Consider the following 57,671-nt stretch of genomic DNA (forward strand, 5'->3'; position numbering starts at 1 on the left):
GTAGAAAAAGGTGCCATCCATGGGCTAGTGGATAGGAATGGTGCCGGTAAGACTACGTTGATGAAGTGCCGATTTAATCTGATTTGACCCACATCCGGTACCATTAATGTATTCGGCCAGCCTGCCGGGCAGATTGCCCACAATGTGGGTGGGTTGATTGAAATGCCCGCCTTCTATAATCACCTTAATGGAAGGCAAAATCTGGCCCTCTTTGCCGGATATTTCGGTGTGGGCGGTGCTGAATGGGGGCGCACCCTCGAACTTGTTTGATTGGCCAATCGAGCTGGAGATAAGGCCTCGCGATACTCTCTCGGCATGAAGCAGTGGCTCGGAATGGCAATTGCTCTCCTGGGCAAGCCCGAGTTGCTGATTCTTGATGAGCCGGTCAATGGTCTGGACCCGCAGGCGATTGCGGAAACCAGAGGTTTGATGAGGACCCTTCGGGAGTCTGGATCCACAATCTTGCTTTCCAGCCATCTGCTAGGCGAGATTGAGCAAGTTTGCGACTCCGTCACCGTCCTGGAGACTGGCAAAGGGTCTGCCGCACGTTGAGGTGACAATTCCATGCAGCCTGGAAGGCTGCATTTACTGTTGATCGTTTCACACTCGATCGGTGTGACCCGGTCAAGGCGTTTTTGTCGGACACACCGGTGGTAGCGGTGTTCGATCCAGGCCATGACCGCAACGGTCAGCTCTTCGTGGCTGGCCCATATCTTGAGGCTCAAGACACTTGCGTTGCAGCAACGAGAAAAACAACTCCATCACTGCGTTATCACCCGCAGACGCGACTCCACCCATTGAACCCTTCAGACCGCGACGACCAAACATCTAACGGTATCTACAAGACCTCAACTGCGACCCACCATCAAAAAAGGAACAACCCAACCGGTGACGCTTCGCCTGTTGATCTCACGGCGAACAACCACTGTATTGAAAGCGATGACAACCAGTCCAGAACTCATATGAGGTGCAGCCGAGTAGCCGACGACCCTGTACGAAAACCTGTCCTTGACCCCACAACAATACAGTTTCCCTTCCCCGGTGAGGTGTTCGGTGATATCAGTGACCCACACCAGGTTCACCCCACAAGCAGCACCGATGAAATCGGTGGCAAGTCCTGCCGTGATCGTCACTATGAGCAAGGAGATCACCATCGACCGCCAGGCCGGGACGCTTCGCGTTGTTTCCCCCGCTTCTTGCCACAGGAAGACCACAGCTGATGAGCCGAACATCACCGCCAGGGCAGTGCGCCCACACATCACTACCCCAGCTGCTTCAACCTCATCACGCAGATACCGGTAGCCGGCCTGCGGGTCGTTTGCGTGAGCTGCACGCACAGCTGCCACACGGCCCTGCACGCGCCCCTGTCAGATGCGGTGACCGGCTGAGCCAACCACCGGTAATACTCGGCCCGGCACAGCTTCAACACAGCTTCAACGCCCGACACGTCAACACCACAGGAATCCCTTCTAACGCCAGCTGTTTCACGAGCGGGAAGTACCTTTTCCCGGTAGATTTACCTGCGACAAATACGCTGTCGCCGCCGCAACACCTCGTTTTCTTGCTCCAGCGGCCGGTTCCGACGCAGCAAATCACGTAATTCCTGTGACTCTGAGCGGCACACACCTTCTTGTTCCCCGGCCCCTTGGCGTTCTTGATGCAGCCACGTATCCAAGATGCCTACATGAATCCCGAAATTCGTGGCCACCTGAACCAACGTCACCCCCGGATCACGCGCCACAGCAACACGCACCACGTCATCGCGGAACTCTTTCGGATATCGCTTAGGCCCAACAACTCCCTTCCAGCTAGCACCAAGACCAGCCAAACTAGTTGGCACCTATTCGCGCAGCAGACCTCTGCGTACCAGGGCAACTAATTGCTGTTTCCACGTTGTTGCAGCGGATGACTGCATTGCGATCTGCAATCGTGCGGCTTCTAAAGAAAGTTCGAGGTACATGGGATTTTCACGGAAATAGTAGTAGTAGGTCTTTGATAGCCTGCTAAGAGCAAGATGGCGAGAGAAGAATGCATCCGCACCTTGCGATGGGGCTAAGCTGTCCTTAACCTCTCATGTCCTCTCTGCTATACGCCAAATGAGAGCAGCTTTTCGGGGTTTATTGGGTTTAAACCAGTTAGCAAGGACCACGAGCCACGACGTGGTCGTCTGGGACGATGAGAAATTATAGCCACTGTTCAACGAGTCGTGATTCTCGGGCATTCCCATAGACTGATAGCGCGCACGAATCAGCTGACGATCAGCCTCCGAGAGCTCATCGAACCACCGCTTCTCCAGAGCAAAATGGCCGATTTCCCCGCCGACTTGTTTCGGTGAATCTGTCTGCACTGGCGTGTTCGTAGGCACATTTCCCTGCTCACTAGCACCAAGTGTCATACTAAGACGAGAAAAGGAACCCATTGTATCCCTTCGGATACTTCAAGGTGAACCAGCGACACCAGTGTAGATTAGTTTAACAACACACTCTCCGCAATTCAGATGAAGCATAAGCAAAGATTAATGCCAAAAGGTCACAGTCTAGAAGTAAGCTCTCGAATAGGGTTCGGTTATGGGTATTAAACCGGACGGTGAAATTCAAATTTCAATCCAAATGAAAAATAGTATGTCATTCCGATTGAGGCAGCGGTCGCTTCAACCCAATATTCTGAAGTCAAGTATTTAGAGGTAGGCGATTATGGCTCTCGATCGAGCAATCCGAAAGGGATAAGAAACTGCTAGCGGTAGCTTCTATGACGAACGGGGATTGTTGGGATTTTGAAACCGGCAATTATTCGACGTATACCTGCGGAGATACTCATTTGTCCTGTTTGCAGTTATTTGGATCCGAGATTCGGTGCGCACCTCGGTGGTCTGCAAGCCATCGTTGTTCTTGGATGTCTGTGAAACAAAAGTAGAAATTTTCGTTCAAAAAGTCTCGAATAGGTTCTTTAGTAAATAGGTTTTGGTCGTAAGTTCTCACGTATTCGATTTCTTCTCCTGGCGGGAGGGTTGGAAATGGAATTTTTAGACTACCGTCCTCGCCAATGGAAAATTCGTGATATTGACTAGCACTTATGACGATTCCCTCTAAAGGATGTGGAGCTGAAAGAACCACATTAAACACAGGATTCGACGAGTTGTTGTGGAATGAGGATTTGATTTCTCTTCCAATTTCGCCGGTGTCTGTTACCTTGAAATCGTTGCTGATGGTGTTGAGTACAAAAGCTTGATTGGCATTTTTGAACTGTTCGACTTCGATTGCGTGTTTCTGATTGTAGTCGCTGTTTCCTAAAGCTACGACGGCGACAGCAACAGACAATAACGATATCGCCGGGTTGACTGGGAGCTTTTCCCACCAAGGTTTTGCTGTCCTTTCGTTATTCTTCGGGATTTTATCTGTATTCTTTGAACGATTCTTTTTCACTTCAAGCATCGTTTCTTTTTACCTCTCTGGTGCTAATGGTCGAAGATTTTATTTGAGAGAGATTATGAAAATGGCATTGCTCGATTAGTCACGAAGTGGCTCAACTAAAAAAAGTTGAAGATCACGGTGATATTTCAAAATACAGATTTTTCGGAGTTGCAAGTCTCGAGCATCCGGTTGTGGAATGGTCAGCGATGCAGATGAATGTCGTCTATGCGTGCGTGCTTATACCTGCCGAAGTAGATGCCGGTCTATCGTTACATGTCTATCGGCGTAAAGGCGGAAGGTGCTGGTGCTTGCTCTAGCCGAGTGGTGCGGAACGCTGATCGTCGCAAGTCGCGATCGTTGGCTAATCGAACATAGGTGTGGGATGTGGCTTCGTCTCACCCCCAAATAGATGGCTATGAGACAACGATCAGCAGATCGAAATTTCAACTAGAAATATCTTTCGAGAGGCGGGATATATGAACCAGTCCAGTTACATACTTTAAGCGACGCTTCTCAGCAGTTTTTTCATGGTTGGGTGAGCTGGTTTCTGTGAACATTATGCATGAGCATTGTAGTTAAAGAAATCGTACTAGTCAATAGTTTTCTGACAGTAGCAAAGCTAAGCAATGCTATAGAAGTCAAAATATGACTCATATTACCAATGTAAGAACAAGTAACAAATGATCCCCGCAAGCATGGAGTTCGACACGTACCCCCTGAACTCCACCACAAGAGAAACCGCCGGCACCCAGTTCCCCGGGTGTCGGCGGCCTCTTTTTCTGTCTCCGAGAGGTCACCGCTCCGGGCGTTCGCACGACGACCCGCACCGTGTGATCCCGGTGCGTGGGCGCGCTGCGGCACCCGGTTTTCCCGCGTGGTGCAGATTCAGTGTTGTTCGGACCGTTTCTCCGGTCCTTCGTTCTCCGTACCCGGGCTCTCCGTGAGTTGGACGACCAACGGCGGTGTCCCGATGGTGATTCCGTTCTCGGCGAAGGAGCCCAGGACATGCTCGATCACCGCGTCTTGGGCTTCTTTGGTGTCGAGTTGTCGGGCGCTGGTCCAGAATCTCAGGTCCAGTTGTATTGTTCCGGTGCTGTCTACCTGTGAGAACAGTGCCTGGGCCGGTGGATCTGAGAGCACGCTGGGCAGTTCGCGGATGGCATTCAGCGCGACCTCTCGGGCTGCGGTGAGATCGGTGCCGAGGGTGAGATTGAAGGCGACGGTGGAGCGGACGTACTCGAAGCCCGTCTGCACGGTGACGATCTCGGAGTGCAGTGCGGAGTTTGGGATGAGGACCAATCGGCCGTCGAAGGTGCGGATCGCGGTGTGGGACAACTGCATCTCCACTACTGTTCCCGCGTGATCCTTCAGCGATATCTGGTCGCCGACGCGGAATCGGTCACGGGCGAGGATGACCATTCCGGCGAACATGTTGCCCAGCACCGTCTGGAAGGCGATACCGATCGCCAGGGAGAAGAGTCCGATTCCGCCGAGGATGTCGACGGGTTTGACGCTGGGGAAGACGATGGTCAGGGCCGCGCCGAGGGAGATGACGATCACTGCTGCCTGGACCAGGCCTGCGAACACCCGGCGGGAGGAGTCGCTGCGGCCCCGCCAGTGCAGGAATCGGGAGGTCGCCCAGTTCATGACTCGGGAGAGGACATAGCCGCACACGGCCACGGTGAGTCCGAGCAGCACCGCTTGCCAGGTGATCGGCGGTAGTTCGAGCATCTGTCGGCGGTTCCTTCGCGTCGTCGGACGGGCCGGGGCAGGGATGGTCCCGATGATGCCAGGGTAACGGGGCGCGCCGCGCCTCCGCCAGGCAACGGAAAGGGGCTCCGCGCGGGGCGTGACGACGGTGGGAGGACCGCGGGGTCCGCCGGACCGGGCGGCCGGTGGTGACCGCAATCCGTGACGGGAGCCCGGGTGGAGGTGGCGGTCCGGGGGAGGGGATGATGCCCCGGCCAGCACGGGGTGCGGCGGAGACGCTGCTGCACACGAGCTGAATCACGCGGATGTCCGTGAATCCTCCTGTTTCCCGGCGGTGTCCCGCCTGAATGAGGTTGGGCAGTGATAGGTTCGGTGGAAACGAGACCGTTCCGTTACCCGTCGACAGAGGGCGGCGGCGATCACTCCGGTCCCGCGACAGACGAACCCAGGCAAGGAACCCACATGGACATTCTCATCACCGGCGGTGCAGGCTTCATCGGATCGACGGTCGGCTCCGCGTTGATGGAGCTCGGCCACAACGTCATCGTGCTGGACAACTTCTCCACCGGTCGGCGGGAGTTCGTCACGGATCGCACCGTGTACGAGGGGGATATCGCGGATCGGTCCGTGGTGGACCGGATCTTCACCGAACATCCGGATATCGCGGTAACGATCCACTGTGCGGCGTCGATCGTCGTTCCCGAGTCCGTTGCGGAGCCGATCAGGTACTACCGCAACAACGTCGAGGGCACACTCGAACTCGTTGATGCGTTGCTCGCCAATGGCTGCCAGCGGATCATCTTCTCGTCGTCGGCGTCGATCTACGCGGTTCGGGAGGACTTCGCGGTGGACGAGGATTGCGACATCGCACCGACGAGCCCCTACGCACGCACGAAGGCCCACGTCGAGGGCATGTTGCAGGACATCGCCCACGGCACCGACCTGAAGGTTCTGTCCCTGCGTTACTTCAACCCGATCGGCGCCGACCCGAAGATGCGCACCGGGCTCCAGTTGGAGTTCCCCTCGCACGCCATGGGCAAGATGATCGAGGCGAAGAACGCGGGAAAGCCGTTCACCGTGACCGGTGTCGAGTGGCCGACCCGGGACGGGTCCGGAATCCGCGACTACATCCACGTCTGGGACCTCGCCCAGGCGCACTGCCGGGCCGTGGAGCGCTTCGACGACGTGGTCCCAGGTACCGATACCGAGAGCTCCTACCGGGTGATCAATCTCGGTACCGGTGACGGAACCACCGTGTTCGAGCTGGCTGACGCCTTCTCCCGGGTCTCCGGTGAGAAGCTCGAGGTGGTCACCGGTCCACCGCGCCCGGGCGATGTCGCGGGTGCGTTCACCCGGTCCAGCCGGGCGAAGGACGAACTGGGCTGGGTCGCGGAGCACTCCATCGACGAGGGGATCGCCGACACCCTGAAGTGGTTCGAGGTCCGCGGGAGTGTCCTCAAAGAGTTCTAAGGATCGCCGGACCGTTGGGTCCGTGCGGGTTGGTGCCACCGGGTAGTCTGTCGATATGGATAAACCGGTTGTCAGGGACGGCATGCTGCTGGTGTTTCGCGCCATCCTCGGGCTGGTGTTCGTGGCCCACGGATGGGACAAGCTCTTCTTCACCGGCATCACCGAGACCACGGGACAGTTCAGTGCGGCTGGGGTGCCGCAGCCGAAGCTGTCGGCGTGGATCGCCGCGCTCGCGGAGCTCGTCGGTGGGGGGATGCTCGTCGTCGGCCTGCTTGCGACGTTCGCCGCTGCCGGGCTCGCACTGCTGATGGCCTGCGCATTCTATTTCGTCCACCTCGGGTCGACGGTGTTCGTCGCGGACGGGGGTTTCGAGTACGTCGTCGTGCTCATCGCCGCTCTGCTGGTGGTCGTGGTGTTCGGGCCGGGGCGCGCGAGCGTCGACGGGGTCCTGAGCAGATGATCGACTGCGCCGGGATCCAGCGGGCGTTGTCCGCCCGACTGGACGGTGAGCCCACGGGTATCGCCGATGACGTCGTTGATGCCCATGTCGCAGTATGCGTGGAGTGTCGGGCGTTCCTCGACTCCGCGGCCGCACTAAACCGGCAGTTGAAGCTGTCCGCTGCCTCTGGTTCGGTGTCGATGGTTGCCCCGGACCTGTCGGAGACGATTCTGGCGGGTATTGAGCCTGAGGCCCGGCGCCGGGCCGCGACCCGGGCGTTCGGGCTGGCTCTGTCCCGGGTGGTTCTCGTCGGGCTCGGGATCGCCTATGTCATCTGGGCGATCGTGCTCCTCGGGGACTCGGCGGCTGTGTCGGCGCCACCGGTTGATCCCCTCGTCGACACCTCTGTCACCGCCGGGCTGTTCGTCGACGCAGCGGCGGTGCGGCTCGCGCTCGCTTTCGGTCTGTTCTTCGCGGCGTGGCGTCCGCGGAATGTCGGGGGAATGGTGCCGGTCTACGGGGCGCTGTGGGCGTTCAGCTTCGGGTTCGCGACCAGGGACGTGGTGCTGGGGTACGCGAGCGGCTCCGATGTCTTCGGACTGGTTTTGCTGTTCCTCTCGGCCGTGGTTCTGCTGTGGACGTGGTTGTCTGATTTCGGCCTGGTGGCCATGGGTCGGGCGTGGCGCGCGGCGACCGCGAGACCCGATTAGTCGCCTCCTGCGGAGCTGTGAGCATAGGGGGCCGTCGTGGCAGACTGGGGCCAGGTCCGATCGACGTTTTCGGATCCCGTTTACCTGAACTCGATTCCCCAGGAGCTGAGCACATCATGAGTTTCGTCGATCACGCCATCATCTGGCACGTCTATCCCATGGGGTTCACCGCGGCTCCGGTGCGACCGTGCGGCCCTGAGGAACGCGAACTCACCCACCGGTTGCCCGCCCTGATTGACTGGCTCGACTACGCGGTGGGACTCGGATTCAACGCCATCCAGTTGGGGCCGGTATTCGAGTCGACGTCCCACGGCTACGACACCCTGGATTTCCACCGTATCGACCCGCGGCTGGGGGATGACGGTGATTTCGACGACCTGATCGTTGCAGCCGCGGATCGCGGGGTGGGGATCCTTCTCGACGGGGTGTTCAATCACGTCAGTAGCGAGCATCCGCTGGTTCAGCGGGCGCTCGCGGAGGGCCCGGAGGGCGAGTTCGCCGGCATGTTCCGGATTTCTTTCGATGGAGAAACCGCGTCCGCCGAGACGTTTGAGGGGCACGACGGGCTCGTCGAGTTCAACCACGGTGATCCCCGGGTCGCGGATCTGGTTACTGAGGTGATGCTCCACTGGCTGCGTCGCGGGATCGCTGGATGGCGGCTGGACGCGGTCTACGCGGTTCCCGCAGAGTTTTGGCGGTCCGTCCTGCCGCGCGTGCGGGAAGAATTCCCGGAAGCGTTCATCTACGGGGAGATGATCCACGGAGATTACGCCGCCTATGTGCAGCAATCCGGCGTCGATTCGATCACGGCCTATGAACTGTGGAAGGCGACGTGGAGTTCACTCAATGACGCGAACTTCTTCGAGCTCGAGTGGAGCCTGCGGCGGCATAACGACATGCTGGAGACCTTCCCGCCCTACACGTTCATCGGGAACCATGACGTGACCCGGATCGCCACGAAGGTCGGCCCGGAGAAGGCGGCTGTTGCAGCTGCCGTTCTGTTCACCGTTGGCGGCGTCCCGGCGGTCTACTACGGTGACGAGTTCGGGATGGAGGGGGAGAAGTACGAGCGGATCGGCGGCGACGACGAGGTCCGCCCGGCATTCCCGGCATCACCGGCTGACCTAGGGGAGTCTGGTGACTGGTTGCGCCGGTTGTACCACGATCTGATCAGTGTCCGCCGTAACCACTCCTGGCTCGTTCGTGCCCGGGTGGAAACGGTTGAGTTGTCGAACACTGCGTACACCTACGACTGCGTCGGTGAGGGCGGCGAACGGCTCCGGGTCTCCCTCACCCTGGAACCGTCGCCGTCGGTGCGGATCACTCGCGATGGGGAAGAGATCTACCACTTCGGCCGGTGACGGACGGTCCCGCCCACATCCGGGTGGGCGGTGATGAGTGTCACTTCCAGCTGCGGAGCCACATCAATGACTCGAAATGTGCCTCGGTGATGCGGAATCCATAGAGAATCGGCAGGAAGTAGAAGAACAGGGTGACCGTGAGCGCCAGATAGCAGATCACACCCAGACCACCCGTGGTGAGGTCCCGGGGGACGGGAAGTTCGGGGAATCGTGCCCTAACTGGTGTCCCGGCGTTAGCTATCTGGGCGAGAGTGATCCCGAGGAGGATGACCGTGAAGGGCACCATGGCAGTGGCGTAGAAGAAGTACATCTGCCGGTCGTAGGCGGCGAGCCACGGGAGCCATCCCGCCGCGAAACCGGTGATCGGGATCGCGAACCGGAGGTCACGTCGGATGATCAGGCACCAGACACCCCACAGGACAACGGGGACCGTTAGCCACCAGACGGCTGGGTTGCCGAAGAGAATGACCATCCGCCGGCACGTATTGTCGCCGCAGCTGAGACCTGTCTGTGAGTAGTAGAGGATCGGTCGGGTGGCGGCCAGCCAGGACCAGGGCTTCGAGTCCCAGGGGTGACTGTGGCCGCTGGAGGTGGTCAACGAGGCGTGGAAATCGAGGACCCGGTGATGGTAATAGAGCCATCCGGCGAGTGCGTCGGGGAGTTTGGCCAGCGGGGAGTCCGCTGAGATGTCGCCGTTGACGGCCGAGTGCCGGTACACCCCTGTCTCTGAGGCGAACCATGCGCGCCAGCTCCAGGCGTAGACGAGGACCGGGACGACGACGATTGAGGCGAACGCCGGGATGGCGTCGCGGACGAGCATTCCCGAGAATGGGCGGGCGATGCGGTAGTGGTGGCGGAGCCAGATGTCCAGGCACACCGTCAGAACACCGAAGAAGGCCATGTAGTACAGTCCGGACCACTTGATGGAGAGCGTCAATCCGAGCAGGACGCCGCACCCGAAACGCCACCATCTGAACCCGACACGGGGGCCGAACGCGGAGGATATCGACTGGAGCGTTCCGTTCGTCCACTCCCGGTGGTAGCTGTCCCAGACCTGGGCGAAGTCCCTGGCGAGACAGTACGCCGCGGCGACGACGAAGAAGGCCTGGAAGATATCCAGCATCCCGAACCGGGAAGACACCAACAGTACCCCCTCGACGACGGCGAGGAGCCCGGCTGCGGCCGTTGCGACGGGAGAACCGGTGAGCCGTCGGGTCAGCGCCATCACGAGGACGACCGTCGCGACACCGAACACCGCTGTGCTCAATCGCCACCCCATGGGGGTGTACCCGAAAAGCATCTCGCCGTAGGCGATGAGCTGTTTCGCCAACGGAGGGTGGACGACGAGCCCGTATCCGGGATTGGCTTCGATGCCGCCGGTGACCGGATTACCGGCCGAGCGGACCATGTCCCATGCCTGGGGAACGTAGTGCTTCTCATCGAAGACCGGGGTGCCGTCGCCGGTAGCTGAGGTGAGTTTGAAAAAGCGGGTGATCAGCGCCAGCAGGCCGATGACCAGGAAGGTGTAGGTATCGGTACGGGTCCATGGGTGGGCCATCGGCCCCGTGGGTGGGGGGAGCTGAAAGCGGTGCTTGGCCCTTGGGATCGAAGGCGTCACGGTCCGTGGTCCGGCGGAAGAAGGTGGGGTGGGTGCATCGGTCACCCGACTGAGTCTATTGGTTGTGCTGCGGGTGCGACAGTACAGGTGGTCTCTTCCGGTGTGGTGGATGCACGGGGCGGGGGATGTGGGACACTTGGCTCATGCAGTCCGAACCCCGCCAACTACCCACCGGCGTGATCGTTGCCGCCACCCCGCTGGGGAATATTGCGGACGCGTCCCCGCGTCTGGCCGCGGCCCTCGAATACGCCGATGCCATCGCCGCGGAGGACACTCGGAGGACCTCCACGCTCGCCTCGGCTCTCGGCGTCCGCCCACGGGGCCGGATCGTTTCGAATTTCGATCACAACGAGGTTGGGCGAGTGCAGCAGCTTCTCGAGGTGGCCAGGACAGGTACGGTCGTCATCGTCAGTGACGCCGGAATGCCGGGTGTTTCGGATCCCGGGTTTCCGCTTATTGAGGCGGCACATGACGCCGGTATTCCCGTGACCTGTTTCCCCGGCCCGTCAGCTGTGCCGACGGCCCTGGCGCTGTCGGGTCTGCCCGTGGGTCGGTTCTGTTTCGATGGTTTCGCACCCCGCAAGCACGGGGCGCGGGTGTCCTGGTTGGAGGGGCTGGCGACCGAACGCCGTGCGGTCTGTTTTTTCGAGTCTCCGCACCGTCTGGCGCAGACACTCGCCGACGCTGCTGCGGTGCTCGGCGGGGAGCGCCGTGCGGCAGTCTGCAGGGAACTCACCAAGACCTATGAAGAAGTGAAGAGGGGTACCCTAGGTGAGCTCGCCCACTGGGCGGATGGAGGTGTTCGGGGTGAGATCTCGGTGGTCATTGAGGGTGCGCAACCTGTCACCAAGGATGTCTCCGATCTCATCACGGAAGCGGCGGCCAGGGCAGCCGCGGGGGAGCGTCTGAAGACCGTCTGCGCGGAACTCGCCGCAGCGCACGGGGTATCCAAGAAACAGATTTACGACGGCGTTGTTACATTTCGTGACTGAACTGTTGTTGATCTGTTATGTAAATGGTCCGACATCCACTCTGGTCAGGGGATATGACGGAGACGCACAGCTGCGATTCAACCCGCATTTTCCTTAAGTAGGGGATAAAAAATGCTGGTCATTTGATTAATCATGCTTTTGGCACCATGTTGGAAACATGACCAACTCTGACCCGAATGAACAAGACGCGCACCACACACATCAGCGCGGACCGAAGGACGGTCTGACTGAACCCAGGCCCCGGTCAGCGACGCAGACACTGGCGTCAATGCTGGAGTCGCCGGATAATCTCCACCACGCTGATGATACCGACGACATCGTCTCGGAGGCCGACGCCGAGTTCCATCGGCTCTGTTGGCCCGTGATCCTACCGGCCATGGCGATCGTCATCGCTGTGGTTGTCTGGGGGTTGGCCAGTCCGCTGACTTTCTCCGACTTCGCCTCGGACACCCTGGCGGTCGTCGTGAACAACTTCGGCTGGGCCTTCGCCCTGTTCGGAACAGTGTTCGTCGCGTTCATCGTGGTCCTCGCGGCCACGAAGTTTGGCCACATCAAGCTGGGCCGGGACAACGAGGCCCCCGAGTTCTCCACGGTGAGCTGGGTCGCGATGATGTTCGCGGCAGGCATGGGAATCGGTCTGATGTTCTACGGAACCTCCGAGCCGCTCGGCCACTACCGCGCCGGAGTTCCCGGTCATGAGGAGCAGGAGGTCGGCACCGCATTCGCCACTACCCTCTTCCACTGGACCCTCCACCCGTGGTCCGTCTACGCCATCGTCGGTCTCGGTATCGCCTACTCCACGTTCCGTGTCGGTCGTAAGCAGCTGCTCAGTTCCGCCTTCACCCCGCTGATCGGGGTCAAGGGCGCGGAGGGCGTACTCGGCAAGATCATCGACATTCTCGCCATCATCGCCACGGTGTTCGGTACCGCTGCTTCCTTGGGAATCGGAGCAGTCCAGATCTCCGCCGGTCTGGACAAGACCGGTCTGGTACCGGACGCCTCCGACAACACGATTCTCATGATCGTGCTCGTTCTGACGCTCGCCTTCGTCATCTCCGCGATGTCCGGTGTCGGCAAGGGAATTCAGTATATCTCCAACGTGAACATGATCCTGGCCGGTCTCCTCGCCGTCTTCGTGTTCATCCTCGGCCCGACGGTCCACATCCTCAACATGATCCCGACCGCCGCCGGCAATTATCTCCTCGAGTTCTTCGAGATGGCAGCCCGGACCGCGGATTCCGCCAACGGTACCGCCGGCGGCTGGCTCGCGGGCTGGACCATCTTCTATTGGGCATGGTGGATCTCCTGGAGCCCCTTCGTCGGCATGTTCCTGGCGCGAATCTCCCGGGGCCGTACGATCCGTGAGTTCGTCATCGGCGTTATCGCCGTGCCGACTGCTGTCTCCGTCGTTTGGTTCTGTATCTTCGGCGGTACCGCCATCCATCTCGAGCAGATTGAGCAGTCCATCTACGGTGACGGTGACGCCAAGCGTCAGCTGTTCGATCTCCTTTACACACTGCCCGGTGGATCCATCGCCGCATTCCTCGCGATGCTGTTGCTGGCCACATTCTTCATCACCTCCGCGGATTCCGCGTCCACGGTGATGGGCTCAATGAGCCAGAACGGTCGTCTGGAAGCCAACCGCTTCGTCACAGCAGGCTGGGGAGTCGGTACCGCAGCCATCGGGCTGACTCTCCTGATGACTGGTGGCGAGGATGTCTTGAGCAATCTGCAGAACGTGACCATCATTGTCGCCAGCCCCTTCCTTCTCGTGATCTTCCTGCTGATGTTCGCGATCGTGAAGGACCTGCGCAACGATCAGCTCTACCTGGACCACAAGGCACAGCGGGAGTTCGCCATGAATCTCGCCCGTGAGGCCCGTATCCATGCGGAGCACCAGAAGCGCGAGGCGAAGAAGGCTGCCAAGGCGGCGAAGGCACCCAAATCCAGGGTCGTCTCCAAATCCGTGAAGAAGGTAACCGGTAAGTAACGGTTCCAGATTCGACTACGTCACCCCGCCCACGGTTCGCCCGAAGGTGGGGTTTCGTTCTGCTCCGGGCCCCGGGGCGGCACCCGATGAGCCGATAAATTAGGCTGGTCCACATGACGAAGTCTGTGCTCACTGCTGTTGCCTGGCCTTACGCCAACGGTCCCCGCCACATCGGACACGTGGCGGGGTTCGGTGTCCCCTCCGATGTGTTCGCCCGTTTCCAGCGAATGTCGGGGTCGGACGTGCTCATGATCTCCGGCACGGATGAACACGGCACCCCACTGCTCGTGCAGGCGGAGAAAGAGGGGGTGGGTGTTCAGGAACTCGCGGACCGGTATAACCGCCAGATTGTTGAGGATCTTGCTGGTCTGGGCCTGTCCTACGACCTGTTCACCCGGACCACCACCCGGAATCACTACGCGGTCGTCCAGGAATTGTTCCGGGGGCTCCACGACAACGGATACATGGTCGCGGAAACCACCATGGGGGCCATCAGTCCGTCCACGGGCCGCACCCTGCCCGACCGGTACATCGAGGGAACCTGCCCACTCTGCGGTGCCGCGGGGGCCCGTGGCGACCAGTGTGACGCCTGCGGCAATCAGCTCGACCCGGCCGACCTCATCGACCCGGTTAGCAAGATTAACGGGGAAACTCCCGAGTTTGTCGAGACCGAGCACTTCCTGCTCGATCTTCCGGCCCTCGCCGGGGCGCTCGAGGAGTGGTTGAAGGGGCGCACTGACTGGCGCCCGAACGTCCTGAAGTTCTCGCTCAACCTGCTGGGGGATCTGCGTCCGCGGGCAATGACCCGGGACATTGACTGGGGGGTTCCGGTCCCGATCGACGGCTGGTCCGAGAATGGAGCGAAGAAGCTCTACGTCTGGTTCGATGCCGTTGTCGGCTACCTCTCCTCATCCATTGAGTGGGCGTGGCGCACCGGACAACCGGAGGCGTGGCGGAAGTTCTGGACCGACCCGGAGGCCCTGTCCTACTACTTCATGGGCAAAGACAACATAACGTTCCATTCCCAGATCTGGCCGGGAGAGCTCCTGGGATACCGTGGCCTCGGTGCTAAAGGCGGACAGCAGGGCGAATTCGGTCCCCTTCAGCTCCCTACTGAGGTCGTGTCCTCCGAGTATCTCACCATGTCGGGCTCCAAGTTCTCGTCGTCCAAGGGTGTGGTCATCTACGTGAAGGATTTCCTGAAGGAGTTCGGCCCCGACCCTTTGCGCTATTTCATCGCCGTCGCAGGCCCGGAGAACACCGACACCGACTTCACGTGGGACGAGTTCGTCCGTCGGGTGAATAACGAGCTAGCCAACGGCTGGGGCAACCTGGTCAACCGGACGGTGTCGATGGCCTACAAGAATTTCGGGGAGGTCCCGACCCCGGGTGAATTCACCGAGGCAGATCGGCGGATACTGACGCTCGCGGAGGAGGCCTTCGACGTCGTGGGTGGGGCACTCGGGCAGTCAAAGTTCAAGGCAGGCATCACCCACGCGATGCACGTCGTCGGCGAGGCGAACGCCTACATCGCCGAGCAGGAGCCCTGGAAGCTTGCCAAGGATGAGTCGCAGCGCGAGCGGCTGGCCACCGTGCTACATACCGCCCTCCAGGTGCTCAGCGACTGCAACACCCTCCTCACTCCGTATCTCCCGCACACCGCACAGAAGGTCCACGAGACCCTCGGCCGCGACGGTGTCTGGGCCGCTATGCCTGAGATCCACGAGGTGACCGACGACATGCCTGTCGAGCCGGTCGGTGTCGGCGTACCGGAGAAGGGGCGCAGCTACCCGGTCATCATGGGTGACTACACCAACCAGCAGGCCCGTTGGGAGCGCATCCACGTCGTCCCGGGAACCACCCTTGCTAAGCCGAAACCGCTCATCGCGAAGCTCGACCCGGAACTCGGGGAAACCGGCCCGGAGTGGGCTCCGGTGCAGTGAGGGGTTGATTCGCCGCAACATACCCCTTTCCACGGTCACCCGTTGCATCGACTCCGGTACCCTCGGATCAAGACAGTTGTTCGTGCACGTAGCCTAGGGTGTCCGGGGTCCACTGAGGGCTCGCTCTCGGCGGCGGCCGATGATCCCGGGAGCTGACAGCAGTGTTCTATCCTCATGGTGCAGGCCGATTCCACACCGGTGTGAAGCCGTGGAGGGTACTTATCCGCGTCCTCGCTGCGGTGTTCCTTCTCGGTGTCGCCGCGTGTGGGGCTCCGGGGATTCCCGGTGGCGCAGGATCCGACGCGGATGGGGATGTTTCCGGGACGGACATGCACACCATCAGTTCCCCGTACCTGTCGCGGGTCACGTTTCCCACGACTCCCGTCGCTGGATGGCATGCCCCCGCCCTATCGATGAGAGCCTCCGGAGCACCCGGATCAAATCCCATAGCCCGGGCCCCGCTCTACGTCGAGCGGGGCGTGGCGGTGCTCGACTCCGACGGCGACGGTGTCGTCGCGTACGACACCGGTACAGGAACCGAGATGTGGCGGGACGACGAACTGGGGTGTTTCCCGGATTTTGCGCATTCCGGACAGCTCGTGTGCAGGTCCGCCGGGACAGGACTCCGACTGATTGACGCGGTCACCGGTAGCGGCGAGGAGCTCCTAGGGAATCCGGTGGCGACGAGCGCCATACGGAAGCTCGTGGGTGGTTTCGTCTACCGCGGCGCGGTGTACCTCCACGGTTACCCCGACGGTGGTGACGGTTATCTGCTGGCCAGAAGGGACATCAGCGGCACCGATTGGTCGACCAAAACGATCGCCGCATCCCAGACGTGCCCGATCCTCGGTGACCCGGCGCCCTCCGCGACATTCAACGGTTCGATTGGGTTGGACACCGGCAGTGCGGGAACCTTCGTGTTCGATCCGGACACCCTCGAGATCCTCACTACGGGCGCTACATTCTCTGCGGTCCCAGGGCCGGAAGGGCCGTTGTTCTCCCAACCCTGCACGAACCCCGCCCCCGGTGCTAGCGGCGGCCCCGCCGGACGCGGAACGCTGACTGCCATGAACGGGACAATCATCGGTGACTACGAGTCCGTGATTCTACCGTCCTGGCAGGTGAGCACGACACCACGGGGCGTCGCCATCGCCGGTGGAGATCTGGTGGACCTCGACAACGGTGACGTCATCGTCGATCTGATTCTGTGGGCGGCGACTTCCTTCTCTAGTGTGCGTAGTCTTGTCGTGGTGGGGGACACCGCTGTGTTCACCGCGTCGGGGGGCCGTATCGGTATTGACATGGCAACCGGGGATGTCCTCTGGAGCGGGCCTGTTGAGGATCCCGGGGAGCCGGTGGGAACAGACGGCCAGCGACTGTTCACCACCACCGGCCAGGCGGTCGACCTCGCAACGGGTGATGTGGTGTGGACGCTGTCCGTCACCGGAGCCGGTGGCGGAGTCGCTACGGCACCGGACGGTCTCATCGTGAGTGACCGGGCCGGCGTGAACTTCTACCGTGCGACGGGAGGTCCCGTCACCTTGCTTCCCGGGCAGGGGAACATCACCGTCGCCGGGGCGGGCGGTGACGCCGGGGCGGGCGAGTCCGACACCGCCACCGGATCGTCGGTGGCCGTCTCCACGGATGTCCCGGACGTGCTCACCGCCTGTGGCAAGGTCCCGGAGCTGAAGGCCGAGACACTGTCCCTGGATGGGGGGATCCTCACCGCCGATATGTTCGTGAAACCCACCTGCCCCGAAGGCGATCTCCTCGACGGCAGTGGTTTCGCGATCCGGTTGCTGACGGATGGCGGAACCACAGTCGCCAGTGGAGTGTTCGACCTGTCCGCGTCCCCGGTCGCTGTCCCGGCTTCGGGACGTACCGTCCGGTTCGTGTTCCCCGAGGGCAGCTACTGGATCGCCCCGGGCAGCCTCGCCGGTGACAGGGCTGCGGCCACGGGAGAGGTCTCCGGGACCATGCGACTATCGGCTGGAACCCTCATCGTCGAGTGTGAACGCGGCGAAGGCGGAAGAAGCGGAAAGACACGACTGGCTGAGGTTGATCTCAGCAGATCCGCGGAAGCGGGGGTTGCCCGGGACAACGGTCTTGAAGCTGCGGAGGCCACCACCAACGCACGTGATGCCCTGGAGGAGATCCGGCGTCGGGACCGGCCGATTGTCGCCGCTGAACTCGCTGGTCTGTGGCAGCCGCAGCTGGCGTCGATGCGACCCGGAACCGGTGGAATGGACTATGCTTCGATTCTCCAAACCCACCTGGAGTTCCGCGACCGGTACCCGACCTCACGTCTGGTGTGGAGCGGTGACTGGCGGAACTACGACCGCAAGGACTGGTGGGTCACCCTGGCGGGTGTCGGGTTCACCACTGCGGAAGGCGCTCTGCAGTGGTGCCGGGACGAGGGATTCGGGCATGACGACTGCTACGCACGGCTGGTATCCAATGACGTCGGGCCGGAGGGAACCACCCGGTATCAGTAGCGGAGGTGGGACCGCGGTGGTGTTCCCGGACCGGATTCCGACAGTCAGAGCCGGTCTGGATGGACTACCGTGGGGAGTATGCGTACCCGATCAGATGTATCCAGTTGGCTCACCGACATGGACGGTGTCTTAGTACACGAAGAAAAGGCCCTTCCCGGGGCGCAGGATCTCATTGAGACCTGGAAGAAGGACGAGACCCCGTTCCTGGTGCTCACCAACAACTCCATCTACACGCCGCGGGATCTCGCGGCCCGTCTTCAGGACTCCGGACTCGACGTCCCGGAGGACCGCATCTGGACCTCGGCGCTGGCGACCGCGACGTTCCTGAAGGAACAGGCCGCTGGGGGGACCGCCTACGTCATCGGCGAGGCCGGTATCATCACCGCACTTCATGAGGCGGGTTTCGTTCTCACCGACCGCGAGCCCGACTTCGTCGTCGTCGGGGAAACCCGAAACTATTCTTTTGAGGCGATCACGACGGCGATTCGTTTGATCGACGAGGGGGCGCGGTTTATCGCCACCAACCCAGATCCCACCGGGCCCAGCTCAGAGGGAATTATTCCCGCCACCGGCGCGATCACCGCGCTGATCACCAAGGCCACCAAGAAGGAACCCTATGTGGTCGGTAAACCCAACCCGATGATGTTCCGGTCGGCGCTCAACAAGATCGGCGCCCATAGCGAGAACACCGGAATGATCGGTGATCGGATGGACACCGATATCGTCGCGGGTATGGAAGCTGGTCTGTACACCGTTCTGGTGCTGTCGGGGATTTCCTCCAAGGACTCGATCCGGGAGTTCCCGTTCCAGGCCAACGAGATGCTTGACGGTGTGAGCCAGCTGCTGAAGCCCGCGACAGGGCCATCGAAGAAGAAGTAGCCCGGGCAACGGCTGCGCAGTCATCCGCGCAGCTGCAGCTCCATTCCCCGGATCACGAACTCGGTCTTGCGCTGCAGCCAGTTGTAGTCCCACAGATCCTCCCGGATCGGGAAGTGCTGTTTGTCCTCGCTACGGACGGAACCGAGGCGCTGCCTCGCCAGCTCGAATCCATCACCGTCGCGCAGTGACTGGGTGACCATGCTCGCCACCAGGACGTTGTCGCCCAGCATGTCGACGATGAAGTGCATGTCATCATCCCCGCCGGGGAACCCGCCACGGATCAGCCCCTCGGTGAGATCGTCCAGGTAGTCCTGGATGGCGAAGTGTGAACCGGGGAATGTCAGCAGCGAATACGCGATACCGGGGTACGTTCCGCACATCTCCCACACCGCGGCCGTGTAGGCGCGCAGCTGGTCCTGCCAGCTCGATTCCGGATCCGGTAAATTGAGACCGCCGGTGACGCGGAGAAAGCAGTGCATGAGGAGATCGTCCCGGGATTTGACCACGCGGTAGAGACTGGGGGCAGCGACCCCCAGTCTCTTGGCCACACCTGTGAGGGTGAAGCGGTCGATTCCCTGTGCAATCGCGGCGTCCACCGCCTGATCGAGGGTGAATACCGGTTTGGGGCCAGTCTTCCGGCGCGGGGTCTGACATGGTTCCATAGATCACAAGGCTATCAGGAATGTGTCAGGCGCCACCCTGCCGCGGCTTCGCGGCGTTCACAGAACTGCCGGTAGGGGCCCCGCCTGGTGATGAGTTCGTCGTGCGTACCCTTCTGCGTGACATGACCGTCCTCATCCAAGACGATGATCTGGTCAGCGGCCCTAACGGTGTCCAGCTTGTGGGCGATCGCGATGACGGTGGAATGTCTGGCCAGCTCCGCGACGGATGCGACGATGTTAGCCTCGTTCTCCGCGTCGAGGGCGGCGGTCGCCTCATCGAGGAGCACGATCGGTGCCTTCTTCAGTAGCGCCCGGGCGACGGACACTCGTTGGCGTTCACCCCCGGACAGCGAACGGCCGCCCTCACCGACTTTCGCGTCCCACCCGAGACGGTCCGCGATGGCGTCGACACCGGCCATGCGTGCGGCTTCATGCACCTCCTTGTCCGTGGCGTCAGGTCGGCCGATCCGGATGTTGGCCTCGAGTGTGTCGTCGAAGAGATAGACGTCCTGGAATACCATCGACACCTGCTTCATCAACTGTTCTGTGGACTGGTCACGTACGTCCGCCCCGCCCACACACACTGATCCTTCATCCGTGTCGTAGAAGCGGCAGATCAGGCGGGCGATGGTCGTCTTTCCTGAACCGGAGGGGCCGACGAGCGCGGTGAGGGTGCCGGATTCCGCGGTGAAGGAGATGCTCCGGAGAACCGGGGTCCCGTCGCTGTAACCGAAGCTGACGTCCCGGAGCTCGACACGACCGGGGGCGTCGAGAACGGCAGGCTGTGTGGGCTCCTCGAAGACGGGTGTGTCGAGGATGGCACCCATGCGGGCGATGGGGGCCTGAGCGACGGTCACTGCGGTGAAGGAATCGCTGAGTATCTGGAGATTCTGGCTGTACCGGAGTATCAACCCGATGAAAGCCACGGTTTCGACCGGGTTCATCGAACCAGCGGTGGCGACGAGTGTGGCTGCGGTGATGAGCGCGACGACGGCCATCTGAAGAACAAGCCCGTTGATTCCGAGGAGAACAACGGAGAGCTTCAGGTCCCGCATTCTCTCGGAGTCATTGTGCTCGCCCGCCAGGACAAGGGGACCGAAGTCATCGGTGTGGCCTGCCGCGCGGAGCTCGGGTTGGCAGATGGCGAACTCCACCAGCCGGTCGGACAGTTCGCGGTCGGTGCGGGCGACCTTCTGATCACTGAGATTCTTGTACCTTCTCAGCAGTGCGAGGCTGGCGAAGATCAACGGCGTGGTGAGGGTGAGGGTCAAGCCGATCCGCCAGTCCCAGATCCACACCCCGATGGTGACGACGACCAGTGAACTCACCTGGGTGACTACGGCGTGGAGCATGTGCGCGAGGATCTGCGAGACGAGCATGAAGCCGCTGGACACCAACCTCGACAGTCCCCCGGTTGAGGCGGAACTGAACCATCCGAGGGGCAGGGTCGCGAGATGGTCTCCGAGGGCGTGGTGGGTACAGCGCATGTAGTCGGTGACGGCACCGTAACCCGTCACCGCCTGGCGGTAGCGACTGTAGAAGGTAACGACAGCGAGAATCGCGAGGATTCCGAGCCAAGCACCGAACGGCAACCCCGCTGCGGTCTCGCCGGTTGCGAGCGCCGCAGCGGCGGGAAGCAGTGACAGTAGTGCGAGCCCCTCGAAGATTCCGCTGGCGACACTCACAGTGAGATGGACGGTGAATTCCCGGTTTCCCTCGGGGCTCATCTGCCTGCGTAGGACGGCGAGCTGGAGTGGATCGAATCGTGTGGCAGCCATGATGGTCACTTCCTGTTTCGGGGTTGTCCCATGAGGGTGGCGATTGCGTCATCGGTGACCTGCTCGCCGGTGAGTGTGTCGGTGATACGGCCCTCGGCGAGCCTGATGACCTGATCTGCGCCGAACACGGATTCGGGCCGGTGCGCGATGACCAAGACAGTGCGGCCGATGACCAGTGTGTTCAGTGCCTGCTGGATCGCGGATTCGGCGTCAGGGTCAGTCGCGGCCAGTGCCTCATCGAGGATGAGCACGGGGGCGTCGGCGAGTAGTGCGCGCGCGATGGCGATACGTTGAGACTGCCCACCTGACAGGGTGGTGCCGTCGGGCCCACCGATGACGGTGTCCAGCCCCTCTGGGAGAGCACGGATCTCATCCGCGATGTGGGCGGATTCGGCGGCGGCCCAGATCTCCTCGTCCGTCGCCCCGGGTGTGGCGAGCCGGATGTTCTCGCGGACAGACAGGCGGAGCAGCTTCGGGTTCTGAAGTACGAAACTGACGTGCTGGTAGAGCTGTCTGGTGGTGAAGTTCCTGAGGTCGACGCCACCGAGGGTGATGCGTCCGGAATCGGGGTCGGTGAACCGGGCGAGCATCGTCGCGAGGGTGGACTTTCCGGATCCGGAGGGGCCGACCAGAGCGGTGATGGTTCCCTCGGGGCAGGTCATAGTGACGTGATCCACCGCGAGAGTCTCCCCGTAGGCGAAGCTCACGTCCTCGAACCGGATCGTGTGGCCATCAGGCTCTGCTCCGGTACCGGCTCTGAGGGAGGGGGTGTCGAGGGTTTCCCGCAACCGGATCGCTGATGCCCCGGCGGTCATGTAGGCCCAGCTCGAGGTGGCGACGACGGTGATCGCCGCTGGGATCACCAGGGAGATGAGTGTGGTTGCGAGGACATCGGGGACGGTGACTGCGCCACTGCGGACGAGGAAGGCACCACCGGAGACGTTGACGAGCATGAGCAGCGGGACACTGATCATCGACTCAGCGAGCGAAGACGTGCGCATCTGTGGGCCGCACCAGTCGTAGAAGAAATTCGCGAAGCGATCCGCAGCATCGGCGAAGCGTCGGTGCGCACGGCCGGTCTGGCCGAACGCCTTGACCACCTCGATACCCTCGGCGAATTCCACGGCGGTTGCGGAGACGTCCCCGAGCAGGACATCCATCTCCACGGTTTTCTCTGCCATGCCCCGCATGGACAGGGCCATGATGAGTATGTAAACGGGAAGGTTCGCGATGGCGAGCAGGCCCAACCGCCAGTCGACGACGAACGCGTAGATGATGAGCGCCGTTGGCGCTGAGACAGCGGCCGCCGTCTCCACCGGGGCGTGGGCAATAAGTGTGTGCAGTGTGCGGATGTCATCCTGTACCGCCTTGCGGACCCGTCCGGAGTTGGTGTCCGTGAACCACGCTAACGGGGCGGTGGCGACTCTGGCGATCAGGGCGCGCCGCACGAGTGCCCCGAGTCTGAGATCGGCGTGGTGTGTGATTCCTAGACCGATGAACATGAACATCGCCTGGAGGAGGAACGCGCCGATGAGCCACGCGGTGACGGAACGGACATCTCCACCGTCCGGGGGCACCCCGGCTGCCCGGGCATCGAGCAATATCGTGCCCAGTCGGACGAGAGCGATGTAGGGGGCGATAGCGGTGATTCCGGAGAGTACTCCGAATACCCGGCCGAGTAGCAGGGCTGTCGACACGGGTGCGAGCAGTTCCTTCAGGGCGGCTTTCTCCGCCGCTGATCTAGCCTTGGGGTCCTCAACCACCGTTTGAATGGTCGTGGACTGGTTTTCCTGGGGAGCTGTCATGGGTGATTCTCCTTACTCTGGTTTGGGTGGGTGCCGTGTGTGGGGACCGTTCCCCGGGGCGCGGTCAGCTCGATGACGCGGTCGCAGCAGGCGGAGATCAGCTCGGCGTCGTGGGTGATGACGATGACTACGGCACCAGCGTCGGCGAGTTCCCGTAGCTTGGCGGCGATCGCCTCCAGGTGTGCGAGGTCCACCCCGGACGTCGGCTCGTCGAAGATATACACTTTCTTTTTTTGTGCCAATGCTGTGGCGATGACCAGCCGTTGCCGCTGCCCACCGGACAGCGACAGGGGATGCCGGGAGGCGGTGTCCGCCAACCCGAGCGCCGCTAGAAGTTCGGCGGCGTCGTGGTCTCCGGGGGTGCCGAGGGTGACTTCGTCGAGGACGGTGTCCGCGAACAGTTGGCGTCCGGTGTCCTGCATGACGATGTACCCGGCCGCCGCCCGGGCCCGAGCGGAGAGAGTTTTGCCTGCCAAGGTGATACGGCCACCGCGTGCAGGTTTTTCGAGTCCGCAGATCAGTCGTGCGAGAGTGGTCTTTCCCACTCCGTTGGGTCCGATCAATCCCGTGATGGCACCCGCCGGGAAAACCATTCGGTCGATGTCCAGCACCGGATTCTTCCCGTAGGAGAATCGGATGTCACGTAGCTCCAGTCCCTCGGTGGTATCGGGAGAATGCGGATCTGCGGTGGGGTTGGGCGGCGTCGGGCGGGTGAGTGACCTGAGGCCCAGAGCTCGCCGTGTTACCTCATCGAGATCGAAGAACTCCTGCCCGGTGAAATGGTGCTCGATACGGCCGTCGCGGAGGTAGTACACCTCGTCCGCGAGATCCCGCAGATGATGGAGCCGGTGTTCGGCGGTGATGATCGTCGTTCCCTCCGCCTTGAGCTCCACGAGTAGATCGCTGAGTTCATCGATCGCCTGCGGAGAGAGATTCGAAGTCGCCTCGTCGAGCAGGAGTACCGGCACCCCGGAGACGACGGCGCAGGTGCAAGCGACCCGCTGAAGCTGTCCACCGGACAGAGTCGACAGTTTCTGTCCGAGGAGTCCGGAGGTTCCGCACTGGTCGGCTGCCGTGGCAACCCGCTCACGGATCTCCGGGGGAGCGACCCCGAAGTTCTCGAGAGTGAAGGCGAGCTCCGTGGTCACCGTCGAAGTGAAGAACTGCGTGCGGGGATTCTGGAACACGGTGGCGCTCAATCTCCCGACCTCCGCCAGAGGGGTCGTCGGCATGTCGGCTCCGCTGACTAGGACCGTTCCGCTGACGTCGCCCGGATGGAAGTTCGGGGCAAGCCCGTTGATGAGACGGAGCACGGTTGATTTCCCGGAGCCCGATGGCCCGCACAACACTGTGAGGCTTCCCGGTGCACAGTTCATGGTGATGCCGCTGACCCCGCGTTTGGGCTCCACCGGCGCCGTTGTCTCTGTCCCGGCCACCCCGAAGACATCGTTGGCTTCGACAGAGCGATCGGCGCGGTAGCTGAAGCTGACGCCGTCGAGGGTGATCCGCCCCGTTTCCGTCATCGCTGCAGCTCCCATCCACTGAAATGCAGACCCACGAGCGCGGCGATGCCGAGTAGCAGCACCAGATCTGTCAGTCCGAAACCGATCCGGGTCACAGTCGTCGGGTGGACGGTTGATCCGTCGGGCAGGGTGGTGACACCCAACCCACGGATCAACGCAGCGGCCGCGAGCTCGTCACTGATCCGGATCGCCGAGGACAGCAGTGGGATGACGACATAGATGCCGTAGCGCACTGGATGAAACAGCAGACCGAGCGCGCCGGGCCGGATCCCGCGCAGGCTCATGGCCTCGTTGATCGCACGGGTCTCCGCCAGTAGTGCGGGGAGAAACCGTACGACCACGGCCAGCGGGATGATGAGCCAGTGTGGGGTATGCATCCTGCGCAGTGCCGCATTCAACTCCGTGGGACGTAACTGCGTGAGGACGAACACGGCGATCCCTGCGGCCACCGTGAACCGGGAGATCCAGAAGGCCAGCACCCCTATCAGTGCTGAAGCTGAGTTTGGCCAGTGGGTCGGGATCCAGTAGGCGGCGGCCGTCAGGAGGAAGACCGAGACTAGGAGCACGATCGCCCACCGGGCTCGTCCCGTGAATAGGAGGGCCGTGACCGTGAGCAGTGCGCCCGCGATGGTCACGAGTTGATCGGTCCGCCCCATCATCAGGGCATTGACGGTCAGCAGCAGCAGAATGAGGGTGCGTGGATCGGCGTGTCTCACGCCAGCCCTGCCCGTGCGAAGTTCCGTTGCCCGACACGCACCCCGATCCGTCCTCCGATGAGGGCCAGGACGAAGACGAGGATCATCCAGACGATCATGGACCGGGGCTGCAGGAAGAACTCCAGTGCGTCGACGTAATCCTGACCCATGGTCCCGGCCATGTCATCGACGTACTGGGTCGAGTTGTACAGCAGGGGCACCCACGGTGCCATGTAGAGCTGAGAGAAGATCGCGTAGGCGACGGGCATGCGCCAGCTGCCGCGGAGACGGGCGAAGGCGATGTCGCCGCAGAACCCGGCGAGGGTGGAGACGATCGGTGTGATCCAGGGATGCCCGGTGAGGACGAAGAGGATTCCGACGATCAGGCTCATCAGGGTCAGCGCGCCCATCTTCGGGGTGCGTGCGAGATACAGGGCTATGACGGTGCCGTTGAGCAGTAGGCCCAGTCCGAACCCGACGAACATGATCAGGGGGCCGATCATTCCAAGCATTCCCGTGGTGAAGAGGATGAGGAAGTAGATGACGGTGAATATGCCGACATTGATGAAATCTCTGGTGTCGAGGCGGGATGCCACTCGGTGCTCCTTCGGGTGATGAGAGTCGCAGAGCGACTGCCTGGTTTTTTGATCTGTCGTGCCGTGGGTAAATGGGGTATCTCGGGTAGACGCCCCATAACTGTGATTGCTATTCAGTAATAGCATAGGCTTACCCTCAACGGTAGGGGAGTGCCCGGGCTTCCTGTGGGGACTCGCCCCGTGGCCAGATGGCATCCGCCCAGCGCTCCGTGCCGGATTCATGGTGCTCCGTGAGACACACCGTCCGTGGCCGTTAGAATCGACCGACATGGCCAAGAACAAGAAGCCCCGTCCCACCCCTGTTCCCGCGGACCGAGTCGCGGGACTGGTTGACGCCCACACGCACCTCGCGAGCTGCGGTGCCCGCACACCGGAGTCGGTCAATGCCCTCGTCGCCCGTGCCGTGGATGCCGGTGTCGAGAAGCTCTGCACCGTGGGGGATGGGCTGGAGGAGGCATGCGCCGCCCTTGCGGCGGCGAACAACCACGAGCGTGTCTACGCGGCGTGTGCCGTGCACCCCACGAGAGCGGATCAGATGGATGACACCGTCCGGGCCCGGCTCACCGAGATGGCCCGCGAGCCGCGCTGCGTCGCGATTGGGGAGACCGGTCTGGACGCCTACTGGATCAACCATTCCGAAACCTGTGCCTCGATGGATACCCAGGAGGAGGCGCTCCGCTGGCACATTGACCTCGCCGTGAGTTCTGGGCGAACACTGATGATCCACAACCGGGAGGCTGACGCCGATCTTCTGCGGATCCTCGCCGATTCCCCGCCACCCCGCGAGGTGATGCTGCACTGTTTCTCCTCTCCACTGAACGTGGCGGAGGAAGCGCTGTCCCGCGGGTACGTCCTGTCCTTCAGCGGCAATGTCACGTTCAATGCGAATGATCATCTGCGGGAGGCTGCGCGGATCGCCCCTGCAGGCCAGCTGCTCGTAGAAACCGACGCCCCCTACATGACGCCCGTTCCGTACCGCGGATCGAAGAACGAACCGGCACTCATCGGGCACACCTACGCCCGTATCGCCGAGGTTCGTGGCGTGGAGGTCAGGGAACTCGCAGACGAGGTCAATGCCACGTTCGACCGGGTCTACGGCCTGGATCTCCCGGGTTGAACCACCACCGGTAGGTGGGGAGCGTAAGTGAAGCAGGCAGGTGGGATAAGGTTAGCCTGATGGTAATACCGCCGGAGTATGCCGGAGGGGGCTGAGGCTCTGTTCCTGGTCCGGCGGTCGTGTCTCGCTGTCCGACCCCGCCGAGAGGACCCCTCCGTGCCCCCGCAATCACCGCAGCCGCTGCATTCTTCCCATCTCCGCGACGGATCCGAGGGCCGATGCCCGATGATGGCGCAGTGAGCGTGACGACGGGTCCGGACACCGCGTCGCCGCGGAACCGACTACGGCTCCCCACCCTCACCACCCGGGCACTCATCGTCTGCTGTGTCCTCGGAGCCGCGTCAGGGCTGATCATTCAGATCGCCCGCCCCATCGGCTGGGTGCTGAAGGTGACGGTGCCGTGGCTGGCGTTCCCCACCCCCTTCCCGTGGATGCTCCCGATGATCACCGCGGCGCTGCTGCTCCGCCGCCCGGGCGTCGCCACCATCACCTCGGTCGTTGCCGGAATCGTCGGATTTAACCCCTTCTCACCGATCTCCGGGCTGATCATCGATGCGGTACTGGCCCCGTGGACCCTGCGCCGGAACCGCGACTCCAGCGGTGGCTGGCTGCTCGCCGCGATCCTCGCCAGCATGGCGGTCGGTACGGTGAACTGGATCTCCATGTTCTTCTACCGGGAGTTCCTCCTGTTGGACACGATCTGGATCGTGATGGCAGGCGTGGTACGGATCGGCCTTGGGGCGGTGTACGGCTGGTTGGCCTGGCTGCTGGCGAAGCGATTGATAGGGGCCGGGTTCGACCTCCGCGGCATCGCCCTGGACAGGGCGCGGGCACAGGACGCCGCCCGGATCTCCCGGGCTCCACGGAAGAGCGAAGCGGCCCCGCGGTCCGCGGCGGTCGTCATCGATCACCTGAGTGTCACGTATCCGGGTGCCTCGGTGTCCGCTGTGGATGACGTGGACATCACGCTCGCCGCAGGCAGTTACACGCTCGTGTCCGGTCCGACCGGATCGGGCAAGTCCACCGTCGCGCTCTCGGTCGCCGGGGTGCTTGGTGCGGGATTCCCTGCGCACACCACGGGATCCGTGCGCATCGACGGAACGACAGTCGCTGGGCCCGAGGGGACGGTCGCCCCCGTGGCCGAGGTCAGCCGCCGTGTCGCCGCGGTGTGGCAGCATCCGGAGAGTCAGTTGTTCGCAGCGACGGTGATCGACGAGATTCGCCGCGGCCTGGACCATCTGTGCGTTCCTGCCGAGGAAGGTACCCGGCGGGCGCTGGCTGCCCTCGACGACGTCGGGTTGTCCCACATCCACCCCTTGCGTGACCCATGGACTCTGTCCGGAGGCGAGCAGCAGCGCCTCGTCCTCGCGGCCGCGCTCGTTCTCGACACACCAGTTCTGGTGCTCGACGAGGTGACCAGCCAGCTCGACGATGAGGCGACGGAGCGGTTCACGGAGGTCCTTGAACGGATCCGGCGGAACCGGGACATCACGGTTCTCGCGGTCGACCATCATGCGGAGGCCCATATGGGCCTGGCGGACCGGGTCATCGTCATCGCTCCGGGAGGATCGGTCGCGGTTGACGGAACGCCAGAGGAGGTCTACGGGCGACATTCCGCGGAGTGTCGGGAACTGGGTCTCCGAGTGCCGGAGCCCTGGGCGCACGATGAGACCTTTGTCGGTTCGGGGCTGGACTGCCCTACCGCATCGACCCGCCCCTCTGCGGACGGTGATCCGGGGATTCGGCTCGAGGGAGTCGGGGTGCACGGTCATGGCAGGGAGCTTCTCGACGGCGTCGACGCCGAGGTTCCGGCGGGTTCGGTCCTTGCGCTCCGCGGCCCGAACGGATCTGGGAAGACGACCCTGATCCGGGTGCTATCAGGTATGCGCCGGGGGCTCCGTGGACGGGTGAATCCGGACCGCCGAGACCGGATCCGATCAGGGATTGGCTGGGCTCCGCAGCGCAGTGGTGACCTGATTCTGAGCGGTACTGTCGATTCGGAGCTGACCGCCGCAGCGAGAGCCGCCGGAATCACGGCCACGGGGGAGGACCTCGCTCGCTGGCGGGGCATGATCGGCCTGGTGGATGCGGGTGCCAAGCATCCGTTGAAACTCTCGGGCGGACAACGGCAGCGGCTCGCTGTTCTCGTCGCGATGATCGGAGATCCCGAGCTGGTGCTGCTCGATGAACCGACGAGTTCCCAGGATGGCACGGGTGCCCGACAGATAGCGGACATCATCTCGACCCACGCGGGTGGCCGTGTGACGGTCATCGCCACCCATGATCCCGACTTCGCCGATGCGGTGGCCACCCACCGGATGCGTCTGGTCAGCGGACGGACAGAAGGAGTGAACCCGGTATGAGTTCCGTTCCGGAAAAGATGCGGACCCTGACGGAGAAGGAGCGGACGGCGGCGGTCCGTGCCTACGACCGCCGCACCCCGCGAAGTCGCTGGGCGCATCCCCTGCTCGTGACAGCCGCGGTGGTGGTTCCCATGGTGGTCACCCTCATGGCACGGGGACCGGGGCTTCCCGCGGTCGTCATGGCGGCCACACTCATCGCCATCTGGGTGCTCAACCCCCGGTGGGGACTCGCTGCGACGCTGTCGCTGCCGGTGCTCGTCGTTGTCGTCGGTCTCAGCTTTCTGTTCTGGTTACCGGACCCCGCGGTGTACTCGCCGCCGGTGGACTGGTTGCCCGGTGATCCGCCGCGGGAGAAAGTGTTCCAGGGCTTGACCGGTGGTCTGCGGACGACGGCAGCGGGTACGGTCGCCGCGCCGCTGCTGCTCATGGTCACCTGGCGTGAGTTTATCGACACCGTGCTCCGCTACCTCCCGATCAGCTACCGGGTGGTGGACATTCTCGGACTGGGCATGCGTTATCTCCGTATCATCGGCCGGGACCTCGCCACCGTCAGTCGCATGTCTGTGCTGCGGTCCCGGGGCAGCAGGACGGCGCAGCCTAAGGTGATGGCCGCGGCGACCGTACCCGTCCTCGCCGCGTCGATGCGACAAGGGGAGCAGCTCTCCGTTGCGGTTGACGGGCGTGCCTTCGGCGCCTACCGGAGTCGGACACTGCATCATGCGATCGAGTTCCGCCCGCTGCACTGGGTCCTCCCGACCGTCATCGTGGGCGCCAGCATTGTTGGTCTCCTCGTCCTGGGGTGACCTTTTCGAACCACCGGAACCCTGAAACGCACGGTGTGCAAAAAATCGGCTGTCACCTGCTGTGACTCCTGTGGCTTAAGATCTACTAAAAGGTCGACAAGTTCCACGTTGTTACCGTAATGTGACGGTGATTGCGTCGGGGAGGTGGACGGTCGTCCAGACACCCCGGTTCCCAGTTCGTCCAGGCAGACAGGCATCCTCACCAGCATCATGACAGCACAACACCGGCAGTCCCATATCAACCGCATCAACGGCAGTCGCAGTGTTCCCCTGCGGATGGCCACCGGCGGTATGCTCGCGACCCTCATGGTCGGTGGTGGGCTGGCGGTCATCGCCAAGAAAGACGTCGCCCTCGACGTCGATGGGGAGATGATCCAGCTCGCGACCATGTCCACGACCGTCGACGATGTGCTCAACGAGGCGGGCGTCGACCTTCGCTCGACGGAGACCGTGGTCACCCCGGCGCTGGGGGCGAAGCTCGAGGGTCAGGACGCCCGGATCACCGTCCGCACCGTCCGGTCCGTCACTGTGTCCGTCGACGGGCAATCACGCATCGTCGAGACCACCGCCCTCACCGTCGGTGCTCTCGTCGAGGAACTGGGTACGGTTGGTCCCGACGATAGGGTCAGCGCATCCCCGGATACGACTCTCCCGGTCTCCGGGTTCACCCTGGAGATCACCACGCCGAAGACCGTCGATCTCTTCGACGGTGGCGCGCAGCGCACCACCACGGTTCCGGCGGTGACGGTCGGCGATCTTCTCGACGCGGAGGGTGTGACTCTGGGGGATCTCGACACGATTTCCCCGTCGACGGAGACTTCCGTCACCGAGGGCATGAACATCGTCATCGACAGGATCCGTACAGACACCGTTACGGACACTGTGCCGTTCAGTGTTCCGCCGGTCTACGTCGACGATCCGGAGGCCGAACAGGGCACCGAGACTGTCACCGCGGAAGGCGTCGAAGGCACCCGCCGGATCGTCCGTGACGTCCGTTGGGTCAACGGCCGCGAGGTCGCCAGCACCGTCATCGAGGACACGGAATTGACACCGGCCGTTCCCGCCACCATCGCCCGAGGTACCCGACCGGCCGCGCCCGCCGTGGCGAACGGCTCCATCTGGGACGCGATCGCGCAGTGCGAGTCCACCGGCAACTGGTCCATCAACACCGGCAACGGATTCTCCGGTGGTCTCCAGTTCACCCCGTCCACCTGGTTGGCCTTCGGTGGCGGACAGTACGCTCCGATGGCGTGGCAGGCGACCAGGGAGCAGCAGATCGCGGTGGCGGAGAAGGTCCGGGCCGGTCAGGGCTGGGGTGCGTGGCCCGCCTGCACCTCCAAGCTCGGCCTCCGTTGACAGCCCGCCCCGGTCGCCGGGGCGATGGCCCGTTCCAGCACCGCACTGCGGTAGATTTGGCGACATCATGGATACGCCCCTGGAGAAGTCCCCCGCAGGTCCACGGCCTGCCGCGCTGCTCGGCCCGGTGGAGATCCGGCAGCTGGCCGACGAGCTCGACATCACCCCGACGAAGAAGCTCGGGCAGAATTTCGTGCACGACCCCAACACCGTCCGCAGGATCGTGACGGCCGCCGCTGTCGCGGACGACGATGACGTCGTCGAGGTGGGCCCGGGGCTCGGCTCACTGACTCTCGCACTATTAGATACGGTGCGTTCGGTCACCGCCGTGGAGATCGACCCGCGGCTCGCAGGCCGACTCCCGCGGACCGTCGCCGACCGGGCGCCGGACCACGCGGATCGGCTCACACTCATCCTCCAGGACGCGTTGACGGTGACACCCACGGATTTCCGGGCAGCCGGAGCACCCGCCCCGACCGCTCTCGTCGCTAATCTGCCGTACAACGTCTCCGTTCCAGTGCTCCTGCACCTGCTGGCTGGATTCCCCTCCATCACCCGGGTGCTGGTTATGGTCCAGGCGGAGGTGGCCGACCGGCTGGCCGCCGCGCCGGGATCGAAGATCTACGGGGTGCCCAGCGTGAAAGCCGCGTTCTACGGCACCGTCCGGAGGGCGGGTTCCATTGGTGTGAACGTGTTTTGGCCCGCCCCCAAAGTCGATTCCGGACTGGTCCGGATCGACCGGTTCCCTGCGGGGAGCGAACCCTGGCCGGTCACGGTTGAGACTCGGGCCGCTGTGTTCCCCCTCGTCGACGCAGCCTTCGCGCAGCGACGGAAGACCCTCCGCGCTGCCCTCTCCGGACATTTCGGTTGCGGCGCGGCAGCGGAGCAGGCACTGCGTTCCGCGGACATCGACCCGGGTCTCCGGGGGGAGAAACTCGGCGTCGCCGACTTCGTCCGGCTCGCGGGTGTGGGGCGGTGAGCGCGGTCACCGCCCTCGGGCACGCGAAGATCAACCTCGCCCTCACGGTCGGTCCGTTGCGGGCGGACGGCTTCCACGAACTGGACACCATCTTCCAGTCGCTCGACCTCCACGACCGGATCACCGTCACCCCCGTCGACGGTCCGACCGGCGTCCGCCGGCTCACCGTCGGCGGGCTCGGCGCTGCGGAGGTTCCGACCGACCAAAGCAATCTTGCCTGGATGGCCGCGGAGCTCATCCTCGAGGGCATCGCCGGTGCACCCGCAGTGGACATCCACATCGAGAAGGGCATTCCCACGGCGGGCGGCATGGCGGGTGGCTCCGCGGATGCCGCGGCCACACTGCGGGCGACCGCCGAGGTGCTCCGTGGGACCACCGGAACGGCGCTCTCCGAAGAGCGGTTGTTGGGGTATGCGACGGAACTGGGGTCCGATGTCCCGTTCACCCTCCTCGGCGGGACCCGTCGTGGAACCGGACGGGGAGAGCGGCTCGAGGAGATTCCCGCGACGAGGACATGTCACTGGGCGCTGGCATTCAACCGGAGGGGACTCTCTACCCCAAGGGTGTTCCGAACCCTCGACGGGTTACGCTCCAGTTCCGTCGATGCTCCGGGCGACACGGTCGAGCTTCGTGCCGCGCTCTTCTCCGGCGCCGGCCCCGGGGAGATCGCACCGTTGCTGGTCAATGACCTCGAGGCGCCTGCGCTACGACTGTCCCCGAGACTGGCGGGCATCCTCGATCTCGGACGGGACACCGGAGCACTTGCCGGAATCGTCTCCGGATCCGGGCCGACCTGTGGTTTTCTCTGTGCCGACGCAGGCACCGCCCGCCGGGTCGCCGATGCGGTAACCCGGGTCGATGACGTCATCATGACGGCGACCGCCACCGGGCCCGCCCCTGGGGCCGAACTTGTTTCACGATGAAAGGTAAGCGGCTGTGGCCAATCTAATCAATCTGGAGAACGTGTCCAAGACCTTCGGGCTGAAGACACTGCTCGACTCGGTGAGCATCGGTGTCCAGACCGGTGACCGGATCGGTGTCGTGGGACTCAACGGTGGTGGCAAGACCACGCTCCTTGAGATCCTCGCCGGTATCGAACCACCTGACGCCGGTCGTGTCTCCCATACCGGTGACCTCCGTATGGCGGTGGTGACGCAGCGGGCGAATCTGACCGACACCGACACCGTCGCCGATGTCGTGCTGCGTCCACTCGGGTTGGACACCTATGAATGGGCGTCCCAGGCCCGGGTCCGCGAAGTTCTCAGTGGACTGGGCATTGTTGATCTCGGACTGGACACACCCGTCGGCCAGTTGTCCGGTGGCGAACGGCGTCGGACCAACCTCGCGGCGGCCATGGTCCGGGATCTGGATCTGCTGATCCTCGATGAGCCGACCAACCATCTCGACATCGAAGGTGTCCAGTGGCTCGCCGCTCACCTTGTCGCACGCAGGTGCGCTCTCGTCGTCGTCACCCACGACCGTTGGTTCCTGGATACCGTGGCAACTCGCACATGGGAGGTACACGACGGTGTCGTGGACGCCTACGAAGGGGGGTACAACGATTGGATGTTCGCCCGGGCGGAGCGGGCGCGGCAAGCCGATGCGATCGAGCAGCGGAGGCAGAACCTCGCGCGCAAGGAACTCGCGTGGCTCCGCCGCGGTGCCCCCGCGCGGACCTCCAAGCCCCGCTACCGCATCGAGGCCGCAGAAGCGTTGATCAGCAACGTGCCCGCACCTCGCGACACCGTGGAACTCATGGCCTTCTCCCGGAAACGTCAGGGGCGTGTGGTTGTCGAGCTCGAGGACGCGACGATCACGACGCCGGACGGGCGGGAGCTCGTCCGCGGGCTCACCTGGCGGCTCAATCCCGGCGAACGCATCGGTCTCGTGGGGGTGAACGGCTCCGGGAAGACGACCCTGTTACGCACCATCGCCGGGGAGCACGAACTCGCGGAGGGACGCAGGATCGAGGGTAAGACGGTCCGCCTCGGATGGCTGCGGCAGGAACTCGATGACCTGGATCCGAATCAGCGGCTCCTCGAGGCTGTGGAGGAGGTCGCGAGCTACGTACAAATGGGTAAAGGTGAGCTGAGCGCCTCACAGCTCGCTGAGAGGTTGGGTTTCTCCGCGAAACGGCAACGCACCCCGGTCGGTGATCTGTCCGGTGGTGAACGGCGCCGACTGCAGTTGACCCGGGTGCTCATGGCGGAGCCGAACGTGCTGCTGCTCGACGAGCCGACCAACGACCTCGACATCGACACCCTCCAGGAACTGGAGAGTCTGCTCGACGGTTGGCCCGGCACCCTCGTCGTGATCTCGCACGACAGATACCTCATCGAGCGGGTGTGCGACAGCACGTGGGCGCTGTTCGGTGACGGTGACCTGACCAACCTTCCCGGTGGGATCGATGAGTATCTGCAACGTCGGGCGCGTGCGGAGGCGGAAGGCAACACGGGGGTCCTGAACCTGGGATCCGCCAATGGCCTCAAGGAATCGGTTACCGAGGAGGTGGACGGTGACACCGGTGGAAGCGACAGAAAAATGTCCGCAGCGGAGGAGCAGAGGCTGACGAAGGAGATGCGGGCGGTAGAACGGAAGATGGGCAAGCTCCAGGCGCGGCAGGCTTCGATCGCGGCTGAAATGGCTGAGGCGGCCGAGAAGCTTGACCAGTCGAAACTCGTTGAGCTCAATGTGCGCAGAGTCGAGCTGGAGGGGGAGATCGATCAGCTGGAGACTCAGTGGATGGACCTGGGGGAGGCCCTAGAGGGCTAATGGCGTTACCCCCGTATTGGGGGGAGGGGTAACGAAACTCTGCGCTGCCTACGCAATGCGTTAAACTGACGCCTACATAAGAGAAGGCTAAAAGCCGAAGGGTGTTCGCGAATACTCGCGACCGGCTGTGTTGCGGAAGGTGGTGTCCGGTTGGGTTCGGAGGAGGTTCGAGGTGTGGAAGCCACCTCGAATTCGGACGGGCGCGGCCGCTACACCAGTTGTCCGTACAGGCTCTGGTCGCTCATCGTCCTTCTCTCGCTCACGGCGCTAGGGGTCTTCGTGGGGACGGACGTGCTGCACGCCAAGGACGGCCGGTCATCCCTCACCGAGCAGATGCCGAGCCCCGGGTCGCTGGGCAGTGAGGAATCCGGGATGGAGACCCGCCTGCCCTACTCGCTTCCAGAATGCGACGGTTCCGGGATCCTGCTCCTTGGCGACTATGCCACGGTCGAAGATGTCGGAACGGCCATGACCAAGACTCTGGGTGCAACCTACACCTCTTCAACGGCGTGCGGTTCCCTCGGCGGGGACGACAGCACCCCCGAGTACTTCGTCGTATACCTCCCTGTCCTGGGGGACAGGGACGATCTCTGCCAGGCTCTCGAGAACACCCGTGCGCGGCTCGATACACCGGTCAGGGCGACGCTTCTCGATGACGAACCCCACACCACCGGCAGCCTCTGCCCCCAGGTTGCGGACTGACCTGGCGGGTCTCGTGCAGGTTCCCGCGCGCAAATCCAGCTGCACTGATGACATCATGGCGCTGCGTTAGAATCGGGAACCATGATCCTCATCAACGTTCGCTTCATCGTCCAGCCCGAGCACGCCGACAGTTTCCGGGAGACTGTCGCACCATTTACCGCCGCGACCCGGGCTGAGGACGGCTGCCTCTTCTTCGACTGGTTCCGGTCGACCGACAAACCGAACGAGTACATCCTCGTCGAAGGTTTCAAGGACGATGCCGCCGAGCCCCACGTGAACTCGGATCACTTCAAGCAGGCATGTGAGCTCTTCCCGACCGTTCTCGTCGAGACCCCGCAGATCATCAACACCCTCATTGAGGGGAAGACCGAGTGGGACCGGATGGCCGAGTTCAGCGTTGACTGAGTCCCCGATTCCAGTGTGCTCCGGAGCAGGGCCGTAAGTATGCTGACTGCGCCTACCTGTCAAGGGTAGGCTGGTCAGCATGGGTAAAAAGGATTCCAAGAAACCGCCGAAGCTGTCCAAGAAACACTATGAGGCAGAGCTGAAGAGGCTACAGGCCGAGCTCGTCGACATGCAGCAGTGGGTTGTCGAGACCGGGGCTCGGGTGGTCGTCGTGATGGAGGGACGCGACGCTGCGGGCAAGGGCTCCGCCATCAAACGGATCACCCAGTACCTGAATCCCCGCACCTGCCGCATTGAAGCCCTGCCCGCACCCAGTTCCCGGGAACAGGGACAGTGGTACTTTCAGCGCTACGTCGAGAGGTTGCCCACCGCCGGTGAGATCGTGATTTTCGACCGATCTTGGTACAACCGCGCGGGAGTGGAACGGGTCATGGGATTCTGCACCTCACAGGAGTACCGCCGGTTCCTCCACCAGGCCCCCATCTTCGAGCGGCTGCTGGTCGAGGACGGGATCATGCTGAGGAAGTACTGGTTCAGTGTCTCGGATGAGGAGCAGGTGAAGCGCTTCACCTCCCGTCGCGAGGACCCGCTGCGCCGCTGGAAGCTCTCGCCGATGGATCTGCAATCGATCACTCGGTGGGAAGACTACTCCCGGGCTAAAGACGAGATGTTCATCCACACCGACATCCCTTCCGCTCCCTGGTACACGGTGGAGAGCGAGGACAAGAAACGGTCCCGGATCAACGTCATCAGCCACCTGCTGTCGACGATCCCCTACGAGAAGATCGATCGCCCGCTCCCGGAGATCCCGAAGCGTCCCCAGTCGACGAACGACTACGAACGTCCCCCGCGCAGTGATTTTCGTTATGTTCCGGACGTTGCCGCGGAGCTGGAACTCGTCCGGAAAAAGCAGAAGAAGGAAGCGTCCAAGACTTCGAAGAACGACCGGAAATCGGGGAAGAAGAAGTAGTATCCGCCTGAGACGGAAAATCCCTGGGGTCCATCCCCGGGGATTTTCCGTGCGGAAACCGTGGCGCAGTCGTGGCGGGATATGACAGACTTCGTACATGAAACAACGTCCCACCCAGAATCTCGTCAACGCGTTCGTCCGACACACCACCGGTGTGCTCGAGCTGAATCGGCCCAAGGCCTTGAATTCCCTCAATCACGAGATGGTGGACATCATCTCGGAAGCTCTGGAGAAATGGCGGGACGATGATTCCGTGCACCGCGTCGTCATCTGTTCCTCGTCCGAGCGCGGTTTCTGTGCGGGTGGAGACGTCCGCTCCTGCCGTGAGGAGGGGTTGGCCGGGGACTTCGACTCCGGTGACCGATTCTTCCGCGCTGAGTACGAGATGAACCGGCAGCTCGAGGAGTTTCCGAAAACAGTAGTCGCGGTCATCGACGGCGTCGCGATGGGAGGTGGGCTCGGCGTGTCAGTCCACGGTTCCCACCGGGTCATCACCGAGAAGGCGTTCGCCGCGATGCCGGAGATGGCCATCGGATTCATTCCCGATGTCGGCACCACCTGGATGATGCAGCGCATGGTCGGGGAGACCGGCGAGGCTCTCCCTGAGCTCGCCACGTTCCTCGGCATCACCGGATGGCGCCTGACACCCGCGGACATGCTCTGGTCCGGTCTCGCCACGGACCTCATCGCCTCCGTGGACGTTGACCGGTTCATCGACACCGTCATCGCCGAGTCCCTTGATGATGCGCTTGAGCAGTACGCGCGCCCCATTGACTTCGTGGACGCCGGGGAACTCGAGGGACTCCTCCCCGACATCCGGGCCACCTTCGGGCACGATTCCTGGGCGGACATCGACCGCGCACTGAACTCTCACGGCAACTCCGATTTCGTGGCTCGGGTCCGGGAGCTGATGGCGAAATCCAGCCCCACCTCCGTCGTCGCGGCAGCCGAACTCTACGCGGCGAACCGCGGGGCGCGGGACATCGCGCACGCCCTCGACAACGAGTACGCACTGGGGGCGGTACTCCGGCGGGAACACGATTTCTCCGAAGGCGTGCGCGCTGTGCTCGTGGACAAGGACCGGAACCCGACCTTCGATCCGTCCGACACCGGGGACGTCGACGTCGACTTCTACCGGACGATCCTGAATCACCGCTAGGACGCGGAACTCAGCGACGATGTATGCATGCTGCGAGTTTGTCAAGAACGTGCAGCGTGCTACGAAGTGGTTTTCCACCATGCCCGGAAAACCGGCCACCAACTCTGCGCCGCAGGCGAGCGCATGACCGACGCGGCCATCATCGACACCGATGAGCACGCTGAGACCGTCATCCAGTGTCACCGCGTGGAGGGGCGAGAAAGTGAGATGCCTCAGCTGCGTGACCGCCAGACAACGGACCGTCGTGTGCGTGGACACATCACTCAATCCAAGGCCAGCCCAGGCACATCTACTGCTCCGGGAGGTGCCACAAGCGGTGATCGCAAAACAACGAGCCACCATGGGGGCGCACGGGTGGACAGGAAACCCCACAACGCTGGAAAACACATCCCAACGACGACTACGCAGAAGCACAACTGAAGAAACGAGAAGCAGCCAATGTGCTGAAGTAATTCAGCACAGATGAGGATAAGGGTCGTGCTTTAGCCGATATAGCCTCGTGGAGAGGGTCTGGTTATAATCCTTCCAGTGTGGAAGTCGCGCGAAAATCAAAAATGAGGACTGTCTGTGTGGAGGGCTAATGAGCAGTGGAGCGGGCTAGGAATCTCTCGCAAACGTGGGTTTCCTAAATTCCGTTATTAAATGGCGGACTCGTAGGTAATATGCGGTTCCCCTGCATCAGACCCGTGTAAATTCCAGCTGTATCACTAACGCTTTTGTGAATGCCGGACAAAAAGAGCAGTCATTGCCGCAGCCACCACTGTTGCCGGCCGCGGATCATCGACGCCCAATAAAGGCAACACACTCCACGCCACACCAGCTACCACCAGCACAGCTAGTACGAGGGTAATCAAGCTCTTCATATCACTTCAGTCTCTCCTACTTATATAGGTGAACCTCGAGGGAGCGCATCAACTACCAGCACCAGATGTGGGAGTCCACCCCGGTAACAATACCACCGGTGACTGCGGTCGGTCCGGCACCAGCGAGACAGTCAACTCCAGTAAACCAGGTGTCAGCTGCGTACTCCGCAACTCACCACCACCACCGGCCACAGCATTTTTACCAACGTGCCCCCAGTGCCCAAAATGGCGTGTACACGATGGAACGGTAACCGCGATAGCGCGGTCTGAAATCTGGTTAGAGGTGAGAGTTGCACTGCTACCCGAACTATATTTCAGCTAGGTAGAAAGTACATCCACGACAGTTCCGATGGAAAATACAACGTTGATACATCGATTGATGTTTGCGCCACTAGGTGTGAAACGATTATCCTCGCTGGGGTTGCCACGATATTCCCACCTTCCTGTTCGACGGTCTGAACATTCGCCCTATGCTCGTTTGTTGCCGTAGCTTATGCGGAAATACTCACTCCAACGGACATGGCAGTAGATAGGGCAGCTACCTCAACGGGGGTTGTTGCTTGTCGCCGCCCTTTTTTCGAATAAATTGTTAAACGGACCCCACTTCCAGAATGGAAAAATAGGCTACTTTGCTTGATTCTTCTTTTCCCCTCTTTACTCGGTCCTCAGGGCCTAATCGTTGGTCGGGTGGTGGTCAGACCGTCGCTGGCCGCTTTTGCTGTTCAGCGGGGACATTGACTGTCTTGTGGACCTTCATCCAGACGGTGAACCCCCAAATGACGAATGCCCCGTACACCAGGTACAGCACAGCGGAGGGGTAGTAGCCGGCGATGAGTAGCAGGGGGACGCCGACGATGTCGACGCCTATCCAGATGAGCCAGAACTCGGTCCAACCACGGGCCATCCCGTAGGTCGCGAGTACGGAACCGGTGAAAATCCAGGCGTCGGCCCACGGACCCCAGGACCCTAGCGCCGAGAAGATCATCGCGAAACCGATGGTGCCGACGATGCCGGCGACTAGCAACCCGAGGCGTTCGCGTCTCGTGGCCCAACGGGGCTGGACTGCAGCGGTGTCCTCGTGGGGCTCGGTGACGATGGATCGGGAGGGATCGGTCTCCGCAGATTCCCGCAGACCCCGCTTCCGTGCCCGGGACCATTGGTACCAGCCGTAGATGGAGACGATAAGGAACATGACCTGGCGGCCGGCCTGACCGTAGAGATCCAGGGCCTGAGGGGTGTTGAATACCCCGCCGAGGAATACGGTGAACAGAAGCAGGTTGCCGACGATACCGATGGGCCAGGCCCAGACGACGCGTTTCATTCCGCCGTAGGCACTGGCGAGGCCGAAGGCGTTACCGATGATCTCCCGCCAGAGGATGGGGACGCCGCCGATGGAGACCGTCGCGTCAAGTAGATCGGTGAAAGGATTCATGGTTCTCCCTGATGTGAAAGCGGGGTGTGGACATGGATCCTCGGGGCTGAAAAACCGCACCGGCACGGTGTACGCCGGGATCACCGTGAGAACGGGTCGCCGACATCCGGGGGTACCGGACGTGCAGGTTCTCTCTCATCCGGACTATGACCGTCGGCTCCGGAATCACACCGGATCTGCTGACCCACCGCACGGTGACCGTGTGATGGCGCTCGCGGGCTACACCGTGAAGGTGTCACCGCCGGTGGGGACTTCCACCCCGCCCTGAGAACACCGACAAGCCTAGCCGGTCACCCGGTCGTCGCGTTCAGAACCCCACCATCTGCGGAAAAGCGGACGGTCACCGTGCCGTCCTGTGTCTGCAGTGATACGGAATCCCGGGAATCAGGTGTGGCGCGAATCCCGAGGTTCCGGAACCTCGCGTATGCGGCGACTGCCCGGCTTGCATCGATCCCTCCCAGATCGGCGCCGCGGATCGTGTTGATAACCGCGGTCACCGCCGCCGTGGTGGGGGGCGGAAGAACAAGGTCACGGTTGGTAAAGACCACGATGGCCCAGGTATCGGCGGTGAACTGCACGGTGGAGTGGAACCACTTGTCGAGAACCGGTTTTGCCGCGGAGACGAGATCAAGCTCCCGGGCGAGCGGCAGAGGAAGCGTCGGGGCGACCAATACCGGGATACCCTCGCGGCGGCCGAATTCCCGGACCTGGTGGCAGTCGGTCGTACCGGGTGTCGCGGAGATGTTCCGATCGGCCCAGCCCCAGCACCAGGTGTCACCCGTGACCGTAGCCAGAACGGTTCCCTGGACTGGTGCCACGACACCGTCCGGTGTCCGCAGGGTGATTCGCCCCGCCTCGAGGTCGACGGTGACGGCGGCGCCGGGGAAGACTGCATCCAGGTACATCTGCGATTCAATGGAGTTGAGCAGAGCATCCGATCGGACCTGGTCGATGTCGAGTCCACCCGCAATGTCCCGCAGACGCCCGTTTTCCACCCGGGCGGAGGCTCCGTCGGAGAAGTGCCACACAGACCCGTCGACCCGGACACCCAGGCCCCTGATCGCTGCGAAGCCGGACAGCGCGCGGTCGATATCGTCGGTCGCCCCCGGCGTCCCGGCTGCGGTGATCAGCGCGGTACGGGTGTCTCCGAAGGGTTGCGGTGGGTCGAGGCACACGACTGCCGTTGTCCCGTCCGACATCGGGGCCAGCAGCCCCGGGGTGCATCCGTGAAGGGTGCGGGCTGCGGCGAGGAGCTCATCGCTGGGGGCCTGGGGGCCGGACAGCTCGGGAATCTCGAACCGTGTAGCCGCATCGGCGACGATGTCGCTGCACCAGGTCCAGATCCCGTCACGGATCTCCGCGACGATGGTTCCCGTGGTGGCGAGATCCGGAGCTCCGTGTCGTGCCGCGTGGACCTCCATCCGGTCGCCGGCGCGGTTGAAATCGATTCCCTTGGTATCCCTGAGGGAGGACACGAAGGCCGCGTCGGCGTCAGCGCAGGCGATCGCGCCGTCAGCGACGATCTCCGCGAGTGTCCGTGGTGCGGGATGTTCCATGGGTGGTGTGCTCCTTCGGTGGTTTGTGTCTCCACTCTAACCGCGGGCACCCGACGCTCATCGGTAGTCGACCCTGTATTAGCCTGAGCGGTGCAGTTGTAATCGCAGCAGTGGAGGACTTCGCAGCAGATGGACATCCGTCTTGATCCCCTGTCCGACGTTCCGATCTTCATGCAGCTCCATGACGCAATCGTGTGCGCCATCGCCCGCAGCGAGATCGTCCCGGGGGAGCACCTGGATTCAGTGAGGTCAGTGGCCGCTTCCCTGGGGATCAACCCGGCGACCGTGAAGAAGGCCTATGACCTGCTCCAGTCGGATGGGATCATCGAAACGAGTCACCGCTTCGGCAGCGTGGTCCAGGCCCCTGGGAAACCCGTAGCAGGGGCTGTGGAGCGCCTGGTCGTGGAGCTCCGTGTGCTCGTCGCGCGGGCGCGTTGTCAGGGGATTGCCGGATCCACTGTGCTCGATCTAGTGGAGGCGGAGCTCAACCGCACCTGACCACCGTGCGGGGTGTATATCTGATTCACGCCGCCCCGGACCACAGCGAAGGCCCTCCTGAGGAGGGTGATCGGGTCATCGACGTCGCGACCGTGCCGGAGCTCGAACTCGTGATAGATCAGCGCGGTGAATCCGGAGTGGAGGGTCGCGTGAACGGCGACGATGTCCTCGAATCCGGTCAGTCCGAGTCGTTCGGTGAGGATCCGGTCGACAGCGTCACGGAGGGTCGCGAGCTGATGCTCACCGGCATCGGCGGGGTTCGTGGACAGGAGAGCGCGTGTCAACCGGTCGAGGGCGAGGAAGGAGTCCACACCGGCGGCCCCTGAAATCGTCTCGCCGATGATCAGCTGTTCCACGGCGGAGATCGGGTCGCTCCCTTCGGCGAGCTCGGCGAGCTTCTCGCCGAGCTTCTCCATGCTGGATTCGATGAATGTGAGCAGTGCCTTTTCGCGGGAGTCGAAGTAGTTGTGGAACGTACGCTGTGAGACGCCTGCGGCCGCCGTAATGGCGGCGACGGTCATGCCCTCGACCCCGTGCTCGTAGGCGAGTTCGGCGGTGCAGCGGGCCAGGGTGGTGCGGGTGGTCGCCTTCTTCGTCTCGCGTATTCCGGTCATGCATCAAGTTTAACGCGCCGGTCATCGGCAATCCGTCGGGCGGTGACGACACCGGTTGTCGTGTGAAGCGTGTTAGACACCTCACTTCGGGGGTGGGCGACGAACGCTTCAACAGGTGCCCGGAAGGATCCTCCGGTGGAGCGTTGCCGGTGGTGCGGATCGTTCGGTACGGTCCCGGTATCAATTCCGCAGTCGCCTGCGAGTCATGCGGCCTGCAGTGACGTGAGGTTGTTCATATTCGTCGAGACGTGCTCGACTTTTCAGGGTAGGAACTCTTCAGACATGGGAAGCATATCTAAATGAGGGCCCTATGCAGTGGTGGGGCCCAAAAGCTCTATTGGAGTCAAAATACGTAAGGCTCAATTAGATGATTATCTTGATGGGTGGCGGGGGTAGCTCAAATAAAATCGGGAGCGCATCCACGTTCCTCTGGGCCTGGTATTCCTCCGGCGGTTTGCCAACCTCCGCACCGGCCCGTACACACGTTCACCGGGGGCCGATCGGCCCCATATCGAGAGGACTGACCATGTCCACGGTCGAACAATCCGGGTCAGGTAACACGGTGAAACCGGACCCGGTTACGCTCCACACCCTCAAGGCCGGCTCGGGTGGAGTGATGGTCCGGACCGCGGCTGCGTAGGCGGCGTGCTGAGCTCGGTTTCCGCGATGGATCGCGGATTGAGGTCGTACAGACCTGTTCAGGAGGAGCCCGAGTCGTCCGGATCGGGCAGTCCCGCTACGCCCTCGACAAGCGGACCGCCACCGACATCTACATCAGCTGAACATCTCCCCTCCCCATGGTCGGTGCAGCACACCGCAGGCCACCAGTGCTCTCCTCATGACTGAATCGAACGGACACCATGAACATCCATACCAGCCGACCACAGAGCCACGGCGCCTCCTGCCACGGTGGCGGAGGGCTCGCTCCGGCGCCACCCGGAATCCCCGTCGTGGCTCTGGTCGGAGCCCCGAACGCCGGGAAATCCACGCTGTTCAACGCTTTGACAGGGGCCCGGGCTGTGATGGGGAACTGGCCGGGGACCACGGTGGAGGGCTGCCGTGGACGCTGGCGCGCCGGGACCGCGAAGGACCGCACCGTCGACGTCATCGACTTCCCCGGTGCCTACTCACTCGATCCGATGAGCCCCGACGAGGAGTTCACCCGTGCGAAGCTCATCGATGATCCCGTGGATGAGCGGCCCGACGCGGTTCTCGTCGTCGACGCCGCCAACCTCGCCTTCTGCCTCTACCTGGTCGCCCAGATCGCGGAGGAGCCCTACCGTATCGTCGTGGCGCTGACGAAGCTCGATGTCGCCGCGTCCCGGGTATCTCCGTCGACGTCTACGCACTCTCCCGTGCCGCGGGTGTTCCGGTTGTCGCAGTGGATCCGCGCCGCAACGAACTGTCCGATCTGACGAACACGGTCGCCCGGGAACTCGCGCGGAGTTCCTGCTGTGTGTCTCCGGTCCGTCCGGTCGCGACGGCGGACGGTGCAGAGACGGATGAGGAGGACGCGGACTTCGCCCGGGAAGACGCCCGCTTCGCGTGGGTGGATGGGGTCTGCCGGGATGCCGTAACCAGCGGTCCCGCCGCCAACAGCGTGTCCGACCGGATCGACCGGGTCGCCCTGCATCCCGTGTCGGGGCCCCTGGTGTTCCTCGCGGCCATGTGGCTCGTGTTCCAGATCACCACGACCGAGGCCGCACTGATGCAGGACTACCTGGACGGGCTGTTCGGTGAGCCCGTCACCGACGGCGCGCTGTGGATCATGAACACCATCGGCCTCACCTGGGAACCCCTGCGCGGATTGGTCACCGAGGGGACAGATCGGAGGCGTGGGCATGGTGCTGACCTTCGTGCCACTCATGGCGCTGATGTTCCTCTGCCTGGTGGTGCTCGAGGATTCCGGCTACATGGCCCACGCGGCGGTGGTCGCCGACCGCCTCATGCGCGCCATCGGTCTGCCCGGGAAGGCCTTCATCCCGCTGATCGTCGGCTTCGGCTGCAACGTGCCGCCGATATCGGCGACCCGGGTACTCGGCTCCGCGCGCCAACGGCTGGTCGCCTGCCTGCTGGCCCCGTTCACCTCGTGTTCGGCCCGTCTCACGGTCTACGTCATGGTCGCCAGCGTGTTCTTCCCCGAGCATTCTGGGACCGTGGTGTTCGTGATGTACTTGATCTCCATCGGGCTCGTGGTGCTCACCGGACTCGGGCTGCTCACCATGGTCTGGCGGACACTCGGTTCCGAACCCCTCGTCATTGATCTCCCCGTGTACCAGCTTCCCGGCCCCAGGCTGGCGCTGTCCGTGATGTGGATGCGGCTGAAGGGCTTCCTGCACACCGCGGGACGCATCATCGTGGCCACGGTCATCGTCGTCTGGGCGCTCCAGTCCACCCCAGTGATCGGGGGAATACGAGGACCTGCCTCCCCAGGACAGTGCCTACGGTGCCGTGTCCTCGACGATGGCCCCGGTGTTCGAGCCGCCGCTTCGATTCCTGGTCGCTCACTGGGGTCCTGATCACCGGCTTAGTCTTCGTAGCGAAGGAGGCGGTCATCTCACCGTGGGCGCAGACCTACGCGGTCGAGGACCCCACGGACGCCGATCCGGAGGAGCAGGCCGAGAGTCCGCTCGCGGCCGTGATCCGGGTGGACTTCGCCGAGGCCTCCGGCGGGTACGCCCTGGCCGCGGTGGGGGCCTTCAGATCTTCCTGCTGGCGTACACACCGTGCGTGGCGACGCTCGCGGCCCAACGGCGCGAGATTGGGCTGTGGTGGACGGTGGTCGGGACGGTCGTCCAGCTGACCGGTGCCTGGGCACTGGCCGTCCTGGTGTTCAACGCACTCAGACTGGTGCTGTACTGGCGTGGCCGTTGACGAGGGTCTCCGAGGCGATCTCCCACGGAGCGGTGAACCGGCGGGCCATCGTCCGTGAGACTGGACTGGACGCCGACCTGGTCGATGCTGCGATCGAGCGTCTGGAGCGGATGGGGAGGCTGTCCCGTGCGCCCCTCGGCGCGGTCTGCTCCGGGGGCGGGTGTTCCGGGTGTCCGGACGCCGGGTCCGGGGGCGGATGTGCCCCCGGCGGGGGAACGACCGGGCCGGTGGCCCTGGTTCTGCGGCGCCGGGGCGGTGGCCCGGCCCCCGGTTACTGAGTCGGCCGCCGACCGGTTCCTGCGGCGGGTCAGTCAGCGACGAGCGCTTCGAGCGTGAACTCGGGGTGTTCCTTCTCGATGAACTGCAGCCGCCACTTGTCGCCGAACAGGGCGATCAGTTCGCCATCCGTGCGGGTGAAGACCTCGACGCCGCGCTGCTTCGCCAGTTCCGGAACGGTCGCGGCGTCGGTGCGCCGGGCCACGGTGTACGGTACGGCGTCGGTGACGGTCTCCACGTTGTACTCGGCGAGCATCCGGGCCTGCATGACCTCGAACTGCATCGGGCCGACGGCGGCCATCACGGGTGCGGCATCGCCGCGGGCGTCGTTCTTGAGAACCTGGACGACGCCCTCGGAGTCGAGCTGCTCGAGCGCCTTGCGGAACTGCTTGTACTTGCCCAGCGACTTCGCCCGCAGGGTACGGAAGTGCTCGGGTGCGAACTGCGGCATCGGCGGGAACTGGACCTTGCGACCCTCGTAGATGGTGTCGCCCGGCGCGAGGGAACCTGCGTTGACCAGCCCGACGATGTCCCCCGGGTAGGCGGCCTCGACGGTGGAGCGGGTCCGACCGAAGACGGTGAGCGCGTACTTCGTCGAGAAGCTGCGCCCGCTCTGCGCGTGGGTGACCTGCATGCCGCGGGAGAACTCGCCCGAGACCACCCGCATGAAGGCCAGGGAGTCACGGTGGTTGCGGTCCATGCCCGCCTGCACCTTGAACACCACCCCCGAGAAGTCGTCGCCCGGTGCCCGGGACTCGTCGACCGCGGAGGACGCGGCCGCCAGGACCTTCGGGTCCGTGTGTCGGGCCGCCGGCCCGGGCGCGAGCTCGCAGAGCGCGTCGAGGATCTGGTGCACGCCGAAGTTGAGCATCGCGGAGGCGAAGATGACCGGGGACGTGGTGCAGTCGAGGAACATGTCCTGTTCATGGACCGCTCCGTCGGCGGTCATCAGCTCGACCTCCTCCACCGCGGTCTCCCAGGCGACGTCCTCCTTCTCCGCGGCCTCATCCGGGGTGAAGTGCTCCTCCGGGGCGATGGTGGAACCGCCGGCGGTGCGGATGAAGTGGATGTACTCCTCGATCTCCCCGTCGGTGTCCAGGCGGGCCAGCCCGCGGAAGTCGCCGGCCTCACCGACCGGCCAGAACAGGGGAGTGGGCTGCAGCCCGATCTCCGCTACGATCTCGTCCATGAGCTCGAGGGGCGACTTGCCCGGCCGGTCCCACTTGTTGACCACGGTGACGATCGGCAGGCCGCGGGCCTTGCACACCCGGAACAGCTTCAGCGTCTGCGGCTCGAGGCCCTTGGCACCGTCGATGAGCATGACGGCGGCGTCGACGGCGGTGAGCACCCGGTAGGTGTCCTCCGAGAAGTCCGAGTGGCCGGGGGTGTCGACGAGGTTGATCATGTACGGCTCACCCTCGTGCCCGGCGGGGGCGTACTCGAACTGCAGCGCCGAGGACGCGATGGAGATGCCGCGGTCCTTCTCCATCTCCATCCAGTCGGAGACGGTCGCCTTGCGACCGGCCTTGCCGTGCACCGCGCCCGCCTCACTGATGACGTGCGCGTGCAGCGCGAGCGCCTCGGTCAGGGTGGATTTACCGGCGTCCGGATGGGCGATCACCGCGAAGGTGCGGCGGCGGGTGGCCTCGGACGCCGGATCGTTGTGGGTGGTGCTCTCGCTCATGTTTTGGTGCAACTTTCAGACAAACGGCCGGACGGGGGTGGAGATCGTGACTCCCGTCAGGGTACGCCATCAGCGGCCTCCCGTTAGCCTGGGCGCCATGAGCATCGTCCACGACCTCGCCTGCCCGGTCATTGCAGCCCCCATGGCCGGTGGTCCGTCCACGCCCGCGCTCGTCGACGCAGCGGACGCGGCCGGATCGCTCGGATTCCTCGCCGGCGGATACCTGGAGGCGGAGGAGCTGGTGGCGCAGATGGAGGAGACCCGTGCCGCTCGGTTCGGGGTCAACCTCTTCTATCCGCAGGCCGCTCCCGACGCAGCCGATCTCGCCGCCGTGGCGGACTACGCCCGGGGACTGGAGCCCCGGATGCGTCGACTGGGGCTCGACCCGGGGCAGGTCCCCGGGTGGCTGGCCGCCGCGGACCCGGCGGACCGTTTCGCCGCGAAGTTCGATGCGGTGTGCGGTGCGGATCAGCGGCGGAGGCCCGCCGTGGTGTCGTGCACCTTCGGCCTGTTCACCGCGCGGGATGCGGTGGACAGGGGAATCGACACGTTGATCGTCCAGGGACCCGGTGCCGGTGGACACCGTGCCACCCGCACCGTCGCTGAGGAGCCCGGTACGGAGCCGCTCCCGGAGCTCGTGGTCGCGGTGCACCGGGGCGTCGACGGCGCGGTGCCGCTCGTCGCCGCCGGAGGGCTGTCGGACCCCATCTCGGTCGCGGAGGCACTCGCACTGCCCGGGGTCGTCGCGGTCGCGTGCGGCACGGTGCTGCTGCTCTCGGACGAGGCCGGCACCGCGCCGGTGCACCGTGCCGCACTTGCCGGCGCTCCCCGCACCGTCGTCACCCGGGCGTACTCTGGGCGTCCCGCAAGGGGAGTGGCCACCCCGTTCACCGAGGGCCCCGGCGCCGCTGCCCCGGCGGTCTACCCGGGGGTCAACGCCGTCATGCGGCCGATCCGGGCTGCCGCCGGGAGGGGTGGGGAACCGGAGCTGTTCGCGGCCTGGGCCGGGACTGGGGTCGCCCACGTGGAAGGTAGCCCCGCAGCCGGCGTCCTGCGTCGGCTGGCCGGTTTCTGACGCTTCAGGGGAAGTGCACCCGGGGGTGATCAAAACGGACACATCGAGCGGGAAATTGGATACCTTGGTGTTGGTATGTCCCCTTACGTGCATACACCCCTGATCTAGCGTCGCCGACCCGCCTGAAAGAGGAAGTCACACACCCATGACCGACCTGACCGCCACCCACCGGAACTTCAATGAACGGCTCGCACTCGCGGAGGAGATGGTGCCGCTGCTCGGCAGGTTGCACCGGGAACACAACGTGGTCACCTCGATCTACGGTCGGCTCCTGGAGAACGTCACCGCGATCGACATCGTGAAGTCGCACCGCTTCGCTCGCCGGATCACGGAGCAGGAGATGTCAATCTCCGCGACACTGCCCATCGTCCGGGAGCTCGTCGAGATGGACCTCGGTACCGCATCCATCGATATCGGGCGCCTTGCCACCCGCTTCCGGGATGAGGGATCCGACGATCTCCGGGGATTCCTCGAGAAAGAGCTCGCCGAGGTCATCGGCACCGCAGAGAAGACCCCCGAGACAGACGTCGTGCTCTACGGCTTCGGCCGCATCGGTCGCCTCCTGGCCCGTATCCTCGTCGCCCGCGAGGGCCGTGGGCTCGGGGTCCGGCTCCGGGCGGTGGTCGTTCGGAAGAACGGCGACATCGATCTGGAGAAGCGCGCATCCCTGCTGCGGCGCGATTCCGTCCATGGACAGTTCGACGGAACCATCAGCATCGACCGGGAAAAGAACATAATCTGGGCGAACGGCACGCCCATTCAGGTGATCTACTCCTCGGATCCAGCCAGCGTCGACTACACGGAGTACGGCATCGACGACGCCGTCGTCGTCGACAACACCGGCCGCTGGCGCGATCGCGCGGGCCTGGAGCAGCACCTGAAGTCGAAGGGTGTGTCCCGCGTCCTGCTCACCGCGCCAGGCAAGGGAGACCTGAAGAACATCGTCTACGGGATCAACCATTCCGACATCGAGGACTCCGACCGGATTCTCTCCGCCGCGAGCTGCACCACCAACGCGATCACCCCGGTACTGAAGGCCGTCAACGACCGTTTCGGCGTGCGTTTCGGACACGTGGAGACGGTGCACTCGTTCACTAACGACCAGAACCTCATCGATAACTTCCATACCGGTGAGCGTCGGGGCCGGGCCGCGACGCTCAACATGGTGCTCACTGAGACCGGTGCCGCGAAGGCCGTCGCCAAGGCACTTCCCGAACTCGGTGGCAAGCTCACCGGCAACGCGATTCGGGTGCCTACCCCAGACGTGTCCATGGCGGTGCTGAACCTGACCCTGGACAAGGAGACCACCGTCGACGACGTGAATACCTATCTGCGGGACGTGTCGCTGAAGTCCGTGCTGCGCCAGCAGATTGGGTACATCAAGTCCCCGGAGGTTGTGTCCACGGATTTCGTCGGCACCACGCAGGCCGGCATCGTCGATGGGCTGGCTACCATCGCGCAGGGCAATCACCTCGTGCTCTACGTCTGGTACGACAACGAGTTCGGATATTCCAGTCAGGTTGTCCGGATCGTCGAGGAGATTGCGCACGCCCGCCCGATCGTCCTGCCGCGTAGGCGAGAGATCGACGAACTCTGACGCTCTTTACCGCGCACTACCCACCCCGGATTGTCGATCCTGGGTGGGTTTTCGCCCATTACGGGGGTGATGAACCTCTTGATCTAGAGGCGTGGGGTGTCAATTGAGGGAGTCGGTAATAGGCTCGGGATGTGGATATGGCGAAGATGCGGCGGAAGGCCGCCAAAGGGGGAAAGAAGAAGTGCTGTCGGTCGCGACAGCGCTGCAAGCTGTGTCCGGTCGTGCTGAAGCGCCTGGAGAAGGCCCACGCGTTCGAACTCAACGATGCCGCGTTGGCGAAGGCCTGGACCAAGGCACGCATCCGCTGACCCCGGTGTGTCATCATCCGGGGTCCGATCGGGTGTCACCGGCCTCCTGAGAGAGGCAGGTCCTAGGGTGGTGGGCGGCGCCTGGGACCCCCGACTTCGTCACCTCGAGTGGATCGTGTTCTGTGCGATGGCCAGCCCGGACCGGGCGATCAGCTCCACACCGTCCGCGGCATCCGCGCACTGGATCGCGAGGTCGGCGCACGCCGACTGCGGGATGGGGCGGAGCACGTAGTCCGCGGGATCCATCCGCCCCGGTGGCCGTCCGATACCCATGCGGACCCGGATGTATTCCCTAGTGCCTAGGGACGTGCTGGTTGACTTCAGTCCGTTGTGGCCGTTCTCCCCACCGCCGAACTTGAGGCGGACGACACCGGGCTCCAGGTCCAGCTCATCGTGGACGATCACGATGTCCGCCGGTTCCACGCCGAAATACGAGGCGAGCGCCTTGACCGGGCCGCCCGAGAGATTCATGAAACTGCGCGGCTTCGCCAGGATCACGGTGCGGCCGCCGATCCGGATCTGCGCGATCTCGGCGTTCGACCGTTTGTGCACGCTGAAGGTGGCGGGCATCGGGGTGGCTCGTTCCGCGAGCTCGTCGACTACCATGAAGCCGACGTTGTGCCGGGTGGCCGCGTACTTCGGCCCGGGATTCCCCAGCCCGACGACGAGCAGCGGGCCGGTGGACGATTCAGGGGTGTTCCGGGGGGCGGTGTCAGTAGAACTCACGCCGAACATTGTCGCACACCCCTTCCCGGTTTCACGGACTCCCCGTGCACAGCAGAAAACCCGCCCCGGCGGGCATCCGGCCACGTGCGTGGCCCGATGCCCCGGGACGGGTGTTCAGTCGGGCGGGTCGTTCAGTCCGCCCGTGACAGGCGACTACTCGCTGTCGTTGGTCGGGCCCTCTTCAGTGGCTTCGACTGACTCGCCTTCAGCGTCATCTTCACCCTCTTCACCGGGCTCCGGAAGATCCTCTTCCTCAGGCTCGACGATGTTGATGATCAGCGTCTCAGGGTCAGAGACCAGGGTGATGCCCTCGTCCAGTTTGACGTCAGCGGCGGTGATCTGGGTACCAATCTCCAGACCCTCGATGTCGATCTCGAACTCTTCCGGAATGGAGAGCACGGGAGCCTCGACAGCGAGGAAGTCGGCGTCCTGGATGACCATGGCGCCCGGAGCGGGCTCGCCGGTGTGAACGACCGGGACCTCGACCTCAATCTTCTCGCCGCGGGAGATGGCGAGGAGATCGACGTGGTCGATGTCGAAGGTCAGGACGTTCTGGTCGATGTGCTTGACGATGGCGAGCTGCTTCTCGCCCTCGATGTCGACGTCGACGACGGCGTTGACGCCGTGGTTGCGGATGATCGCGGTGAAGTTGAGGCGGTCGACGGTGATGTGCAGCGGCTCGTCGATGGACTTGCTGTAGATCACGACGGGGATCAGGCCGTCGCGGCGGGCACGGCGCGCCGCGCCCTTGCCGAACTCGGTACGGGGGGCAGCTTCGAGCGGGATAGCCTTGTTGATGGCCATGGTGTTTCTCCTGTGCGTCGGTTGGACAGTTATGTGTGGTCCCGGGGCGCAGACACAACAAAAGCCCGCGAAACCCGGGTTCTCGTCGAGTCATCGCAGGCTGTCCGTCCTCCGCGTACGGAGGGGGCGCTTCATGCGTCACATCGCGTCGATAACGGCCGATCCGTGGGATCGGCCCTCGCCGAGACGCTGATGACAGTACCACGCCCCCGGAACCAGATACAACGCGCTGGCTCCGGGGGCGTGTGCCGGGAGGTGGGGATCAGGCCTGGCCCTCGAAGAGGGTGGTCACCGATCCGTTCTCGAAGATCTCGTGGATCGTCTTCGCCAGCAGCGGTGCGATGGACAGCACCGTGAGGTTGTCCCAGCCGTCCGTGTTCTGGGGCAGCGTGTCGGTCGCGATGACCTCACGGGCACCGCAGCGGGACAGGCGCTCGCGGGCGGGGCCGGAGAACACACCATGCGTGGTGGCGATGATGACGTCACCTGCACCGGCCTCACGCAGGACCCCGACTGCTCCGGAGATCGTTCCACCGGTGTCGATCATGTCATCGAGGAGCACACAGGTGCGGCCTGCGACATCACCGACGACACGGTTCGCGGTGACCTGGTTGGCAACATCGACGCTGCGGGTCTTGTGGACGAACGCCATCGGCGCACCGCCCAGGGTGTTAGCCCACTTCTCGGCAACCTTCACACGGCCGGCGTCAGGGGAGACGACGCAGATGTTTTCCAGGCTGTAGTTCTTCTTGATGTGCTCGGTCAGGATCGGCATGGCGTGCATGTGGTCGACCGGGCCGTCGAAGAACCCCTGGATCTGATCGGTGTGTAGATCCACGGAGACGATCCGGTCGGCGCCAGCGGTCTTCAGCATGTCTGCGACCAGACGGGCGGAGATCGGCTCGCGGCCGCGGTGCTTCTTGTCCTGGCGGGCGTACGGGTAGAACGGCAGGATCGCGGTGATGCGCTTCGCGGAGCCACGTTTCAGTGCGTCGATCATGATGAGCTGTTCCATCAGCCACTTGTTCAGCGGCTGGGTGTGCGACTGCAGCACAAAGGCGTCACAGCCACGGACGGACTCCTCGAAACGGACGAAGATCTCGCCGTTGGCGAAGTCCCGGGCGGTGGTGGGTGTCAGCTGAACGCCGAGCTCTCTGGCCACAGCCTCGCCGAGCGCAGGGTTTCCCCGTCCGCTGAACAGCATGAGGTTCTTCTGGTTGTCGATCCACTGGGCAGACATGTCTATTCTGCTTCGCCTTCCTGATTGTTGACGCTGAGCTGCGCTGCTGCGCGTTCGGCGGCGTCCGCTGCTGGGGTGCCGGGTCGTTTGCGCTGCACCCAACCCTCGATGTTGCGCTGATGACCGCCGGAGACGGCCAATGCCCCGGGAGGGACGTCATCCTTGATCACTGTACCTGCCCCGGAATAAGCCCCGTCGCCCACGGTCACGGGCGCGATGAACATTGTGTCACTGCCGGTGCGCACGTGGCTGCCGATCGTGGTGTGATGTTTGTTGACGCCGTCGTAGTTGACGAAGACGCTGGACGCACCGATATTCGACTCCTCGCCGATCGTCGCGTCCCCCACATAGGTGAGGTGTGGCACCTTCGATCCGCGACCGATCGTCGCGTTCTTCGCCTCCACGAATCCGCCGAGCTTTCCTGCCTCACCGAGGGACGTGCCCGGCCGGATGAACGTGAAGGGACCGACCGTGGCCCGCGGGCCGATCGTCGATTCGGAACCGTGGGTGCGGATGACGGAGGCACCCTCGCCGACCACCATGTCGGTCAGAGTGGTGTCGGGGCCGATGATGCAGTTATCGCCGATGACGGTGCGGCCGCGCAGCTGGGTGCCGGGTTCGATGATGACATCCCGGCCGATCCGCACGTCGACGTCGATGAAGGTCGAGGCCGGGTCGACTATGGTCGCACCCTCGCGCATCGCCGCCTCGCACAGTCGCCGGTTGAACTCGGCGCCGATCGCGGCGAGCTGCACCCGGTCGTTGACGCCGGCGATGATGGAGGCATCGTCCAGGCGGTGTCCCCGCACGGACCGGTCATTGTCCCGGGCGATGCCGATGACGTCGGTGAGGTAGAACTCGCCCTGCGCGTTGTCGGTGTCCAGTTGCGTGACCGCGGTGCGCAGGAGCTCCGCGTCGAAGGCGTAGACACCGGAGTTGATCTCGGTGATCTCAAGTTCATCGTCGGTGGCGTCCTTCTGCTCGACGATCCGGGTGACCTCGCCGTCCGGTGTGCGCACGATACGGCCGTATCCCGTTGGGTCGTCGAGGGTTGCGGTGAGGACGGTGACCGCAGCCCGCGGCTTGGTGCTGTGTTCCTCGACGAGAGCACGCAGGGTTTCCGAGTTGATCATCGGCACATCGGAGGTCGTGACCACAACGGTGCCGGTGAAGTCGGGGGAGAGTTCCTCAAGACCGCAGGCGACGGCATGCCCCGTGCCGTTCTGCTCCTCCTGGTGTGCGATCCCGACGGCTGTGGTGCCGTACGCCATCTTGAGTTCAGGAACCTCCTCCGACACCGCCGGAATCACTTTGTCCCGTTGATGGCCGACAACCGTGATGATGTCGGCCGGCCGCAGGCCTGCCGCCGCGTGGAGGGCATGGGCGAGCATGGTGCGTCCGGCGACGCGGTGCAGCATTTTCGGCGTCGCCGATTTCATCCTGGTACCGGCTCCGGCAGCGAGGATGATGACAGCTACACCATCATTGGGGGTCTCGGTCATTGGTCTCCGATCATGGGTGGATTCAACATCTCTGTGTTCCACGCTACCGGACCCGCAACCGTCATCCCGGTGTCGGTTACCCCGCCCGCACCCGGCGCCGGACCGATCATCGTAGGAGGCTGCCGGTAGCAGAGCAATGCCCGGAGAGACCCGTAAAGAGCTTCCCCGCCAGGACTCGAACCTGGAAAGCTGGTACCAAAAACCAGAGTGTTGCCAATTACACCACGGGGAAACGCCGCCTAGACGTTCACGGCGCTTGAGACTCTACCGTATGGGACTGCGGTATTTCGATTCGGGAGGGGCGGTAGGATCGTCACCATGGTGAGACAGCGGATGACCAGCAAACAGCGTCGCGAGCAGTTGATCAGCGTCGGTCGGGAAGTGTTCGCTGAGCGTGGTTTCGAGGCCTCCAGTGTCGAGGAGATTGCGGCCAGAGCGGGCGTGTCCAAACCCGTCGTGTACGAGCACTTCGGGGGTAAAGAGGGACTGTATGCTGTGGTCGTCGACCGGGAGATGCTTCGGCTCGAGGCACTGATCACCGGATCGCTATCCACCGGGCGGTCCCGGGAACGCATCGAACGGGTCGTCCTCGCACTGTTCAGCTACGTTGAGGAACACACAGACGGATTCCAGATTCTCGTCCGCGATCTGATCCCCGGTGCCGAACGCAGCTACTCCACGATGCTCAATGACGCGGTGGGACAGGTGGCGCACATCCTTGCCCACGCTTTCACCAGGTCGGGGCTCAACCCGGACTACGCCGTGCTGTACGGTCAGGCGCTGGTTGGCATGGTCTCAACGACCGCCCAGTGGTGGCTGGACGTTCGCGAACCCCCCAAAGAAGAGGTCGCCGCGCACATCGTGAATCTCTGCTGGAACGGCCTGGCAGGGATGGCTGCCACACCCCAACTGCGTACCATGTCCACGCCGGTGGAGCCCCCAGAGCCCGGGGCCGTTGGTACCACCGGTGACACCGGGAGCACCGGGGAAACCCTGCCTGGGCAAGAGCCCGGACGATAGCCCGTCCGGCGCGTCCACCAGAATCATCAGCATCGGGGCACACTGCTCCGAAACGTCACGTCAGGAGCCATTTTGCCCGAGAAACCGTCCGCGTCGACCCCTGCGCTCGCGGGCCTACTCAAGGTCGCCGCCACCGACCCGAAGCTCAAGGGGCTGGTTGGCCAAGTCGGGGAACCTCGACTGCACGTGACGGGAATCGACCAGGTCCGCCCGTGGATGATCGGTACCCTCGCACACCACGCACCGCTGTTGGTCGTCACCGCGACCGGCCGGGAGGCCGAGGACCTCACCGCTGAACTCGGGGCGATGCTGGGGGAGAAGGCCGCGTGGTTCCCCTCCTGGGAGACCCTCCCGCACGAGCGTCTGAGCCCCGGGGTGGACACCGTTGGACGTCGAGCGAAGGTTCTCCACGATCTCTCCGTGGGGCGCCTGCGCGTCATCGTTACTGCGGCCCGGGGTTTCTGCCAGCCGGTGCTCGAAACCGCCGCCGGACGTGAACCGGTCGTTCTCGCCGAGGAACGGGAGTACGACTTCGACACCCTTGTCCGCGACCTCGTGGGCCGCGCGTACAAGCACGTTGACATGGTCGCGCGGCGGGGCGAGTTCGCGACCCGCGGCGGCATCATCGACATCTTCCCCACGACCCTGAATTACCCGGTACGCGTGGAATTTTGGGGAGACGAGATCACCGATGTCCGCCAGTTCTCGGTCGCCGACCAGCGCACCATCTCCGAACTCGAGGTAGGAGCGGTGGAGATCTACCCCTGCCGTGAGCTGCTCGTCGACACCACTGTGGCTGACCGAGCCCGGAAACTCGCTGTCAGTCACCCGGGCAACGCAACCTTGGTTGAACTGCTCACAGCGCTCGGTGAGGGGCAGCCCGCAGACGGGATGGAGGCG

At 63.5% G+C, this 57,671-nt stretch carries 49 protein-coding genes, 1 tRNA gene, 1 pseudogene and 1 riboswitch (2 of these 52 only partly in view); of the genes and pseudogenes, 31 read left to right on the forward strand and 20 right to left on the reverse strand.

Features of this window, described 5'->3' with window-relative positions:
- Positions 1–87, forward strand: the 3' portion of a protein-coding gene (locus tag JDV76_RS13015) for an ATP-binding cassette domain-containing protein (RefSeq protein WP_198735445.1). It extends 27 nt beyond the left edge of the window; the window shows 87 of its 114 coding nt (coding positions 28–114); its start codon lies off the left edge, out of view; the stop codon is at positions 85–87.
- A gap of 183 nt (positions 88–270) precedes the next feature.
- A complete protein-coding gene (locus JDV76_RS03210; RefSeq protein ID WP_255520415.1) occupies positions 271–552 on the forward strand; it encodes an AAA family ATPase in 282 nt (93 codons plus the stop codon).
- Between the two features lie 296 nt (positions 553–848).
- Here the strand turns inward: JDV76_RS03210 and JDV76_RS03215 are convergent, their stop codons facing one another.
- From JDV76_RS03215 to JDV76_RS03230, 4 genes are all read right to left on the reverse strand, one after another.
- Complete coding sequence (locus tag JDV76_RS03215; RefSeq protein ID WP_198735447.1) at positions 849–1,337, reverse strand: hypothetical protein; 489 nt, start codon at positions 1,335–1,337, stop codon at positions 849–851.
- A gap of 179 nt (positions 1,338–1,516) precedes the next feature.
- Positions 1,517–1,840, reverse strand: a complete 324-nt coding sequence (locus JDV76_RS13020) for a transposase (protein WP_418884417.1) — start codon at positions 1,838–1,840, stop codon at positions 1,517–1,519.
- A 973-nt stretch (positions 1,841–2,813) separates the two neighbouring features.
- Positions 2,814–3,431 carry a hypothetical protein gene (locus tag JDV76_RS03225; protein WP_198735449.1) on the reverse strand — a complete coding sequence of 206 codons (618 nt, stop codon included), beginning with the start codon at positions 3,429–3,431 and terminating at the stop codon, positions 2,814–2,816.
- A gap of 864 nt (positions 3,432–4,295) precedes the next feature.
- The gene (locus tag JDV76_RS03230) at positions 4,296–5,141 is read right to left on the reverse strand and encodes a mechanosensitive ion channel family protein (RefSeq protein ID WP_198735450.1); all 846 of its coding nucleotides are present in this window, start codon (positions 5,139–5,141) and stop codon (positions 4,296–4,298) included.
- Positions 5,142–5,582: 441 nt separating this feature from the next.
- On the opposite strand from JDV76_RS03230, the gene galE reads away from it, so the two are divergent.
- The 4 genes from galE (at position 5,583) to JDV76_RS03250 (ending at position 9,100) form a co-directional block, all read left to right on the forward strand.
- A complete protein-coding gene (gene galE / locus JDV76_RS03235) occupies positions 5,583–6,590 on the forward strand; it encodes a UDP-glucose 4-epimerase GalE (protein ID WP_198735451.1) in 1,008 nt (335 codons plus the stop codon).
- 55 nt (positions 6,591–6,645) lie between these two features.
- Positions 6,646–7,050 carry a DoxX family protein gene (locus JDV76_RS03240; RefSeq protein ID WP_198735452.1) on the forward strand — a complete coding sequence of 135 codons (405 nt, stop codon included), beginning with the start codon at positions 6,646–6,648 and terminating at the stop codon, positions 7,048–7,050.
- Entirely contained in the window at positions 7,047–7,739 is a 693-nt protein-coding gene (locus JDV76_RS03245; RefSeq protein ID WP_198735453.1) for a zf-HC2 domain-containing protein, read from the forward strand. Before JDV76_RS03240 ends, JDV76_RS03245 begins: the two co-directional genes overlap by 4 nt.
- A 116-nt stretch (positions 7,740–7,855) precedes the next feature.
- A complete protein-coding gene (locus tag JDV76_RS03250) occupies positions 7,856–9,100 on the forward strand; it encodes an alpha-amylase family protein (protein ID WP_198735454.1) in 1,245 nt (414 codons plus the stop codon).
- A 40-nt stretch (positions 9,101–9,140) separates the two neighbouring features.
- Here the strand turns inward: JDV76_RS03250 and JDV76_RS03255 are convergent, their stop codons facing one another.
- On the reverse strand, positions 9,141–10,658 hold the full coding sequence (locus JDV76_RS03255) for a dolichyl-phosphate-mannose--protein mannosyltransferase (RefSeq protein ID WP_198735455.1): 1,518 nt from the start codon (positions 10,656–10,658) through the stop codon (positions 9,141–9,143).
- 203 nt (positions 10,659–10,861) lie between these two features.
- Here JDV76_RS03255 and rsmI point away from each other — a divergent pair, with 203 nt between their 5' ends.
- The 5 genes from rsmI (at position 10,862) to JDV76_RS03280 (ending at position 19,017) form a co-directional block, all read left to right on the forward strand.
- A complete protein-coding gene (gene rsmI, locus JDV76_RS03260) occupies positions 10,862–11,710 on the forward strand; it encodes a 16S rRNA (cytidine(1402)-2'-O)-methyltransferase (protein WP_198735456.1) in 849 nt (282 codons plus the stop codon).
- A 157-nt stretch (positions 11,711–11,867) separates the two neighbouring features.
- On the forward strand, positions 11,868–13,700 hold the full coding sequence (locus JDV76_RS03265) for a BCCT family transporter (RefSeq protein WP_198735457.1): 1,833 nt from the start codon (positions 11,868–11,870) through the stop codon (positions 13,698–13,700).
- A gap of 113 nt (positions 13,701–13,813) precedes the next feature.
- Positions 13,814–15,643 carry a methionine--tRNA ligase gene (gene metG / locus JDV76_RS03270; protein WP_198735458.1) on the forward strand — a complete coding sequence of 610 codons (1,830 nt, stop codon included), beginning with the start codon at positions 13,814–13,816 and terminating at the stop codon, positions 15,641–15,643.
- A 200-nt stretch (positions 15,644–15,843) separates the two neighbouring features.
- The gene (locus JDV76_RS12865) at positions 15,844–18,138 is read left to right on the forward strand and encodes a PQQ-binding-like beta-propeller repeat protein (RefSeq protein WP_198735459.1); all 2,295 of its coding nucleotides are present in this window, start codon (positions 15,844–15,846) and stop codon (positions 18,136–18,138) included.
- A gap of 78 nt (positions 18,139–18,216) precedes the next feature.
- A complete protein-coding gene (locus tag JDV76_RS03280) occupies positions 18,217–19,017 on the forward strand; it encodes an HAD-IIA family hydrolase (protein ID WP_198735460.1) in 801 nt (266 codons plus the stop codon).
- Between the two features lie 20 nt (positions 19,018–19,037).
- On the opposite strand, the gene JDV76_RS03285 is transcribed toward JDV76_RS03280, so the two are convergent.
- The 6 genes from JDV76_RS03285 to JDV76_RS03310 are packed head-to-tail and all read right to left on the reverse strand — an operon-like array spanning position 19,038 to position 26,076.
- Entirely contained in the window at positions 19,038–19,679 is a 642-nt protein-coding gene (locus JDV76_RS03285; protein WP_198735461.1) for a TetR/AcrR family transcriptional regulator, read from the reverse strand.
- 14 nt (positions 19,680–19,693) lie between these two features.
- On the reverse strand, positions 19,694–21,457 hold the full coding sequence (locus JDV76_RS03290; protein ID WP_198735462.1) for an ABC transporter ATP-binding protein: 1,764 nt from the start codon (positions 21,455–21,457) through the stop codon (positions 19,694–19,696).
- Positions 21,458–21,462: 5 nt separating this feature from the next.
- A complete protein-coding gene (locus JDV76_RS03295) occupies positions 21,463–23,262 on the reverse strand; it encodes an ABC transporter ATP-binding protein (protein ID WP_198735463.1) in 1,800 nt (599 codons plus the stop codon).
- Complete coding sequence (locus tag JDV76_RS03300) at positions 23,259–24,785, reverse strand: ABC transporter ATP-binding protein (RefSeq protein WP_198735464.1); 1,527 nt, start codon at positions 24,783–24,785, stop codon at positions 23,259–23,261. Before JDV76_RS03300 ends, JDV76_RS03295 begins: the two co-directional genes overlap by 4 nt.
- Positions 24,782–25,501 carry a CbiQ family ECF transporter T component gene (locus tag JDV76_RS03305; RefSeq protein ID WP_198735465.1) on the reverse strand — a complete coding sequence of 240 codons (720 nt, stop codon included), beginning with the start codon at positions 25,499–25,501 and terminating at the stop codon, positions 24,782–24,784. The genes JDV76_RS03300 and JDV76_RS03305 overlap by 4 nt, the downstream gene beginning before the upstream one ends.
- Positions 25,498–26,076: an MptD family putative ECF transporter S component gene (locus JDV76_RS03310; RefSeq protein WP_198735466.1), complete on the reverse strand. Its 579-nt coding sequence runs from the start codon at positions 26,074–26,076 to the stop codon at positions 25,498–25,500. The genes JDV76_RS03305 and JDV76_RS03310 overlap by 4 nt, the downstream gene beginning before the upstream one ends.
- A 268-nt stretch (positions 26,077–26,344) precedes the next feature.
- On the opposite strand from JDV76_RS03310, the gene JDV76_RS03315 reads away from it, so the two are divergent.
- The 11 genes from JDV76_RS03315 (at position 26,345) to JDV76_RS03365 (ending at position 38,702) form a co-directional block, all read left to right on the forward strand.
- Complete coding sequence (locus JDV76_RS03315) at positions 26,345–27,193, forward strand: TatD family hydrolase (RefSeq protein ID WP_198735467.1); 849 nt, start codon at positions 26,345–26,347, stop codon at positions 27,191–27,193.
- 236 nt (positions 27,194–27,429) lie between these two features.
- On the forward strand, positions 27,430–29,556 hold the full coding sequence (locus tag JDV76_RS03320) for an ATP-binding cassette domain-containing protein (protein WP_198735468.1): 2,127 nt from the start codon (positions 27,430–27,432) through the stop codon (positions 29,554–29,556).
- Positions 29,553–30,359, forward strand: coding sequence for an energy-coupling factor transporter transmembrane component T family protein (locus JDV76_RS03325; protein WP_198735469.1), 807 nt, complete (start codon positions 29,553–29,555; stop codon positions 30,357–30,359). The genes JDV76_RS03320 and JDV76_RS03325 overlap by 4 nt, the downstream gene beginning before the upstream one ends.
- 210 nt (positions 30,360–30,569) lie before the next feature.
- On the forward strand, positions 30,570–31,715 hold the full coding sequence (locus JDV76_RS03330) for a resuscitation-promoting factor (RefSeq protein ID WP_232958815.1): 1,146 nt from the start codon (positions 30,570–30,572) through the stop codon (positions 31,713–31,715).
- A 67-nt stretch (positions 31,716–31,782) separates the two neighbouring features.
- The gene (gene rsmA, locus JDV76_RS03335; protein WP_198735470.1) at positions 31,783–32,694 is read left to right on the forward strand and encodes a 16S rRNA (adenine(1518)-N(6)/adenine(1519)-N(6))-dimethyltransferase RsmA; all 912 of its coding nucleotides are present in this window, start codon (positions 31,783–31,785) and stop codon (positions 32,692–32,694) included.
- The gene (locus JDV76_RS03340) at positions 32,691–33,617 is read left to right on the forward strand and encodes a 4-(cytidine 5'-diphospho)-2-C-methyl-D-erythritol kinase (protein WP_198735471.1); all 927 of its coding nucleotides are present in this window, start codon (positions 32,691–32,693) and stop codon (positions 33,615–33,617) included. The genes rsmA and JDV76_RS03340 overlap by 4 nt, the downstream gene beginning before the upstream one ends.
- Positions 33,618–33,630: 13 nt before the next feature.
- Positions 33,631–35,466, forward strand: a complete 1,836-nt coding sequence (locus JDV76_RS03345) for an ABC-F family ATP-binding cassette domain-containing protein (protein WP_198735472.1) — start codon at positions 33,631–33,633, stop codon at positions 35,464–35,466.
- Positions 35,467–35,640: 174 nt separating this feature from the next.
- Entirely contained in the window at positions 35,641–36,168 is a 528-nt protein-coding gene (locus tag JDV76_RS03350; RefSeq protein WP_198735473.1) for a hypothetical protein, read from the forward strand.
- Between the two features lie 81 nt (positions 36,169–36,249).
- Positions 36,250–36,573, forward strand: a complete 324-nt coding sequence (locus tag JDV76_RS03355; protein ID WP_198735474.1) for a putative quinol monooxygenase — start codon at positions 36,250–36,252, stop codon at positions 36,571–36,573.
- A 79-nt stretch (positions 36,574–36,652) separates the two neighbouring features.
- Positions 36,653–37,543 (forward strand): polyphosphate kinase 2, encoded by an 891-nt coding sequence (gene ppk2, locus JDV76_RS03360; protein WP_198735475.1) that lies wholly within the window; start codon positions 36,653–36,655, stop codon positions 37,541–37,543.
- Between the two features lie 97 nt (positions 37,544–37,640).
- Positions 37,641–38,702, forward strand: a complete 1,062-nt coding sequence (locus JDV76_RS03365; protein WP_198735476.1) for an enoyl-CoA hydratase/isomerase family protein — start codon at positions 37,641–37,643, stop codon at positions 38,700–38,702.
- Positions 38,703–40,259: 1,557 nt separating this feature from the next.
- Here the strand turns inward: JDV76_RS03365 and JDV76_RS03370 are convergent.
- Positions 40,260–40,997: a nicotinamide mononucleotide transporter family protein gene (locus JDV76_RS03370; protein ID WP_198735477.1), complete on the reverse strand. Its 738-nt coding sequence runs from the start codon at positions 40,995–40,997 to the stop codon at positions 40,260–40,262.
- 123 nt (positions 40,998–41,120) lie between these two features.
- Positions 41,121–41,273, reverse strand: a riboswitch (FMN riboswitch).
- Positions 41,274–41,287: 14 nt separating this feature from the next.
- Positions 41,288–42,553: a DUF6882 domain-containing protein gene (locus JDV76_RS03375; protein ID WP_198735478.1), complete on the reverse strand. Its 1,266-nt coding sequence runs from the start codon at positions 42,551–42,553 to the stop codon at positions 41,288–41,290.
- Positions 42,554–42,682: 129 nt separating this feature from the next.
- On the opposite strand from JDV76_RS03375, the gene JDV76_RS03380 reads away from it, so the two are divergent.
- A complete protein-coding gene (locus tag JDV76_RS03380) occupies positions 42,683–43,051 on the forward strand; it encodes a GntR family transcriptional regulator (protein WP_198735479.1) in 369 nt (122 codons plus the stop codon).
- Here JDV76_RS03380 and JDV76_RS03385 read toward each other — a convergent pair.
- Positions 42,991–43,665 carry a TetR/AcrR family transcriptional regulator gene (locus tag JDV76_RS03385; RefSeq protein ID WP_198735480.1) on the reverse strand — a complete coding sequence of 225 codons (675 nt, stop codon included), beginning with the start codon at positions 43,663–43,665 and terminating at the stop codon, positions 42,991–42,993. The genes JDV76_RS03380 and JDV76_RS03385 overlap by 61 nt on opposite strands.
- Before the next feature lie 632 nt (positions 43,666–44,297).
- Here JDV76_RS03385 and JDV76_RS03390 point away from each other — a divergent pair.
- The 3 genes and pseudogenes from JDV76_RS03390 to JDV76_RS03400 all read left to right on the forward strand — a co-directional run bounded on the left by JDV76_RS03390 (position 44,298) and on the right by JDV76_RS03400 (position 46,817).
- Positions 44,298–44,447, forward strand: coding sequence for a FeoA family protein (locus tag JDV76_RS03390; RefSeq protein ID WP_198735796.1), 150 nt, complete (start codon positions 44,298–44,300; stop codon positions 44,445–44,447).
- A 78-nt stretch (positions 44,448–44,525) separates the two neighbouring features.
- Positions 44,526–46,539 (forward strand): annotated as a pseudogene (gene feoB, locus JDV76_RS03395) (ferrous iron transporter B).
- Positions 46,536–46,817 carry a FeoC-like transcriptional regulator gene (locus JDV76_RS03400; protein WP_198735481.1) on the forward strand — a complete coding sequence of 94 codons (282 nt, stop codon included), beginning with the start codon at positions 46,536–46,538 and terminating at the stop codon, positions 46,815–46,817. Before feoB ends, JDV76_RS03400 begins: the two are co-directional and overlap by 4 nt.
- 29 nt (positions 46,818–46,846) lie before the next feature.
- Here the strand turns inward: JDV76_RS03400 and JDV76_RS03405 are convergent, their stop codons facing one another.
- A complete protein-coding gene (locus JDV76_RS03405) occupies positions 46,847–48,499 on the reverse strand; it encodes a peptide chain release factor 3 (RefSeq protein WP_198735482.1) in 1,653 nt (550 codons plus the stop codon).
- Positions 48,500–48,596: 97 nt separating this feature from the next.
- Here JDV76_RS03405 and JDV76_RS03410 point away from each other — a divergent pair, with 97 nt between their 5' ends.
- The 3 genes from JDV76_RS03410 to JDV76_RS03420 all read left to right on the forward strand — a co-directional run bounded on the left by JDV76_RS03410 (position 48,597) and on the right by JDV76_RS03420 (position 51,479).
- Complete coding sequence (locus JDV76_RS03410; protein ID WP_198735483.1) at positions 48,597–49,574, forward strand: nitronate monooxygenase; 978 nt, start codon at positions 48,597–48,599, stop codon at positions 49,572–49,574.
- Positions 49,575–49,719: 145 nt separating this feature from the next.
- Positions 49,720–51,171, forward strand: coding sequence for a glyceraldehyde-3-phosphate dehydrogenase (locus tag JDV76_RS03415; protein ID WP_198735484.1), 1,452 nt, complete (start codon positions 49,720–49,722; stop codon positions 51,169–51,171).
- Positions 51,172–51,302: 131 nt separating this feature from the next.
- Entirely contained in the window at positions 51,303–51,479 is a 177-nt protein-coding gene (locus tag JDV76_RS03420; RefSeq protein WP_198735485.1) for a hypothetical protein, read from the forward strand.
- A gap of 99 nt (positions 51,480–51,578) precedes the next feature.
- On the opposite strand, the gene pth is transcribed toward JDV76_RS03420, so the two are convergent.
- The 5 genes from pth to JDV76_RS03445 all read right to left on the reverse strand — a co-directional run bounded on the left by pth (position 51,579) and on the right by JDV76_RS03445 (position 55,983).
- Positions 51,579–52,214: an aminoacyl-tRNA hydrolase gene (pth, locus tag JDV76_RS03425; RefSeq protein ID WP_198735486.1), complete on the reverse strand. Its 636-nt coding sequence runs from the start codon at positions 52,212–52,214 to the stop codon at positions 51,579–51,581.
- 144 nt (positions 52,215–52,358) lie between these two features.
- Positions 52,359–53,009, reverse strand: a complete 651-nt coding sequence (locus JDV76_RS03430) for a 50S ribosomal protein L25/general stress protein Ctc (RefSeq protein WP_198735487.1) — start codon at positions 53,007–53,009, stop codon at positions 52,359–52,361.
- Between the two features lie 262 nt (positions 53,010–53,271).
- On the reverse strand, positions 53,272–54,249 hold the full coding sequence (locus JDV76_RS03435; RefSeq protein ID WP_198735488.1) for a ribose-phosphate diphosphokinase: 978 nt from the start codon (positions 54,247–54,249) through the stop codon (positions 53,272–53,274).
- Between the two features lie 2 nt (positions 54,250–54,251).
- On the reverse strand, positions 54,252–55,751 hold the full coding sequence (glmU, locus tag JDV76_RS03440) for a bifunctional UDP-N-acetylglucosamine diphosphorylase/glucosamine-1-phosphate N-acetyltransferase GlmU (protein WP_198735489.1): 1,500 nt from the start codon (positions 55,749–55,751) through the stop codon (positions 54,252–54,254).
- Positions 55,752–55,911: 160 nt separating this feature from the next.
- Positions 55,912–55,983: transfer RNA gene (locus JDV76_RS03445), tRNA-Gln, on the reverse strand.
- A gap of 86 nt (positions 55,984–56,069) precedes the next feature.
- Here JDV76_RS03445 and JDV76_RS03450 point away from each other — a divergent pair.
- Both JDV76_RS03450 and mfd read left to right on the forward strand, forming a co-directional pair.
- Positions 56,070–56,771 carry a TetR/AcrR family transcriptional regulator gene (locus JDV76_RS03450; RefSeq protein ID WP_198735490.1) on the forward strand — a complete coding sequence of 234 codons (702 nt, stop codon included), beginning with the start codon at positions 56,070–56,072 and terminating at the stop codon, positions 56,769–56,771.
- Between the two features lie 72 nt (positions 56,772–56,843).
- On the forward strand, positions 56,844–57,671 hold the beginning of the coding sequence (mfd, locus tag JDV76_RS03455) for a transcription-repair coupling factor (RefSeq protein WP_198735491.1). It continues 2,856 nt past the right edge of the window; only the first 828 of its 3,684 coding nucleotides appear in the window; it begins with the start codon at positions 56,844–56,846; its stop codon lies beyond the right edge, outside the window.

The organism is Corynebacterium marambiense (genome assembly GCF_016342275.1).
Taxonomy (GTDB): Bacteria; Actinomycetota; Actinomycetes; order Mycobacteriales; family Mycobacteriaceae; genus Corynebacterium; species Corynebacterium marambiense.

Coding starts and splice junctions, on each gene's coding strand:
- JDV76_RS03415 (WP_198735484.1), top strand. CDS start 49,720: ATGACCGACCTGACCGCCACCCACCGGAACTTCAATGAACGGCTCGCA.
- JDV76_RS03430 (WP_198735487.1), bottom strand. CDS start 53,009: ATGGCCATCAACAAGGCTATCCCGCTCGAAGCTGCCCCCCGTACCGAG.
- JDV76_RS03240 (WP_198735452.1), top strand. CDS start 6,646: ATGGATAAACCGGTTGTCAGGGACGGCATGCTGCTGGTGTTTCGCGCC.
- metG (WP_198735458.1), top strand. CDS start 13,814: ATGACGAAGTCTGTGCTCACTGCTGTTGCCTGGCCTTACGCCAACGGT.
- ppk2 (WP_198735475.1), top strand. CDS start 36,653: ATGGGTAAAAAGGATTCCAAGAAACCGCCGAAGCTGTCCAAGAAACAC.
- rsmI (WP_198735456.1), top strand. CDS start 10,862: ATGCAGTCCGAACCCCGCCAACTACCCACCGGCGTGATCGTTGCCGCC.
- JDV76_RS03225 (WP_198735449.1), bottom strand. CDS start 3,431: ATGCTTGAAGTGAAAAAGAATCGTTCAAAGAATACAGATAAAATCCCG.
- rsmA (WP_198735470.1), top strand. CDS start 31,783: ATGGATACGCCCCTGGAGAAGTCCCCCGCAGGTCCACGGCCTGCCGCG.
- galE (WP_198735451.1), top strand. CDS start 5,583: ATGGACATTCTCATCACCGGCGGTGCAGGCTTCATCGGATCGACGGTC.
- JDV76_RS03245 (WP_198735453.1), top strand. CDS start 7,047: ATGATCGACTGCGCCGGGATCCAGCGGGCGTTGTCCGCCCGACTGGAC.
- JDV76_RS03255 (WP_198735455.1), bottom strand. CDS start 10,658: ATGGCCCACCCATGGACCCGTACCGATACCTACACCTTCCTGGTCATC.
- JDV76_RS03355 (WP_198735474.1), top strand. CDS start 36,250: ATGATCCTCATCAACGTTCGCTTCATCGTCCAGCCCGAGCACGCCGAC.
- JDV76_RS03265 (WP_198735457.1), top strand. CDS start 11,868: ATGACCAACTCTGACCCGAATGAACAAGACGCGCACCACACACATCAG.
- JDV76_RS03365 (WP_198735476.1), top strand. CDS start 37,641: ATGAAACAACGTCCCACCCAGAATCTCGTCAACGCGTTCGTCCGACAC.
- JDV76_RS03370 (WP_198735477.1), bottom strand. CDS start 40,997: ATGAATCCTTTCACCGATCTACTTGACGCGACGGTCTCCATCGGCGGC.
- JDV76_RS03280 (WP_198735460.1), top strand. CDS start 18,217: ATGCGTACCCGATCAGATGTATCCAGTTGGCTCACCGACATGGACGGT.
- JDV76_RS03330 (WP_232958815.1), top strand. CDS start 30,570: ATGACAGCACAACACCGGCAGTCCCATATCAACCGCATCAACGGCAGT.
- pth (WP_198735486.1), bottom strand. CDS start 52,214: ATGTTCGGCGTGAGTTCTACTGACACCGCCCCCCGGAACACCCCTGAA.
- JDV76_RS03405 (WP_198735482.1), bottom strand. CDS start 48,499: ATGAGCGAGAGCACCACCCACAACGATCCGGCGTCCGAGGCCACCCGC.
- JDV76_RS03410 (WP_198735483.1), top strand. CDS start 48,597: ATGAGCATCGTCCACGACCTCGCCTGCCCGGTCATTGCAGCCCCCATG.
- JDV76_RS03230 (WP_198735450.1), bottom strand. CDS start 5,141: ATGCTCGAACTACCGCCGATCACCTGGCAAGCGGTGCTGCTCGGACTC.
- glmU (WP_198735489.1), bottom strand. CDS start 55,751: ATGACCGAGACCCCCAATGATGGTGTAGCTGTCATCATCCTCGCTGCC.
- JDV76_RS03300 (WP_198735464.1), bottom strand. CDS start 24,785: ATGACGGAAACGGGGCGGATCACCCTCGACGGCGTCAGCTTCAGCTAC.
- JDV76_RS03435 (WP_198735488.1), bottom strand. CDS start 54,249: ATGTCTGCCCAGTGGATCGACAACCAGAAGAACCTCATGCTGTTCAGC.
- JDV76_RS03385 (WP_198735480.1), bottom strand. CDS start 43,665: ATGACCGGAATACGCGAGACGAAGAAGGCGACCACCCGCACCACCCTG.
- JDV76_RS03285 (WP_198735461.1), bottom strand. CDS start 19,679: ATGGAACCATGTCAGACCCCGCGCCGGAAGACTGGCCCCAAACCGGTA.
- JDV76_RS03325 (WP_198735469.1), top strand. CDS start 29,553: ATGAGTTCCGTTCCGGAAAAGATGCGGACCCTGACGGAGAAGGAGCGG.
- JDV76_RS03450 (WP_198735490.1), top strand. CDS start 56,070: ATGGTGAGACAGCGGATGACCAGCAAACAGCGTCGCGAGCAGTTGATC.
- JDV76_RS03290 (WP_198735462.1), bottom strand. CDS start 21,457: ATGGCTGCCACACGATTCGATCCACTCCAGCTCGCCGTCCTACGCAGG.
- JDV76_RS03375 (WP_198735478.1), bottom strand. CDS start 42,553: ATGGAACATCCCGCACCACGGACACTCGCGGAGATCGTCGCTGACGGC.
- JDV76_RS03380 (WP_198735479.1), top strand. CDS start 42,683: ATGGACATCCGTCTTGATCCCCTGTCCGACGTTCCGATCTTCATGCAG.
- JDV76_RS03315 (WP_198735467.1), top strand. CDS start 26,345: ATGGCCAAGAACAAGAAGCCCCGTCCCACCCCTGTTCCCGCGGACCGA.
- JDV76_RS03295 (WP_198735463.1), bottom strand. CDS start 23,262: ATGACAGCTCCCCAGGAAAACCAGTCCACGACCATTCAAACGGTGGTT.
- JDV76_RS03250 (WP_198735454.1), top strand. CDS start 7,856: ATGAGTTTCGTCGATCACGCCATCATCTGGCACGTCTATCCCATGGGG.